The following is a 57,068-nucleotide window of genomic DNA, read 5'->3' as shown; positions in this document are numbered from 1 at the left end:
GTCGTAATCGGTGGGGTGTTATCTGTGTGCGTTGAGAATGTGCTCATACTTGTACCCTGAACCAGGGCTGCCACAGGACGCTAGGGGGATCACGCCACACACGGAGAATCTGTGGATAACTAGTCCGGACTGGTCTGCAATCCGAGGGAAAGAGCCAAGTTATTCACACCCACCAACTCGACATGCTGGCACAACGGATGGCCATGTGGCATGCTTGAACGATCATCACCAGTGCCCATGATCAATCCCAGCTCGGCTTGGCAAGGAACGCACAATCGCAGCTGGGAATAGGTAGTAGCCCTACAGCGTTGCAAGGCACAGAACGCTGATTAGGTCCGTACGCTTCTAAAGAAGCGCACGGATAGAAGGAGGAGTCACAATCATGCAGGAAGAACAGGGCCGCATGTATGAGCTGGAGTATCCCGCACCAGTGGTCAAGGACGATTCCGCCCCAGGCAATGGCCCTACGATGATCGTGGCCATGAATGGCTATGCCGATGCGGGCCAGGCCGTCGAAGCCAGTGCTGATCACCTCAAAGCCGCGTTGGAGAACCGCCAGCTGGCTTCGTTTAATAATGACGAGCTTATTGACTACCGCTCTCGCCGCCCCGCCGTCACCATTGACCACGACCGCACGGTAGAAATTGAGAACACCGATCTGGGCATCAAGGTGCTCCGGGATAACTCCGGCACACCTTTCCTGCTGCTTTCTGGACCGGAACCGGACTTGCGCTGGGAGGCATTTACGGACGCGGTGGTGAACTTGGTGGAAAAGTTCGATATCAAGAACACCATCATGCTGTACTCGGCCCCTATGCCGGTGCCGCACACCCGCCCCACCGTGGTCACGGCGCACGGCAATGAGCCGGAGCTCCTTAACTCCATGGTGCGCATGGAATCCACCATGATGGTCCCGGGCGCCGCCGCCCTGTATATTGAGCGAGCCTTGGATAAGAAGGGCCGCCGCGTTGCTGGATACACCGCTCATGTTCCGCACTACCTTGCGGCGTCTCCTTACCCGGCCGCCACGCTACGGCTGTTAGATTCGGTCGCCTCGGCGGTTGACCTCAACATTCCGCTGGGCAGCCTGGAAGCGGACGTTGCTCGCATCAACCAGCAGTTGGAGGAGCAGGTTACCGATTCTGAGGAGATCGCTGGCGTCGTACGTCAGCTAGAAGAGCAGTACGATGCCTACATGGAGCGCTACCGCTCCCGCCACCCGCAGGCCATCATGCCAGGTGAGGAGCACATGCCCACTGGCGAGGAGATCGGTGCGGACTTTGAGGCCTTTCTTGCTGGCCTCGATGACAGCTCGGACATCCTGTCCGAAGATATCGATGACCGCGAAGACAACTACGGCCGCGATGAAGGCCCCGGCTTAGACATGGATGACGACGTCTAAGCATATCTTGCCCAGCCGCACAATTAGAGGCAGGGCAGTGAAGTTGGGGCGCAGGGCCGACGCTCTGGTTAATAGAGCTTTTCGCCTAAGGTGGGACGGGTGAACCTTTCTCAGATGTTGCCCGATCTCGCCGAAGTCCCCGAGTCGATGGTTGATGAGGCCATCTGGGACACATTTTTGTCCTGGACTTCCGGCCGCGGTATCTCGCTCTACCCGGCGCAGGAAGAGGCCTCCCTTGGTGTTCTCGCCGGGGATAACGTCATCTTGGCCACCCCCACCGGTTCTGGTAAATCCATGGTGGCCAACGCCGCCCACTTCATTGCTTTAGCACGCGGCCAGCGCAGCTTCTACACCGCTCCCATCAAGGCCTTGGTGAGCGAAAAGTTCTTCGCTCTCTGCGAGATTTTCGGCCCCGAGAACGTCGGCATGATGACCGGCGATGCCACGGTCAATGGCTCCGCCCCGATTATCGCCGCCACCGCTGAGATCGTGGCCAATATTGCGCTACGCGATGGCGCGGAAGCCGCCATCGATCAAGTGATCATGGACGAGTTCCACTACTACTCCGAACCCGATCGCGGCTGGGCCTGGCAGGTACCGCTCCTGGAGCTACCGAAGGCCCAGTTCCTGCTCATGTCCGCCACCCTGGGCGATACCGCATGGCTGGAGAAGGATTTGACGGAGCGTACCGGCCGCACGACGACGCTGGTAGCGGGAACAACTCGCCCGGTGCCCCTCGACTTCTCTTATGTCTTTTCCGCGGTCCACGAAACAATCGAAGAATTGCTCGCCGATGGCAAGGCGCCCATCTACGTCGTCCACTTCTCCCAACGCGAAGCCTCAGAGCGTGCGCAGGCGCTCACTTCGCTGTCGAAGATCATCACCGCAGAGGAGAAGGAGGCCATTGCCGCGGAGCTCGCAGGCTTCCGCTTCACCACGACGTTTGGCAAAGACCTCTCTAAGCTTCTGCGTAAGGGAATCGGTGTCCACCACGCTGGCATGCTGCCGAAGTACCGGCGCTTGGTTGAGCGCCTGGCTCAGAAGGGCCTTCTCAAGATTATTTGCGGCACCGATACTTTGGGGGTGGGCATCAACGTCCCCATCCGCACAGTGCTGATGACGGGTTTGGCCAAGTATGACGGGACCCGCCAGCGCATTCTGAAATCCCGTGAGTTTCACCAGATTGCCGGCCGCGCTGGCCGCGCCGGTTATGACACGGAAGGCACCGTCGTAGTGCAGGCGCCGGAGTATGAGATTGAGAACGCCAAAGCGCGGCGCCGTGTGGGCGATGACCCGGCCCGCCTCAAGAAGCTGAAGAAGAAGTCTGCGCGCGACGGTGAAGTGTCGTGGTCGGAGCAGACTTACGCCCGGCTTATCGACGCCGAGCCGGAGCAATTGACGTCCCAGTTCCGAGTGTCCAACTCCATGTTGCTCAACGTGCTCGCCCGCCACGGCAACGGCTACGAGCACCTTAAGCACCTGCTCCGCACGAGCCACAACACGCGCGCCCGCCAGAACGAGGACATCCTCACAGCGTTGAGTCTGTTCCGAGGCCTCCTCAATTCGGGCGTGGTGCAAAAGTCTACGAAGGGGCTCGATATCTACGGCCGCCCCTACCACGTGGTCCGTGAGATGCCGCGCGATTTCGCCCTCAACCAGCCTTTAGGCCCCTTCGCGCTAGCGGCACTCACCTTGCTGGATCCCGAGTCCGAGACCTATGCCCTCGATGTCATCTCTGTCTTTGAATCGGTGCTGGATGATCCACGCCAGGTGCTTATTGCTCAACAGAAGCAGCGGCGCGGTGAGGAGATAGCAGCTCTCAAAGCGGAGGGCGTGGACTATACCGAGCGCATGGCCATCGTGGAAGACATCACGTGGCCAAAGCCCCTGGAAGAACTCCTCGAACAATCCTATGAGACCTTCTGCCAGACCAACCCATGGGCTAAGGAGTTCGAGCTGCGGCCTAAGTCTGTAGTGCGCGACATGCTGGAGAGCGCCATGACTTTTTCCGATCTCGTCGCCACCTACGGTCTTGCCCGCTCGGAAGGCGTCATTTTGCGCTACCTGACGGATGCCTGGCGCACGCTCAAGCAGTCGATTCCCGCGGAGTTCCTCACAGAAGAACTCGAGGACATCATCGTCTGGCTCGGGGAGCTTATCCGCCAAGTAGATTCTTCGCTTGTCGACGAGTGGGCTGAGATGGCTGGCGAGGACTCCCCCATTTCCCAGGAGGATTTGGACCGCGAGTTGGCCTTTGGAGTTGAGGCTCCCACTGCCTTGACCGCGAATCAGCGGGCTTTCAGCATCATGGTGCGCAACTACTTCTTCCGCCTTGCTCAGCTCTTTGCCTTGGAGAAGGAAGAGCGCTTGGCAAACCTATTGGATTACTTGGAGGAGATCCCCGACTTCGGCCGCGCCCTCGATGACTACTTCGATGATTACGATGACATCGACACTGGGCCAGCGGCTAGGGGGCAGGAATATTTTGTCTTGGATAAGGGTGACACGGGCTCGGGCGCTCGTGGAGTTGGCGGCTCGCGGTCGTGGACCGTGCGTCAGATCCTTAAGGACCCAGAGGGTGATAACTCCTATCAGCTCGTTGGCATCGTAGATCTCGATGCCTCCGATGAAGCCGGGGAAGTACGGCTTTCTGAGCTGCGCGTGGAGTACTAGGGCGCATAAGCAGGGACTATTAATACCCCCTTTTCTGAATTAATATTTTCCGTTCATCGCATATTATTCGTATGATTGGAGAATGAGCACGGCACAACAGATAGACGAACGCAAGCTTTCCCCAATTCCTCACGCCAGCGCAGCCCCCGCGGCCGAGCGCCTCACACCCGGTTCCTTCACCATGAAGGTCCTCAACGGCATCTCCATCGCCGTCGTGGTGTCGCTGGTTCCGCAAGCTCTACTGGGCGAACTGGCCAAGGCTCTGCTGCCCTTCTGGTCTGGCGCCGCCACCGTCATGGCCCTCACCGGTTTGGCCGCTAGCCTTTTGCCCGTCATGATCGGTGTCCTCATTGGCATCGAATTCAAGATGACACCCATCCAAACCGCCGCGGTGGGTATTGCCTCCTTCTGCGGCTCCGGCGTGGCCACAGTGAATCCCGAGGGCGGCTTCTTCCTCAAAGGTACTGGCCTTGTGATTAACTCAGGACTTACCGCAGCCATCGCGGTGGGACTGCTTCTTTTCATCGGCGATAAACTCAAGAACTACTCAATCTTGCTGCTCTCCACCATTGTGACTCTGGTCGCGGGCACGATTGGATGGGTAGTCACTTACCCCGTTGTTAAGGTCTTCACCCTGTGGTTGGGCAACTTGGTCAACGGCGCAACCACTTTGCAGCCGGTCCTTATGGGCGTGGTCCTCGCTATCCTCTTCGCCATCATGATTGTCTCCCCAGTCTCCACCGTTGGCATTGCCACTGCCATCTTCATTGACGGTGTTGCCTCCGGTACCGCCAACCTGGGTGCCGTGGCCGCCGGATTTACCCTTCTGGTTGCTGGTTGGCGCGTCAACGGCTTCGCCACCTCCATCCTGCACGTCCTCGGTTCCCCCAAGGTGCAGATGGCCAATATGCTGTCCAAGCCAGTGACCTTCCTCCCGGTACTTTGTTCCGCGGCAGTTTTGGGCGGGGTCGGCGGCGCCCTAGGGATTTCCGGTACCCCGATTTCCGCCGGTTTCGGCATCTCCGGCCTGATGGGCCCCTTGGCCGCCCTCAACTACGAAGGCTGGGGCTGGAGCGCTGGCAACGTAATGATTATCACCTTTGTCTACCTCGTCCTGCCGCTCGCCCTTGCGCTGCTCTTTTGCTGGCTCTTCGAGAAGGTCCTGCATCTCACCAAATCTGAATACTTTTCTCTCGATTTCACATAGCCACGTGGGGAGTACAGTGGGTGGCGCTATGAATACCCCAGACTCCCCAGCCACCAGTATTCGCCTCGCGGGCGTTCACTTTGAAACGCAGGATGACGCCGTCACGGTCCACTGGCTTCTCGGAGGCCTTCCTCACCACCGTGACGTCGTGTTTAAGCTGCACACCCTCGATCTTCAACTCATCATCCACTTCGAGCGAGACCAGCTCGTCTCCATGGAAATCGCGTCTTTTGGTGAGGACACCAGGGATGCCCACCGGCCCGTCGATTATCACTACACGTACACCCCCGAGGAGCTCGTTGTCACCGTGCCAACGGCTCATTTTGAACTCACCGACCAGGTTTTCACCATGGGGCTGTCCGTGGATGGCGCCGCCTGTGGCGAATGGACTGGCACTATTGTCTAAGCCTTCGCTCCCTGCATTCAGCTAAGCCTACACACGCTTTACAGGGCGTTGACCAGCAACAATACTGGAGAGTAAGAAGTTCTCTAGACAATTGCGAGAGCACTAGAGCACGACGCGGACACTCTGGACATCGAGGAGCTGGCAATGCCCCACCATGGCAACGAACCCCACGGATCTTCACACAACGCGCGCCTCAACTCTTTGCGGGCAGGCGTTCTTGGCGCCAACGACGGTATCGTCTCTGTCGCCGCGCTTCTACTCGGCGTGGTGGGTTCGGGGGCGTCGGCAAGCACCATCCTCACCGCAGGCTTGGCAGCCACCGTGTCTGGCGCCGCTTCCATGGCGCTCGGAGAATACGTCTCGGTGTCCGCTCAGCGTGACTCCGAGCGGATGATGATCGACAAGGAGACCCGCGAGCTGGCGGAAATCCCCGAACAAGAGCATGCCGAGCTCGTTTCCATGCTCGCCAGCTACGGCATGCACACCGAAACCGCGGACACTGCCGCCCGTGAGATCGCTGCCGAGGATAGACTTCTCGAAGCACACCTCCGGCTTGAAATGGGCATCGACGGCGAAGACCTGACAAATCCATGGCACGCGGCGTTCTGGTCGGCCATATCTTTCCTCGCCGGCGCCGCACTCCCCCTGTTGTCGATCTTCCTCGCCCCCATGAGCATGGCTGCAGCAACAGTCGCCATCGTTACCTTGGTCGCTCTTGCCATCACAGGCTACGTCTCCGCCCGCCTCGCCGACACGAACACTGGGCGTTCCGTGCTCCGCCTCGTCATCGGTGGTGCACTGGGCCTGGCCGTCACTTATGGCATCGGCGTCGCTTTCGGCGGGGTCGTCGGCTAAAGGCAGGAAGAGAACTGTCCCACGCGCCCTCTGCACACCGACGCCCCTCCCCGACGGGCCCCAAAACAGAAAGTCCCACCTCCCGCCAAATGCGGGCAGTGGGACTCTACGTTTAGCTAGGAAAGTGCTAGCTGGCTTTACTCAGCGGAGCGTACAGCTTCGGCCTGCAGCGCCTGGGCCACGGCCTCGATGACGCCAGCTACCTTGATGCCTTCCCAGATCTGCTCCTTGGTCACGCCTTCCTCGAGGAGAGTATTAGCGTGTGCGGACAGGCAGTGCTCGCAGCCGTTGATGGCGGAGACAACGGTGCTCCACAGCTCAAACGTGGCCTTTTCCACGCCGGGCTTAGCAATGATATTCATGCGCAGACCAAACTTGACCTGGGCAAAATCATCGCCCAACCAGCTCTTTGCACGGTAGGCCACGTTGTTCATAGCCATCACCGTGGCGGAGCCAAGAGCTGCGTCAATTGCTTCCTCACTGAGGTGCTCGCGGGCTTCCTCGAGAATCTCCGACAGCACCAGATCATTGCGGGTCGCAGCGGCAGCAGCGACCAAGCTACCCCACAGCTGCTCCTCATTCAGCTCGGTGGTGCGTGTAAGGGAACCAATGTTGAGCTTCTGATCCTTAGCATATGCCGGAAGCGCGGACTTCAGGTTTTCGATAGACACTGATGTAACTCCTTTAAGGTTGGGCGGTTGTGCTTACTGCTGGTTTACAGAGCGGACTGAACAACCTCGAGCTTGTCGATGTTCTTCGTCGGGTCGTTAGCCTCCCAGTTGCAGGCGCAGACCTCTTCGGACTGCAGCGCGTCCAGCACGCGCAGAACCTCATCAACGTTGCGGCCGACAGCATCCGGGGTCACGGACACGAACTGAATGACACCGTCCGGGTCGATGATGAAGGTTGCGCGGTCAGCAACACCGTCGGCGTTCTCCACACCAAGGGCACGGATCAGGTCGTGGCGGATGTCAGAGAACATCGGGAACGGAACTTCCTTCAGCTCCGGGTGGGTTGCACGCCAGTTGAAGTGTGCGAACTCGTTATCGGTGGAGCCGCCAAGCACCTGGGTATCGCGGTCCAAGAACTCCTCATTCAGCTTGCCGAAGGCGGCGATTTCGGTCGGGCACACGAAGGTGAAGTCCTTCGGGTAGAAGAACACGACCTTCCACATTCCCTGGTACTTGTCCAGAGATACCTGCTCGAAGTAGTCCTCCGGCTGGTTAGCGTTAACGTCGTGGAGGTCACCGCCCTTCAGTGCGGTCAACTCGAACTCTGGGAACTTCTCGCCAACGGTCAGGATAGGCATTAAAGGCTCAACTCCTTATAGTGTCACAACAATGCATAACTGTGATGCAAATCTCTACGACCACACGTCAATCTGCCTTTTAGCAGGTACGCGGTCGCTCACCTGCCAAGTATGCCACGGAAGGCTTCGCGCGTCAATAGGACCGACGAATTAGAAGTGTTACAGTTATAGGCATGAACAATAAGGAGTATCGTCCGACCCTCGCCCAGTTGCGCACCTTCGTCACGATCGCAGAGAACAAGCACTTTGGCTCCGCGGCCGCCAAGCTCGATATCTCCCAGCCTTCGCTCTCCCAAGCCCTCGTCGCGCTCGAGCAAGGACTGGGAGTGCAGCTCATTGAACGCTCCACCCGCAAGGTCATCGTGACGTCCACCGGCGAGATGCTCCTGCCCTATGCAAAGGCGGCCCTCGAAGCCTCCGATGCCTTCCTGAGCCAAGCCCGCGGCGCCAACGGCACACTCACCGGTCCCCTCACCATCGGCATCATCCCGACCATCGCGCCCTATATCTTGCCGGGTCTGTTGCGATCCATCGATGATGCTTACCCCGATTTGGAGCCCCGCTTCGTCGAGGAGCAAACCCAGCATCTTCTGAGTAAGCTGCGCGAAGGAAACCTTGACTTAGCCGTTGCTGCACTACCCACTGAGGCTCCCGACATGGTGGAGATCCCTCTCTACACCGAGGCCTTCACCGCAGTAACTCCAGCGGCGCATCCACTCGCAGGGCGCGATGACCTCACGCTGTCGGAGCTCGAGCATCTCGATTTGCTCTTGCTTGATGACGGCCACTGCCTCCGCGACCAAGTCCTCGACCTGTGCCGCCGCGCGAAAGTGAACCCCTCCGAGGCCACCAACGCCGTCACGCGCGCCTCGTCATTGACCACTATTTTGCAGCTTGTCATGGGAAACCTCGGCGCCACACTCGTACCTGAATCCGCACTCGTTACGGAATGCCAGAACCCGCAGCTTGCCGTTGCTCGCTTTGCCCCTTCGGTAACAGCAGAGCGCCAGGTGGGGCTCGTTTTTCGCTCCTCTGCCGCCCGCGCCGATGAATACCGCACTTTCGGGACACTGGTCACCAGCGCATTTGAGGACGCCGTCGAGCGCTCTCGGGACCTCTTTTCGTCTCCCTAGTCAGCTCCCTCTGATCAACACGCGTGCCCCAGCGCGACACTCAAAACGCCAAAGCCGCCACTGACCGGCCTCCTTGTCTAGGCCCTCCTCTGTGAAAGGGCTATCCGAAGAGGACAGTCAGGGCGGCGGCGCGCGTTAAATGCGCTACGTGTGGCCTTTAGTGTTTAGGCTGCGGGGGCATAACGCCCTTGACACTGGCGGCACAGGTGCGCGGTTGCCAGCTGCATAGCCGGTGCGATGACTACCAGCGCCAAGCCCAACGTGATGAAGGACGCGGCAAACATGAGAGCCGTAAGAACGATGAACAGCAGGATGTGGCTGTAATTCTGTTTGCCTAGCTTGAGCCCCTGCGAGAACGCCTCACCGATTGAGGAGGTATCCGCTGCCAACCAGGGCATGAGGGTAAAGAAGGGCTGGATGAATAGCCCGATCAGCATGAGCACGGCGAGAATACCGAAGATGGAACCGACGAGCGCGAGAATCTCCCCGTCTCCGAGGTTCTCGACGTTCTGCATATCCATTGCAGAGGCCCCGCCGAAGCCCACAGCAAACACAATGACGACAACAATCACGAGGGCTATAGCGCCAAGAATACCCAGGACCAGGTTCACCACAAGCGGCGACACCCAGCGAACACCTTGGAAAAGAGTGCCCCACGTGGGGCTTGGCTTATCGATCTCGCGATAGGCCAAGCGGTACACAATCAAAGAGATAACGATGGAGAGTATAGACACGGCAAAGGAGAAGAAGCTCACCATGACGCTCGCGCCCGTACCATCGGCGTTCTGCTCGCCAACGCTGATGCCAATTTGTGGAATAACCTGAATAAAGAACACCACGACAGCACCCAGCACCCACAGCATCGCATTACCCAGCGCAGCCTTGAAGCCCCATTTGATCGCCTCTAGGGCGCTGACTGGGCCCGTGTAGGCAGGGCCGGCGCCCGGACCAGGGCCCTCATATCCGGAATCGCCTCCGTAGCTTGCCCCGGCGTATCCCGGCTGACCGGCGTTGTAGGCGCCATAGGAATTGCCACCATAGGGCTGAGCGCCGTAGGACTCGCCACCGTAATTGCCATAACTGCCGGACTGGCCGAAGCCAGCCTGATCCTCTGGGTGCGTGGTGGGTTCATACCGCGGCAGGCCGCCATTGTTTCCCGAGGAGTTATTGGCGTTGTTTCCCGGATTGTTGCCGAACCCGCCGTGGGAGCCGTTGTCATCCGGTTTCGGATCAAAAGGATTGGTCATACACTTCTGCCCTTCTGTAATCTCTTTTCACACAGTCACCACAAGAGTACCAATTTCTCCACCTCGACCTGTGAGCGAAAAGCACTTCCGAGTAGACTTCTAGGTCGACTATGACTGCTACTCGCGAAGACCTCTACAACGCCCTCACGACAGTTTCCTTGAGTGATGAGCGTGCTTTCCGCCGCCGCCTCCGCAAGGCTCGCTCTCCCAAAGCGCTTGCAGCTATCGGGGCTGATATTGCATCTGCCCAGGAAAAAGTGAGCGCCATCGACGTAAACGTGCCGTCGATTTCCTACCCCGAGCAGCTTCCCGTTACCGGACGGCGGGACGATATCGCCGAGGCCATCGAGAATAATCAGGTGGTCATCATTGCCGGCGAGACTGGTTCGGGCAAGACCACTCAAATTCCCAAAATTTGTCTAGAGCTCGGCCGTGGACGCCGGGGTCTCATCGGCCATACCCAGCCGCGACGACTCGCAGCACGGACCGTCGCCGAGCGCATTGCGGAGGAACTCGGCCAATCAATCGGGGACTCCGTTGGCTACGCCATCAGGTTCGATGACCGTGTCTCCTCGACCACAGCCGTGAAGCTCATGACCGACGGCATCCTGCTGGCGGAAATGCAACGCGACCGCTTCCTCAACGCCTACGACACGATCATTATTGATGAGGCCCACGAGCGGTCCCTCAATATCGATTTTCTCCTCGGCTATCTCAAGAGGCTGCTTCCCAAGCGTCCGGATCTCAAGGTCATTATCACCTCCGCGACGATCGATCCGGAGCGTTTCGCCGAACACTTCGCTGACGCTGAAGGGAAGCCCGCGCCGATCATCGAAGTGTCCGGGCGCACCTACCCGGTAGAAATCCGCTACCGTCCCCTCGAAGTCGAGTCAGGGGGAAAGACCATTGACCTCGATCCACTGGACGCCCTGTGTGAAGCCATCGAGGAGCTCATGGCGGAAGGCGAAGGAGATATCCTGTGCTTCTTCCCAGGCGAGCGCGATATCCGCGATGCAATGGAAGCGATTGAGGGGCGTCATTGGCGCAACGTGGAAGTCACTCCGCTCTTTGGGCGCCTGTCCAACCAGGAGCAGCATCGCGTTTTCCGCTCACACAAGGGGCGCCGCATCGTGCTCTCCACCAACATCGCCGAAACCTCCCTGACGGTGCCGGGCATTCGCTATGTCGTGGATACCGGAACCGCACGTATCTCGCGCTACTCCACCCGCACTAAGGTGCAGCGATTGCCCATCGAGCCGATTTCCCAAGCCAGCGCTAACCAGCGTTCAGGGCGGTGTGGTCGCGTGGCCGATGGCATTGCTATCCGTCTGTATAGCGAGCAGGATTTCCTCTCCCGGCCGGAGTTTACCGACCCTGAGATTCTGCGCACTAACCTAGCCAGCGTTATTCTCCAAATGATTTCGCTGCGCCTCGGCGACATCGCTGATTTCCCCTTCGTCCAGGCCCCAGAGCCCAAAGCCGTGCGTGACGGCCTGCTCCTCCTCCACGAGCTGGGCGCACTCGAGGGCAAGGAGAAAGACGGGCTACCGGTGCTGACACGCATTGGGCGGGATCTTGCCCGCATCCCGGTAGATCCGCGCATGGCTCGCATGCTCGTTGAAGCCAACACCTCCGGATGCCTGCACGACGTCATGGTCATCGTTGCCGCGATGACAATCCAGGATGTGCGCGAGCGCCCCATCGACAAACAGGCCCAAGCCGACCAGGCCCATGCTCGCTTTAAGGACAAGTCCTCAGACTTTATGGCGATGCTCAACCTGTGGGACTTTGTCCAAGAAGCTCGCGATGAGATGAGCGGCAATGCTTTCCGCAAGCGGATGAAGGCAGACTTCTTGCATTACATGCGCATCCGCGAGTGGTTTGATCTGGTTCGACAACTCAGGGATGTCGCTAAGCAGCTCGGTTGGACGGCCCAGGAGAGCACCGAGCGCCGAGCGGATGACATCCAAATGTCCCTGCTGTCTGGCTTGCTGTCCAATATCGGCGCACGCGATGGAAACTCTAAGGAGTTCATTGGCGCACGAAATACCCGCTTCCTCATCTTCCCCGGTTCAGCACTAGCAAAGAAACCGCCAGAATTTCTCATGGCGGCTGAGCTGGTGGAGACCTCACGTTTGTGGGCCCGCGACGTAGCGGCCATCGACCCCGCTTGGGTAGAAAAGCTGGCCAAGAACCTGCTCAAGCACAACTATTCGGACCCGACGTGGTCGCGCAAGCGGGGCTCCGCGGTAGTCACCCAGCGCTCGACCCTCTACGGAGTCACCGTGGTGGCCGATCGAACCGTTCCCTACCATCGCGTCGATCCCGTTGCGGCACGTGACATGTTCATCCGCAATGCGCTTGTCGACGGCGACTGGACCACCCACCATAACTTCTTCCACGACAACAAGCGCAAGCTTGCCGAGGCTTCCGAATACGAAGAAAAAGCACGGCGCCGCGGTCTCGTTGTAGACGAGGACACGCTTTTCGACTTCTACGATCAGCGCATCCCGGAATCTGTGACCACTGCCCGACACTTCGACTCGTGGTGGAAGAAACAGAAAAACAAGCATTCTCTGGACTTCGACCCAGAAGCACTCCTCGAGGATGACCACGATGTCACTGAGGACGCCTTCCCGGATCGGTGGTTGAAGGGAAGCATCGATTACGACCTGTCCTATAAGTTCGAGCCAGGTGACCCGCTTGACGGCGTCACGCTCAGGGTTCCCGTTCCACTGCTGGCCGGATTGGATACTGAGGGATTCGACTGGCTCGTGCCGGGCCTGCGTCTAGAGCTTGTCACTGAGCTGATCCGCTCGCTACCGAAAGCGCTGCGCCGTACTGTGGTTCCGGCCCCCGAGTTCGCTGAGCGGGCCTTGCCCAAGCTCCTTCCCTATGAAGGAGCGCTCATCGACCAGCTCGCAGCTGTGTTACGGGACATGGGCGGCCAGGGCATCAACGCGGCTGACTTCCGCCCTGATCAGCTCCCGCCCCATTTGCGCATGAACTATGCCGCAGTGGACAAGCGGGGCAAGATCATCGATTCCGATCGCGATTTGAAGGCGCTCGTGCAACGCCAAGCCGGGCATATCTCGTCCTCCGTGTCGCGCGTCGGCCGCGCCGCCGAATCCGCTTCCGTCAAGGAATGGTCGGAAGACACGCTGGGCGCTATCGATGAGGAAGTGACCACGGTGGTTGATGGGCATGAGGTCACCGCTTATCCTGCACTTGTCGCTACGAAGGAGGGCGTGGCGCTGAAGGTGCATCCAACCAAGGCGGCTGCCGACGCCTCCATGATCACCACCACCCTGACGCTGCTACTCCGAGAGATTTCCGTAAACACGCAGCATATGGTCAAGGGCCTGCCCCTGCAGCAGCGGGTTGCTGTCGACGCCTACCCGCACGGCGGGGCCGAAGGTCTCGTCAACGATGCTCGGGTCGCCGCAGTACGCGACATCATGATGGAGAAGGGCGGGCCGGTACGAAGTCCTGGTGAATTCACCACTCTTCTCAACGCGGTTAAACCGGAGGTGCCAGGCCGCGTCCGCCAGGCGGTGGTCGCGATCGCCCCAGGCTTGGCAGAGTATTCGAACCTCAACGCTGAGCTCAATCAGTGGGAGGGGCCGGCAATCGATGATATTCGCGGTCAGCTGAAGTTCTTGTTGCCCCCGAATGCGATCACTATGCACGGCATGCAGCACCTTCGCCACCTGCCGCGTTATATCCAAGCCGCGCGCATCAGGCTCGAGGACATGAATCTAGACCCGGATCGGGATGCCGACCGCCAAGCCGATGTCGACGAAGCGAAGGCATATCTGAACAATCGTTTGCGCACGCTGCCCGCCGGCCGCGAGAAGACCCGTGAGGTCAAGGACATCTACTGGATGATCGAGGAGTTGCGCGTATCGCTCTTCGCACAACGCCTGGGTACCGCGCATGCGGTGTCCGTGCGGAGAATCCAAAAAGCCGCGGACAAGCTGCGCTAAAACGTTAGAAGCTGTCGCGGTCGCGCCGGCGCATGAGGCGAATTTCGGATTCAAAGTCGTCGGCGCTCTCAAAAGACTTGTATACCGAGGCGAAGCGAAGATAGGCCACCTCATCGAGGTCACGCAGGGGTTCCAAGATAGCAAGGCCGATATCGTTGGCGTTGACTTGTGACGATCCGTGACTGCGCACGGTTTCCTCGACCTCTTGCGCAAGCTTTTTCAAGGCATCATCGCTAACATCCCGCCCCTGGCACGCGCGCTTCACGCCGCGGATTAGCTTGTCCCGGCTGAAAGGCTCGGCCAAGCCATTACGTTTGACCACCGACAAGACAGCCTTCTCGATGGTGGTAAACCGGCCTCGGCATGCAGCACACTCGCGACGTCGGCGAATTGACGTTCCACTGTCGATCACTCGGGAGTCAATCACTCGTGACTGTTCGTTGTGACAGAACGGGCAATACACTGTGCCGTATCCTTCCTCTCGACCGCTGCGCAGACGCCTTCCGGCCCCTCGGGAAGTCTAGCGCGAAGAAACAACCGCTGTGGCTGATGCACCGCTAGCGCTAGGGGCCTCACCATCAATACTAAGACCACCCCACACGGTGCCGATAAATACCGCTGCACCGAAAACTGCTCCAAGAACATAGTTACCTACGTTCGAGCCGCTACGGCGAGGTAGGGACGCAGCACGCTGGTATGAAACTGAGGAATCCCCTATTCGATCTGTGCGCCCCTGTGTTCTATCTCTCGGCTCGAGCGTTCGAACACGCGACAAACCACTTTCACGCGTTAACGCGAACGAGTGACACCGCTCAGGTTCCCACACGGCCGCGGGCGGGACGAGCACAGGACCCTTTCCGGACTTCTCGGGAGTTACTCCATGCAGAGCAGAGCTGGTATTAAGTGCAATGGCCATGACAGTTCCTTTCCAGGACTTCTTCTTCATTGTGGTGATGCCTGAAGTGTAAGAGCGAGGTTCGACATCGTCGAACACTTCCATCGACCAACCGTTCGATTTGGTCTGTATGTTCGATTTATAGCAGGCGCTCGAAAGTTTGTCCACATCCAAGCGGCGTTAGTCGAACATTTTTTCTTTACGTGCTAAAAAGGAAACGGAAACACCAATACGGCGCACGCCACGATGAGCAACCAACGAGACGTCACCGCGATGCCCACCAGCGTCCTGCACGCCTCAACCCGACGCGCTGTTTTGCGCACACCGATAGCCCTAGGAGTAAGAATGCCCCGCAAGCCGAAGCGAAGCGACCAACCTACCCTCGACTCACTTTCCGCCCGTCAGCGCCGCATCTTGGAAGTCATCCATGACGCTGTCATGCTGCGCGGGTACCCGCCAAGCATTCGAGAAATCGGCGATGCAACAGGCCTACAGTCCACGTCTTCCGTGGCCTATCAGTTGAAGCAACTAGAGGAGAAGGGCTTTCTTCGCCGCGATCCAAACAAGCCGCGCGCCGTTGATGTGCGCCACTTCCCCGGCGCCGACGATCCAAAGAAGCCGGGCCGCAAAGCCGGGCAGGCCAACACCACAGCAGGGCAGTCCACTCCCGACGTCCCCGAGGATGCAGCAACGCCGAACTACATCCCAGTAGTCGGCCGCATCGCCGCGGGCTCTCCTATCACCGCCGAAGAAAACATCGACGGCTACTTCCCCATGCCAGGTGAGATCCTGGGAAGCGGCGAGCTTTACATGCTGCAGGTCGTCGGCGACTCTATGCAGGACGCCGGAATCCTCAATGGCGATTGGGTTATTATCCGCTCCCAGTCCGTCGCCGAAGAAGGCGAATTCGTCGCTGCACTCCTCGAAGGCGAAGAAGCAACTGTAAAGGAGTTCCACCGCGATTCTTCTGGAGTGTGGCTCCTCCCCCACAACGACGCCTACGCTCCCATCAAGGGCGATGAGGCCGAAATCATGGGCAAGGTTGTATCGGTGTTCCGCAAGCTTTAGGCACCCCTAAGCCACAACTATCCCTCCCCCAACCGGTTGCCCACGCCACCGCTTATTTCCACTCGGTGCGGGCGAACTGGAGGGAGGGATTTTTTCTTTTTACCCCCTTGTGTGTGTACATGTCCGAATCGCGCCGTTTAAGCGTCCGACATCACACATTTGCAAACATGCAGTATAAACATTGTTTTTCTCGCACGTTTGCCGCCAGCAATGTGAGCTTTTATTTGTTTGGTTCCGTTTTGTTCGCATTCAGTGGGACAATAGAAGCATCGCCGCAACATTCGTTGCTCTCTTCGCTCACATGCCCCGGCCCCACTTATTATCACCGCCGGGCGCAGCGACTACCACAGGCAAACTTCACTGGGAGGAACTATGTACGCAGAAGAGCGTCGCCGACAAATTGCGTCATTGACCGCCGTCGAAGGCCGAGTCAATGTCACTGAGCTTTCCGAACGCTTCGATGTTACCGCTGAGACGATTCGCCGCGACCTCGCGGTCTTAGACCGGGAAGGAGTTGTCCACCGCGTTCATGGCGGTGCGGTTGCTTCCCAATCGTTCCAGACTGCAGAATTTACACTCGATACTCGTCAGCGTTCCGCCACGGGCGCGAAAATGGCTATCGCCCGCGCCGCACTAGAGCAGCTTCCCGACGGGGGCAGTATCTTCATCGACGCTGGAACTACCACCAACGCCCTCGCTGACCTCATCGGACAGCGCTATTCTGCTGGCCAGTTCAGCATTGTGTCGAATAGCCTACCGATCGCCCTCTCGTTGGCCAGCAATGGTGTTTCCGAGGTGCAGCTCCTAGGCGGCACGGTGCGCGCGATCACCCAAGCCGTCGTCGGCGATACCGCCCTTCGCACCATGGCGCTGATGCGCGCAGATGTTGCTTTCATCGGCACCAACGCCCTGACCATCGACCATGGGCTATCCACGGCGGACTCACAGGAAGCAGCTATCAAGTCGGCCTTTGTTACCAACGCGCATCGCGTCGTCGTCTTGTGTGACTCGTCGAAGCTCGGCAATGACTATCTGGTCAGCTTTGCCTCGCTCGATGAGATTGATGTCGTCATTACGGACGCCGCTGCTCCAGCCGCCTACGTCGAAGCCCTGCGCGAGCACGGCATCGACGTGATTATCGCTTCGGAGAAATAGGCGGTTTCATCCCACGACCGCGTAAGGGCGGTGTGGTTCCCCGAGGGGCCTCTCGGGGAACCACACCTCCCTGTTTCAGCAGCGGCCTAAACCAAGCTAGAGCTACTAGGCAGTCTGGTATTCCTCCAGCAGCGCAATCACTGCGGATCGCGCATCTGCTGGGCTTTCGGCGTTGATAGCCGCCTCCGCCATCTTCTGGCACTGCTCGAGTGTGAGCTCAGCCAGCTGTGCACCAACGCCCGCAACTGCGGTCGACGCTGCGGACAGTGAGGTGACTCCAAGGCCAGTCAGCACGCAAGCGAGCATGGGATCGGCGGCGGCCTCACCACAGACACCAACCGGCACATTGTTATCGCGACCCACCACGCACGTGTGCTGGATCAAACGCAGCACGGCCGGCTGCCACGGATCGGTCAGGTAGGCCAGCTGCGGCGACAGGCGGTCCGCGGCCATCGTGTACTGAGTCAAGTCATTGGTACCGATGGACACGAAGTCGAGGTGCGGCATGATGGTATCGGCCATCAGGGCCGCTGCAGGCACCTCAATCATCGCGCCGGCGATGAGCCCGCGCTCACGACACAGTTCAGCAAACCACTTCGCCTCTACTGCCGTGGCCACCATGGGCGCCATGACCCAAGTGGTAGCGCCATCAGCACGCTTTTCCGCGGCCTGTGCGATGGCGTCGAGCTGACGGGTGAGAAGCGCCTCGTTGTTTCGGGCGATGCGCAGGCCGCGCACACCCAAGGCCGGGTTCTCCTCAGAGTCCAACGTGGCGTAGGAAATCGGCTTATCCGATCCGGCGTCGAGCGTTCGAACGACGACCTTGGATTCGGGGAAAGCGTTGAAAACCTTGCCGTAGATGCGTGCCTGCTCCTCCACGGTCGGTTCTTCGCTGGCAGAGAGGAAGGAAAGCTCCGTGCGGTACAGGCCGATCCCCTCTGCCTGCGAATCCGAGGCGATGCGAGCTGCGTTCCCGTCGGCCACGTTGGCCAACAGCTGCACGCGGTGACCGTCCTTGGTCTGGGCAGGGCCACGCCACTCGGCCACTCGCGCTGCCTTCTCGCGGTATTCCTCAACTGCCTTAAGTGAGGTGTCACGATCCGCGCCAAGGGACACCGTTCCCACGGAACCATCGACGAAGATCTGGGTTCCCGCTTCAATCGAGCGGAGATCAGCGCCAACTGCGACGATGCACGGAAGGTCCAGCTGGCGGGCGATGATTGCAGTATGGCTCGTCGGCCCGCCGAGCTCGGTGACCAGTGCCTTGATATGCGCAATGTCCAAGGTAGCGGTATCCGCTGGAGCGAGGTCATCCGCCAGCAGTACCGCCTCGCCTTCGACCATGGGCAGGCCCGGTTCCTGTTCACCGCGTAGCTGTGCAATCACGCGATCGCGCACATCCTTAAGGTCGGTTGTGCGCTCTGCCATCACGCCGCCGGCGGCCTCAAACATGGTGACGAACCTGTCCGTTGCGCCGACGACCGCATACTCGGCGTTCTTGCCGCTACGAATACCCTTGCGCACTGCCTTGTGCCAACCTCGGTCCTTCACCATTCCGGCGGTAGCACCGAGAACCTCAGCAGCCTGGCCTTCAGCCCCAGCTGCACGCTGCTCAAGGCGGCTGGCAACAATGTCCGCCGCTTCGAGGAAGCGATCGTACTCAGCATCGCGCTGCTCCTCCGGCACGGTTTCTCCCGCCGTGGGCAGTTCTGGGCGTGGGCGGACCCACACCGCCTCAGCGTATGCAACGCCGGCGACGACGCCGGTGCCTTTAATGGTGGATGGGGATGCGTTTTCCATGACACATATCCTTACGGAGACGATGTTTTCTCTATCCAGATCATCACAAGTCGGTCAAAAATGCAACGAAAACCACAGTGATTCCGTTGACATTCGGACACATACGGGCAATAATCAACATTAAGCAACATTAGTTTCACGCTGACCACGGGCAATCTGCACCGAAGTTCTTGTTCGAGCCGCCGCGGCGCTTTTGCCCCAATATACGCACTCCGCGAAAGGGGACATTGTCCACGATGATCCTTACTTTGACCCCCAACCCGAGCATCGACGCCACAGTGCGCCTGAACGAGGCGCTCGACCCCGGTGCTGTCCACCGCGCCGAGTCTGTCTCCAGCGTTGCTGGCGGTAAAGGCGTCAACGTTACGCATGCCGTAACGCTCGCCAACGTCGACAGCTTGGCGCTGCTCCCCGCCGCCCCCGCTGATCCTTTCTTGGCCCTTGCTGATGACGCGTCCATCCCCGTACATGCAGTACACACGGCCGGCGCGGTGCGCACCAATACCACTCTGACCGAGCCAGACGGCCGGACGACCAAACTCAACGGTCCCGGCCCCACGCTCGATGAGTCAGTTCAGCAAGACGTGGCACAGGCCGTTGCTGAACACTGCGCCAACGCCGAGTGGATCGTCATGGCAGGCTCCCTGCCCAAGGGGGTTCCCACCGACTGGTACACGCAGCTCATCACTGTCGCTCGCGAGGCGAACCCCAACATCCGTGTAGCCGTCGACACCTCCGATGCCCCTATGGTGGCTCTCGGAGAGAACCTCGAGGTAGCCAGCCCCGATCTCATCAAGCCCAATGGCCTTGAGCTTGGACAGCTAGCCAACGTTGATGGCCAGGCCCTCGAAGCTGCCGCCGAGAACGGTGATTTTAGCGGTGTGGTCGAGGCCGCGAGGGTCGTCGTCAAGCGCGGCATTCCTGAGGTTCTCGTCACCCTAGGTGGCGCTGGCGCAGTGCTGGTCACCACCGATGAAGCGTGGGCCGCTACTCCCCCGCCCATTACCCTCCGTTCCACCGTGGGTGCCGGCGATTCTTCGCTCTCCGGCTATATCCTCGCCCGCCGCAGCGGTGCCTCCTACCCCGAAGCGTTGCGTCAGGCCGTGGCCTACGGATCGGCTGCCGCAGCGCTCCCAGGAACCCAGATACCAACCCCTGAAGAACTCGATATTAAACACACGACGGTTCAGGCCGTCACCGACCTTTAGCAGTACTGAGGAGTACTTACCCGATGTCATCAGAACTCATCACCACCGACCTTGTGGCGCTCGACGCCGACTTCGGTGGCAGCATCGAATCAGTCATTACCAACCTGGCCACGCTTGTCCATGACACCGGCCGCGCCACCTCCATCGAAGAGCTGGCCGGCCCCGCCATCGAGCGTGAAGCCAAGGCCGGCACCGGTGTTCCCGGCGGGGTTGCCATCCCGCACTGCCGCTCCGCCGCAGTGTCTGAACCCACCTTGGCCTTCGCCCGCCTCTCGCGCGGCGTGGACTTTTCCGGCCCCGATGGTGACGCCCACCTGGTATTCCTCATTGCTGCCCCGGAAGGTGGCGGTAAAGCACACCTGAAGATCCTCTCCAAGCTTGCCCGCGCGCTGGTGAAGAAGGACTTCCTGGAGGCTCTGCGCACCGCGCAGACCAAGGAGGAAATCGTCTCCCTGGTACTCGACGTGGTTAACGCCGAAAAGCCGAAGAAGGCTGCGGCTAACGAATCAGCATCCCCTGCAGGTGCGAGTGCAGCGGCTACGGCTCCTGCTTCGAGCAAGGCTGCAGATTCAAAGAAGACCCGCATCGTCGCCGTCACCGCGTGCCCGACCGGCATTGCCCACACATACATGGCGGCCGACGCCCTCACCCAGACCGCCGAGGAGCGCGACGATGTCGAGCTCACCGTAGAGACCCAGGGTTCCTCCAACAACACCGCTGTTTCGGCAGACACCATCGCGGCTGCCGACGCCGTCATTTTCGCCACCGACGTCGGCGTTCGCGACCGGGAGCGCTTCGCCGGCAAGCCCGTCATTGAGTCGGGCGTTAAGCGCGCCATCAACGAACCGGGCGTGATGCTCGATGAGGCCATCGCCGCGTCGAAGAATCCCAATGCGCACAAGGTGGCAGGCACGGCAGGCGCAGCCTCCTCTAGTTCCGCGGAAGAAGGCGAAGGACTGGGCTGGGGCAAGCGCATTCAGCAGGCCATCATGACCGGCGTGTCCTACATGGTGCCCTTCGTCGCCGCCGGCGGCCTCCTCTTGGCCTTGGGCTTCCTCTTCGGCGGTTACGACATGGCCAACGGATGGCAGGCCATCACTACTGATTACTCCCTGACCAACCTGCCGGGCCATGACGTCATGGTTGATGGCGAAATGATGACCTTCCAGAAGGCAGGATTCGCCCTATACATCGGCGCCGTGCTCTTCGCGATTGGTCAAGCATCGATGGGATTCATCGTCGCAGCGCTCTCCGGCTACATCGCCTTCGCACTGGCAGGCCGCCCGGGCATCGCGCCGGGCTTCGCCGGCGGTGCTATTGCTGTTACCTTGGGCGCCGGCTTCATCGGTGGTCTGGTCACCGGTCTCATCGCTGGCTTCGTTGCGATGTGGATTGGCAAGTGGAAGGTCCCGCGCTGGATCGGCTCCCTCATGCCTGTGGTCATCATCCCGCTGCTCGCCACGATGATTACTGGCCTGCTCATGTATCTGCTTCTCGGTGCCCCGCTGGCCGCCATCATGAACGGTCTGCAGAACTGGCTGGCCTCCATGTCTGGCTCCTCAGCAGTGCTTCTGGGCATCATCCTCGGTCTCATGATGTGCTCCGACCTGGGTGGCCCAGTCAACAAGGCTGCTTACCTCTTCGCTACTGCTGGCCTGTCCACGGGTGATGAGGCTTCCATGAAAATCATGGCCGCCGTTATGGCCTCCGGCATGGTTCCGCCGATTGCGCTGTCCATCGCTACCTTCGTACGCAAGAACCTGTTCACGCCCGCGGAGCAGGAGAACGGCAAGTCGGCCTGGCTGCTGGGTCTGTCCTTCGTTTCCGAGGGCGCTATCCCGTTCGCTGCTGCCGACCCGCTGCGCGTCATCCCTTCGATGATGCTCGGTGGCGCAGTAACTGGTGCGCTGTCGATGTCCCTGGACGTCATGTCTCGCGCCCCGCACGGCGGAATCTTCGTTATCTTCGCTATCGAACCTGCGTGGGCCTACTTTGTGGCTATCCTTGCCGGCGTCATCGTCTCCGCCATTGCAGTCATCGCGATGAAGCAATTCTGGCCGAACAAGGCTGCTGAAGAAGCTGCTGCGAAGGCAGACAAAGCCAAGGCTGCCGCCTAGCGCTTAAGCCGCGTACACTTGTAAGCACGAAATACCGTAATTCGAAAGGATTATCATCATGGCTTCTAAGACCGTCAAGGTTGGCTCCTCCGTCGGACTGCACGCACGTCCGGCCTCCATCATCGCTGACGCCGCCGCTGAGTTCGATGAGGACATCTTCCTCACCCTCGTTGGCGATGAGGACGAGGATGAGACCGATGCCGCTTCTTCCCTCATGATCATGGCTCTCGGCGCCGAGCAGGGCGACGAAGTCACCGTGACCTCCGAGAACGAGGCCGCTGTGGAGAAGATCGCCGGTCTCATCGAGCAGGACCTCGACGCTTCCTAAACGGCATCCTGCCGCTTAAGGCCCACGCTCCCGCTTCCCTCTTTGCTGAGGGTAGCGGGAGCTTTCTGTTGCTTGGTTGTCTAGCACAAGGTTCCAGTCATCAGGCTCTACTCAAACGGTTCTGTTGGGGGCAAGGAAACCAAATAGAGGTGCCTAGAAGGTTCATTTGACCTCAGAAGAACCTTCTGACCCAAACCGTTTGAATGGAACCATGTGTATGCGCGTCTTCATACCGCAGAGGGACCGAAGTAAAAGCACCTTATGCAGATTCCTGCACGAATTCACCTGGGGCTTTCTAAATCAAAGCCCCCAGATGGTGCCTTTACTCCGGTCCCTTATCCTCGCTAGTCGGCGGAAGCGCCTCTAGTACTTCGCGCCGCGGCCCTCACCGATGGTGCTATAGAGCTTCTTCATCACCGGGTAGAGCACGATTATGCCGACAGAGCCCCAGGCAATACCTTCCAGCGTCACGCCGAAGACGTCGAGGGTGAGGTTGCCAATGCCCGCGATGAGCGCCACCGCCGCCGCAGTGAGGTTGACCGGGTTGTTGAAGTTGACCTTGTTGTCCATCCAGATGCGCACGCCGAGCATGCCGATGAGGCCGTAGAGGACGATGCAAGCGCCGCCCAGCACGCCGGTGGGAATGGTGAAGATGAGCGCGCCGAACTTCGGGATGAAGGCCAGAGCTATGGCGGTGATAGCAGCGACCCAGTAGGCGGCCGTGGAGTAGACGCGGGTCGCGGCCATAACGCCGATATTCTCCGCGTAGGTTGTGGTGCCGGAGCCGCCGAAACCACCAGCCAAGGAGGTAGCCAGGCCATCGGCAATGAGAGCGTCGCCGGCTAAATCATCGAGATCGCGCTTAGTCATCTCCGAGACCGCCTTGACGTGGCCGACGTTTTCCGCAATCAGCACCACCAGCACTGGAAGTGCTGCCGCGATGGCGGAGACGTGAAACTCCGGCGCATGGAACTGCGGGAAGCCAATCCAGGCTGCTTCGCGGATGGACTCCACGGCCCCCTCGCCCAGGTTGCCCGTGGCCGCCGCGAAAGCCCAGCCGACGACGACACCGATAAGAATCGACAGACGCGAAACCATGCCGCGACCGGCCACGGTGGCCAGGATGATGACCGCCAGCGTCACCGTGGCAACCAGAGGCTGGCTCGAATAATTGGTGGCAGCATTGGGCGCCAAGTTGAGGCCAATCAGTGCCACGATGGCGCCGGTCACAGCCGGCGGCATGACGGCGTCAAGGACCTTGCGGCCTGCTGCCTTCACCGCGAAACCAATCGCCACCAAGACCAGGCCAGTCACTAAGACGGAACCTGCCTGCGCGCCAATGCCGTACTGCTGGGAGGCGCTCAGCGGTGCAATGAACGCGAAAGAGGAGCCCAGGTAGGAAGGCAGGCGGTTGCGGGTAATCAGGAGGAATAGGATTGTTCCCAGGCCTGAAAACAGCAGCGTCGTATTGACCGGGAATCCGGTCAGGGTGGGCACCAGCAGTGTCGCGCCGAACATGGCCACTACGTGCTGCATGCCGATGCCGATAGTGCGGCCCCAGCTCAATCGTTCTTCGGGTGCGACGACCGCGCCCGGCTTAATCGTTTTTCCGTCCCCGTGGACGGCCCAGCCAAAATTACTCACGAGCCATAATTATGGCTCACGGGAGCACCGAAACCTAAGCGTCCTCACCGGCCACGCGAAATTCCCTGAGTTCGGCGGCAATGGAGGCGGGCAGGCGAACGTCGACAAGCGTGCCCTCCCCCGTGTACTCCTCGCTACGCACGGTGCCCTGGGTATGGATGCGATCGACCACGTCCCCGCGGGTAAACGGAATGAGCAACTGCACATGCTCGTCCTGAGAATTGAGGAAGAGCTCCACGCGCGTGGTGAGCTCATCGATGCCCTCCCCCGTCTTGGCGGAGACATACACCACGTTGTCACGGTCAAGGGCGTGGCGAAGCTCCGCCAGCACCAGCGGATCGGCCTGGTCTATCTTGTTGATGACGATGATCTCCGGCGGGGCCTCCTCGCCGGTTTCCTTCACGATGTCATAGATGACCGCATTAACCGCCTCAATTTGCTTCAGCGGGAAGGGATCTGAGCCGTCCACGACGTGCAGCATCAAGTCTGCTGCGAGGACCTCCTCCAAGGTGGACTTGAAGGCCTCCACCAACTGTGTGGGAAGGTGGCGGACGAAACCAACGGTATCGGTGAAGACGACCTGGCGGCCATCAGCAAGCTCGGCGCGGCGGGTGGTGGGGTCCAAGGTAGCGAACAGTGCATCCTCCACCAGCACGCCAGCGCCCGTCATCGCGTTGATGAGCGAAGACTTACCAGCGTTGGTGTAGCCGGCGATCGCAATCTGCGGGATCGTCGATGACGCACGGCGCGAGCGCTTAATCTCACGCGCCGTCTTCATCGCCTTAAGCTCCTTACGCAGCAGCGCCATCTGCGTGCGGATACGCCGACGGTCCGTCTCAATCTTGGTTTCACCGGGGCCGCGCAGACCGACGCCGCCGTTGGAACCAGCACGGCCGCCCGCCTGGCGCGAGAGGTTGCCGCCCCAACCACGGGTATGCGTATAAAGATATTCCAACTGCGCGAGCGAAACTTGGGCTTTGCCTTCCTTGGACTTGGCGTGCTGCGCAAAAATATCCAAGATGAGCATGGTGCGGTCGATAACTTTGGTGTTGAGAGCGCGTTCCAAGGCAGAGAGCTGGCCGGGGGTTAGCTCGCCGTCGCACACCACGGTATCCGCGCCAGTGGCAGCCACGATATCCTTGAGCTCGTTCACTTTGCCGGAGCCGATATAGGTACCCGGGTCCGGCTTATCTCGCTTCTGATACAGGGCTTCTACTACTTCGGCTCCCGCGGTTTCCGTGAGCGCCGCGAGCTCCGACATCGTGGCCTCAACCTCGGCCACGGTGCCTTCAGTCCACACTCCTACGAGGACTACTTGTTCAAGGCGCAGCTTGCGGTACTCCACTTCGTAGCCGTCGGTGGTGTCTTCTGCGCGAATGGTGGTCTCGCGGGTTACTCGGCGGAAGGCGTTGCGCTCAGCTAGGTCGAGATCACCGGTAGTCGGCTCCGGTGAGGTGGGCGCGGGCTCACCAAAAGCCTGCGCGAGGAGATCATCATGGGTTTCTTTTGTCATATGCTTTCTATTCTTGCACGTCACGCCTCTTAACAGGGAATCTCCGTTGCACACGACCTTGTGCCGATCCCGGCGGCAAGGCTCACCGACAACATTTTTGAGTCATCGCGGCGCCAGATACAATGGGCCGCATGACCGTCAAAGAGACCACTCACCCAGAGATGCAGGCCATTGGCCTCAACTACGAGCGCTGGCAGGACGCCGTCGAAGCAGCCATTTCGACCAACCAGCTGGCAGTCACGGGGGAGGTTCGCGGAGGACAACTCATTCAGTTCTCGGATCCTTCCGGGGCGCAACTCAATATCCTTGCCGTCGAACCTTTCGCCACCTTCATTGGGTTTGAGGGCGTCACCCAAGGCTTCGCCCACGTCTCTATGATCAACGATGTCTTGGCTTACCTGGACATCATCGATCCTTTCGGAAACGTTCTCGCGCAAGCGACGGCGAACTTGGCGCAGGGCCCGCTCTTGGCTGATGAGGACACCCAGCAGTGGCAGCAGGTAGAGCTTACTGCGATGGGTCTCGATGTCACCGCGTTCGACAACGCAGATGCCTACGAAGCCGAGAAGGGCACCTACCCAGCCACGTTTGAATCCACCGGTGCGGCAGTTGTTGCGGCCGGTTCCGGCGCCGAATCCCCTACCCCGGGCTGCACTTTTTCCGCTCGGGTTATGGAGTCCGAGTGGCGCCACAACCAGCTCACCGGTGAGCGCTTCATGCACCTCGTCATGGATGGCACCTTCCCCTTCGATCTGTGTCTGCCGGAGAGCTTTGGCGAGCTGCCGCCGAAGGATTCCGTGCTTGCGGGTTCGGCGATGCTGACCGCCTCTATCGCGCTACCCACCGGCGGCTGTGGCAGCGACGGCGGCTGCGCCTGCGGCTCTGGAGGCTGCGGCGGCCACTAGGCATACCGTAGAGTCGTAAGCATGAGTTTTTCCGCATCTCAGCGTCAGGGTTTTGCCCTGCTCCTTGCCGGGGTTACCGCTACGGTACTGGTTCTGACGCTGAAGCTGCCGGGAGTTATTCTCGCTATCTTTATCTGCGGGGCGCTATGGCTGTTTGTCGGCGCCCGCCCCGATGCCTCGGAACATGCGGCGCTGCGGGCTTCCATTGCGCTCACGGTGGAAGACATCACGGGCGTCCTCGAGGACTACGCCACATTTGCTACGAGCGACGACGCTGAAGCATTGGCGGACCGCACGCTCCACCGCCCAGCGCTTGCCGACGTCGACTGCACGAACCCCACTATCGAAGCGTTCCACTATAAAATGCATGGCGCGCAGCGTTTCTTGCGCCGCCTCGATGCGCGGGTTAACTCGCCAGATACTGGCACCAGCGAACTCGAATCCTTGCTCAAGGTGGCCGATGATCGGGCCGCCGAGCTCAAGGAGTCGTGGCTCGCTGCCCGCCGCGCCGCCTTGGCGCTAGGGACCAACTACAAAAAGGGGGACGGACGCTAAACGCCGTCCCGAAAACCCTATAGTGAGGTTTCGCCTGTGGCTACGATGCGCGAAGGCCCCGTCAGCGTAGATCCGTCCTCAGTGATTTCTACCTGGACCTCGCCGCCGGGGACGACGACGCGGACGCGGCCGGTGGTGTGGGAGGCGTCGGCAAGCGCGGCGCACGCTGCGGCCACCGTTCCGGTACCGCACGAACGTGTCTCCCCTGAGCCGCGCTCGAAGACGCGCATGTGAATCACGCCATCGTGCAGCGGAGTAACCAGCTCCACGTTGACGCCTGCCGGGAAGAAGTCAGTATCGAAGACGGGCTGCTCAAGGCGCTTCGCCGCCAAATCCTCCGCGGTCAGTCCCGGGATAACGGCCGCTAGGTGAGGGTTTCCCATATCTACCCCGAGCCCGGCGAAGCTCTCCCCCGCCATCGAAGCGGTGGAGACACCGAGCACCTGTGCAGGTCCCATCTCCACGCTGACTTCGGCTTCAGTCTCGTTGAAGGAGTGGACGGTGACCTGCTTGGCCCCAGCGCGCGTGCCGACGGTGAAAGTATCGGTGTTCACCAGCCCACGGGAGCGCACCCAATGCGCGAAAACGCGGGTACCATTGCCGCACATTTCCGCCACCGAACCGTCCGCGTTGCGGTAGTCCATGAACCAGTCGCCAGCATCGATGCCCGGTGCGAGCTCATCGATTTCTCCAGAGGCGAGCAAGTCACCTGCACGTATGACGCGCAAGACGCCGTCGGCGCCGATCCCGGCGCGGCGATCACACAGTGCCACTACCTTTTCCGGCGGTAGCGGCTCGGTTCCTTCCACAATGACGAAGTCGTTTTCAGTTCCGTGGCCTTTAGCAAACTTCATAGGTGTAGAGTCTAACTCTCTTCGAGGACACGCAAAGCCTGCGTTGTCGTATCAGCCGCGGCATCCAGCCAGTGGATACGCTTATCACGGTTAAACCAGGCACGCTGGCGACGCACATAACGACGGGTTCCAGTGATGGTACGCTCCACCGCTTCTTCCCAGGTGAGCTCTCCACGCTGGGCTTGGAGGACTTGGGCATAACCGATGGCCCGCCCCGCCGTCGAGTCAGCCTTCAGGCCGTGCGCCTGAAGGTTCTCGACCTCTTCGACCAACCCCTTGTCGAACATGAGGCGACTGCGCAGCTCGATGCGCGGGTTCAACCAGCTGGCTTCCGTGCGCAACCCGAGGATTCTCGTGCCCCACCGGGGCGGGGCGTTCTTCGGTGGCTGGCTGGCTTTGAAAGGCTTGCCTGTAAGCTCGATGACTTCCAGTGCGCGCACGGTACGGCGCGGGTCCTTATCTTCGATGATGGCCGCGGCTGCCGGGTCCACGCTGGCAAGCTCTGCGTGCAAGGCATCGGTACCAATCTCTTGGCGCCGGGCCTCCCAGCGAGCGCGCACCTGCGGATCAGTGGGCGGGAATTGCCAATCATCCACGAGTGATTGGACATAGAGCATGGAGCCGCCCACCAAGATCGGGGTGTTGCCACGCGCTCGAATACTCTCGATATCCGCGATGGCAGCGGACTGATAGCGCGCTACCGACGCCGTTTCCGTCACGTCCCACACATCGAGCTGATGGTGTGGGATACCTTCGCGCTCCTCCAGCGTCAGCTTGGCCGTGCCGATGTCCATGCCCCGGTAAAGCTGCATCGAATCGACGTTGACTACTTCCCCGTCGAGCTCGTGCGCCAAGGCGACTCCGAGTGCTGATTTTCCGGAGGCCGTCGGGCCCACGACGGCAATCGGGGTTGGGCCGCTGCTGAGAGTCTTAGGCATTAGCACTGCCACCCCGCCACATAGCGCCCTACCCCGAGGGTTGAATCCGCTGCCCGAAGCTCCGCATGCCGTGGATGCACGCCTGCCAGCTGTGCCCACAGTGCCGTTTCGAGCACTCCCGTCGAATGGAGCAGCTCTTCGTTACAGTCTTCCTCCGCGCCGGCCAGCACGCTTTCGCACCACAGGTGAGTGTCCCGTGCACCCTCGACGAGGGCGAGCGGCGCGCGCTCTGTCAAGCCTGCAGAGCCATCAACGCACACTATTGTGAACCGTCCGGAACGCACTTCCCCTAGGGAGGCGCGGGAGTCTTCCACCGTGAAGGCGTGGTGACTGCTTTCTGCCCCGAGCGCGCTAGTGAGTACGTAGCGGGCCATGATTTCGGGGAGGTAGTTTCCGCCGCCGACGTCGACCTGGGGGGCGCCCCACGCTCTCAAGCTTCCCGTGTGATCGGTACGCCAGCGCGCATCGCGCGATCCCACGATGTCGACCTTAAGCGGTGCCCTACCGTTGACGCGTGCGGCATCACGTGTGAGCTCGCAGGCGGCGCTAAGGAGCGCGTGCGAAGCGTCATCGCTGGGTGACAATTCTTCCGCCAAGGCCGGTGAGGCTGGCATAACCATGAGATTTTGCATCAACTCCCATCCTATAAGGTTAGTTTTTCGGGGTTAACACGCGGCTGCGCGGCGGAAACGGTAGTGTTGTGTCACATAAGTTCTGGCAGCCGTGTCGCGCGGCGCGATAATACCGAAGGTGGTTTCTTAGCATGTCCGCTATTCCTTCCCCTGGAGCCATGCCTCGCAAGGGCGCTCGTCCCGGCCCGTCTTCCTCTGCTCCGGCAGCACGTCCCGTGCAGCCCGCAAAAAACGATCCGGCCCAGTGGGGCCGCGTTGATGCTGATGGATCGGTATTCGTCAAGGCCCCCGAAGGCGAACGCAAAATCGGCGAGTGGCAGGCCGGCACCCCGGAAGAGGGCTTGGCACACTTTGGTGCACGCTATGACGATCTGTCCACCGAGATCGAACTGCTAGAATCCCGCCTCACAGCCCATCCGGGCGATGCCGCGTCGATCAAGGCGACTGCTGCGGAACTGCGAGAGTCCCTACCTACACAGGCAGTAATCGGTGATATCGCGGCACTGGACAAGCGCCTAGCCACTATCATCGAACACTCCGTGGAAGCCGGTGAGCAAGCACAGGCTGACAAGGCTCGTCGCCGCGAAGAAGCCATTGCCAAAAAGGAAAAGCTCGCTGCCGAGGCCGAGGACATCGCCGCCAACTCGACGGAGTGGAAGGCCGCCGGCGACCGTATCCGCGCCATCTTGGAGGAATGGAAGCAGATCCGTGGCATCGACCGCCAGACGGATGATGCCCTGTGGAAGCGCTACTCCCGCGCCCGTGACTCCTTCAACCGCCGCCGCGGCTCCCACTTCGCCGAACTGGATCGCAACCGCGCGGCCGCCCGCGCCAAGAAGGAAGAGCTGGTAGAGCGCGCAGAAGCTATTCAGGACTCCACCAACTGGGGCGAAACGGCGCGCGCGTACCGTGATCTCATGACGGAGTGGAAGGCTGCGGGCCGTGCCCCTCGTGAGATCGACGACAAGCTCTGGGCCCGTTTCCGCGCCGCCCAGGATCACTTCTTCAACGCCCGCAACGCCGTCAATGACGAGCGGGACAAGCAGTTCGCAGAGAACGCCGCCGCCAAGGATGCGCTCATTGCGGAATATGACTCCCTGATTGATCCCACCAAGTCGATCGACTCGGCGAAAGCCAAGCTGCGGGAGCTGCAGGAAAAGTGGGAGGAGATCGGTTTCGTTCCGCGCAACCAGGTGCGCGAGTACGAGGCCAAGATCTCGGCGCTGGAAAAGCGCGTGAGTGACGCCGAGGATTCACAATGGCGCCGGACGGACCCAGAGGCCCAGGCCCGCGTGGCCCAGTTCCAGTCCAAGGTCGATGATTTCACCGCGCAGGCAGAAGCTGCCGAGGCCAAGGGCAACACCAAGAAGGCGGAAGAACTGCGTGCCCAGGCCAAACAGTGGCAGGAATTCGCCGATGCCGCAGCGGCTGCTGTCAACGACAAGTAGCACCCTAGTCTGAGTGTTCGTTCAGATTGTCGCGCCGCCGGGTTCGGCCTCAGCTGAGCCGGCGGATTGCCTGCGTAGCTTCGTTTTCGACGCCAACCTAGCCGCCCAAGAGGCCAGCGGCGATCCCGCTGCCAGCGGTTCCCCACGCCGTGTGCTTCAGCGACTGCAAGGCTCCACAGAGTCTCGCACCTATCTCTTCGGGTTGACTGGCTCCGCCTTGGGGCCGGCTGGAGAGCTGGGTCTACCCGTTATCTCAGCGGCAGAGCCCAGCCCCGAAATCGATTTCGATGGCTTCATCCACATCTCTCTTCCACTCTTGGAGGAAACAGAGAACGCCGATATCGAATGCGTCCTCGCCGCGGATCTCCTGCCCTTGCCTGGGGAGGAACTAGAGCCAGAGGCTCTCGACGTGACGCGAGCCCTCGCCCGAGAGGCACTCCGGCTTACCCGCCAGCTGGGCCGCACGACTGCCCAGGTTGGCATGCTGTACCCGCCAGACGCGGACCATACCTATGACCCAATGTCGCAGGCCTACCTTGAGCTCGGGTTTCGTCGCAAGCATGCCGAGCGCCAAATGTTCGTCGAAATAGCCCCCACTCCTCCAGTGATTGGTGCGCAGGTGTGGCCCGACTACGACATCCCGGAGGAGCTGCTTGATGATGTCCTGCGCCTGCTCACCCTAGCCTCCACCGACGCGGTCTACGGTGACTTAAGCGTCGAGCCTATCGTGTGGACACGACAGCGCCTGAATGAAGCGCACGCACGGCTACGCTCCCGCAAAGCGCAAACGCTCCTCGTCGGCATTGTCGAACAGGGACGCGTCGTCGCACTCACCGAGCTCTCCCGCCACGGCGATGCGGACCCTGAGGTATGCGAGTGGACTCTTACCGTGACAGACCGCGAACAGCGCCGCCGTGGCCTGGCTACACGTGCTAAGCAGCATGCCCAGTATGCGGTGGCGCACCACTGGCCCGACGTCCGCCGGGCTTACTGCTCAGTCGCCCAGGCGGATCCGGCGATGAATGCGCTCTACAAGCGCCTCGGCGCGCACATCATCTCGGCGAGCAGCGCCTACGAGTTGACCGTGGAGAACGGATAGTCGGTGTAGCCGTGCGCTCCACCCGTATAGAACGTGGTCTCATCCGGCGCAGTGACAGGAAGCTCCTCCTGCCAGCGGCGAACGAGATCCGGGTTGGAGATGGCCAACCGGCCCACGGCCACGGCATCACCGTGGTGTACTAGATCCTCGGCGTCCGCGCGCTGGGTCACCTGTCCAAACCCCGAGTTCAGGATGACACGGGTACGCCCGTTAGCACGCGCTTCGGCGCTCAGCTCAGTAATGAGCTCACCCGTAGGCGCTGCATGCAGGAAGGAGACGTAGGCCAAACCAAGGTCTGCGACAGCGCGCAGCAACCCACCATAGGTGGCACGCACATCCGCAGCGTCGGTTTCCTCAATGCCCTGAATATTGTGCTGCGGGGACAGGCGCAGCGCTACGCGGTCGGCTCCGATCTCCTTGGCCACGGCACGCAGGATCTCCACTACCAGGCGGTAGCGCTTCTCCGGGGTTCCGCCGTAGGCATCCTCTCGGTGATTCGAGCTCGGAGAAAGGAACTGGTGCAGCAGATAACCGTTCGCACCATGAAGCTCCACGCCATCCATCCCAGCATCGATGGCATTGCGGGCAGCTTGGCGGAACTCATCGACAATGCGCGGTAGCTCCTCGATCTCGAGGGCGCGGGGCACCGGGCACTCCTTGCGGGATTCGAAATCTCGGACCGCAGTGCCCGATGCCAGCGCAGAGGGTGCCACCGGTTCTGCACCCTCGAGGAGGCTGGCATGAGAAAGGCGCCCGCCGTTCATCACCTGCATGAAAATGCGTCCGCCAGCTTCGTGGACGGAATCGGCCACTCGCCGCCAGCCGGAAATCTGTTCCGGAGTTTCGATACCGGGCTGGCCAGGGAAAGCGCGGCTGGTCACTGCGGGGAATACGCCCTCCGTCACGATAAGACCCATGGAAGCGCGCTGTGTGTAGTAGGTCTCGTGCAGGGGCGTGGGGACGCCATCGCGACCTGCCCGTGAGCGGGTCAACGCTGCCATGGTCACGCGGTTTGGCAGGGTCAGTCGTCCCAATTCAAGTGAGTCGAAGAGTGTAGTCATGCACTCCACAACACGAATCTCGTAGCGCTTATTCCTCGTCCTGCTGGCGCCGGTGGCGGGAGGCCGCACGGGAGCGGCGGTCGTCGATAAGCAGCGGATTCTGTTCTGCCGGCAGCTCGGTAGCGGCTTCGGTCTGCAGGACTCCCACGTGATCGAGCTGGCCGGCGACTTCCCGCACGCGTTCTGCGGCGGCCAACTGCTCGGGACTGCGGCGCAGTGCTACCTGGCAGTACACAAGAAAGGCGACCAACGTTGAGAAGACGCCCACGTACATACCTATGGCAGCGCCATCCGAGGCGCTGTCCCTGTACCAAAATCCCCACAGGTTAGCGAAGAAAGAGATCGTCGTCATCATCCACGCTACGAGAGCCAGCTTGGTCCGGCGAGTGGTAATCGTGGCCGTGGTCAGAATACCCACGCCTCCCAGCGCTAACCATGCGCTGACGGTTTCCATGAGGGAGATCCGCACGCCCTCGGCCGTTCCACCGACGAAGAGAGCTTCCCAGCCGCGGGCATCACCGGCATAGGGCAAAACCAAGTAAGCAACCCACGCCACGACGGACACGATGAGCGCATATTTGTGCTTTCCCAACTCGAGAGTCTGCGCTGCGCGCTTCTCAGCAGCTACGGCATCGTGAACGGACTTCAAGTCATCACTCATAAAACGGAGCCTACCCCCTTTTAGCAGCCGCAGGAATCGGCAGGAGCACTGGGCTTGCCGACGCCCGGCAGACCCAGACCCACCCCAATTGGTGCCGTCGTGGGCGTCTGCCCCGCCGCCGACATATCGCCGGCCTTCGTGCGACGGTGCTCGCTCACGCCGGAATCAGCCACCAGGAAGAAGGAGCCTGCATCCGTCACGGTAGCGTGCACAACATCACCGGGGCGAATCTCCGCAGAGATGTCCTTGCCCGCGGCATCGACTGGTGCAAAGTGAACAAGGCGACCATCACGCGCGCGTCCGGTGAGACGGTGGGTCTCGGCGGCCTTGCGGCCGCCTTCCGCCTGCACCAACAGCTCTACATCAGTGCCGACAAGCTTGGCGTTTTCCTCTGCCTGAATGGAATCCTGCAAGGCGACGAGGCGCTCGAAGCGCTCCTGCACAACTTCCTTGGGGATTTGGTTATCCATTTCTGCGGCCGGGGTGCCGGGGCGCGGCGAGTACTGGAAAGTGAAAGCGGAGGCGAAACGGGCGCGGCGAACCACGTCCATCGTGGCTTCGAAATCCTCCTCGGTCTCGCCTGGGAAGCCCACGATGATGTCGGTGGTAATTGCCGCGTGTGGCATCTTCTCACGGACCTCGTCGAGAATCCCCAAGAACTTTTTCGTGCGATAGGAACGGCGCATGTCCTTGAGGACCTTGTCAGACCCAGACTGCAGCGGCATATGCAGCTGCGGGCACACAGCCGATGTCTCCGCCATGGCATCAATAACGTCGGAGGTGAACTCGGCCGGGTGCGGCGAGGTAAAACGCAAGCGCTCGAGACCCTCAATCTTGCCTACCTCGCGCAGCAACTTGGAAAAGGCGAAGCGATCACGCGGCAGGTCTGGGTCCGCGAAGTTGACGCCATAGGCGTTGACGTTTTGCCCCAATAGGGTCACTTCGGACACGCCTTGATCTACCAGGGCCTGAACTTCTGCGAGGATATCGCCGGGGCGGCGGTCTTCCTCTTTTCCACGCAGCGAAGGGACGATGCAGAAAGTACAGGTGTTATTACAACCCACGGAGACCGAGACCCACCCGGCATAGGCGGATTCGCGCTTTGCCGGCAGTACGGAGGGGAAAGCCTCGAGGGCATCGACGATTTCCACCTGCGCTTCATTGTTGTGACGTGCACGCTCAAGCAGTGCCGGCAGCGCCGCCATGTTATGGGTGCCGAAAACCGCATCCACCCACGGCGCGTGGTCCAAGACGGTGTCCTTATCCTTCTGCGCCAAGCAGCCGCCAACCGCGATCTGCATGCCGGGATGGTTTTCTTTCGTCTTCTTCAGCGCACCCAGGGTGCCGTACAGGCGCTTGTCGGCGTTCTCGCGCACGGCGCAGGTGTTAAATACGATGAGGTCAGGCTCGGCGCCATCCGGCGCCGCCGAGTAGCCGGCCTCCTCGAGCAGGCCGGAAATGCGCTCGGAATCATGAACGTTCATCTGGCAGCCAAAGGTCCGCACCTCATAGGTGCGGGGCTGGTTATTAGTTACGGGGGAGCTCACGTGGGGACATTCTAACTGGGCGGCCGCACTACTCATAATGCCGCGACCGCATTTAAGAGTTATGGATTTGTTACACAAACCTCCCCGCCTCCACTATCCACACGCCTATTGTTCTACATATGATTCAGCTCACTCTATCTAAGGAGGTGTGATGTGACCGAACATTCCGGTCCGATGATCAAGATGGACGGAGTCAATAAGTACTTCGGTGACTATCACGCTCTCCGCGATATCAACTTGGAGATTGGCCGCGGCGATGTCGTCGTTGTTCTCGGTCCGTCCGGCTCCGGCAAGTCCACCCTGTGCCGCACCATCAACCGGCTTGAAACCATCGACGAGGGTTCCATCGCGATCGACGGCACTCCCCTTCCTGAAGAGGGACGCGAGCTAGCCAAGCTGCGTGCGGACGTGGGCATGGTGTTCCAGCAATTCAATCTCTTTCCACACAAGACCATCAAGGACAACGTCACTCTGGGGCCTATCAAAGTCCGCAGGATGAAGAAGTCCGAGGCCGAAGAGCGTGCGATGCAACTGCTTGACCGCGTTGGAATTGCTAATCAATCAGAAAAATACCCTGCACAGCTCTCCGGCGGCCAGCAACAACGTGTCGCCATTGCCCGTGCCTTGGCTATGCGCCCGAAAGTCATGCTCTTCGATGAACCTACCTCAGCTCTCGACCCTGAGATGGTCAACGAGGTGCTTGACGTCATGACGGATTTGGCCAAAGAAGGCATGACCATGGTCGTGGTGACCCACGAGATGGGCTTCGCCAGGCGCGCGGCCGACCGCATCCTGTTCATGGCCGACGGGGCCATCGTCGAGGACACCGACCCGGAATCCTTCTTCACCAACCCACAATCAGAACGAGCAAAGGACTTCTTGGGCAAGATCCTGCAGCACTAAACGGTTACCAGTTCACCTCTTTTCTCTACCTTCATTCATTTTCCACTCACCTCATCAAGGAGAATCTCATGTCCCGCACTTTCAACCGCATTACTGCCACCGCCGCCGCCATCGCCGCATCCAGCGCTCTGCTCGTTGCGTGTGGTGATTCCTCTGACTCCGCCAGCGGAGGCGAGGGCCTTCTCGGCGCTATCGAGTCTGGCTCTGTCACCCTAGGCACCAAGTTCGACCAACCGGGTCTGGGCCTGCGCGAGGGCGATGGTTCTATGACCGGCCTCGACGTTGACATTGCCACCTACGTGGTCAACCACATTGCCAAGGATAAGGGGTGGGAGGAGCCGGAGATCGAGTGGCGCGAGACTCCGTCCGCGCAGCGCGAAACTCTGATCGAAAACGGCGAGGTTGACCTCATCACCGCAACGTACTCCATCAACGCTTCCCGCGCGGAAAAGGTCAATTTCGCTGGTCCGTACCTCATCACCCACCAAGCGCTTCTTACCCAGGCTGATAACAAGGAGATCAGCGGGCTCGAGGGCCTCGACGGCAAGATCCTGTGCTCTGTCACCGGCTCCACCCCGGCACAGAAGGTGAAGGAAGCTCTGCCCAGCGTGCAGCTGCAGGAGTACGACACCTACTCCTCCTGTGTGGAGGCACTGAGCCAGGGCAACGTCGACGCCATGACTACCGACGCGACGATTCTTAACGGCTACGCCGCCCAGAATCCTGGCAAGTTCCAAGTCGTCGAGTTGGAGAAGGACGGCAAGCCCTTCACCGATGAGTACTACGGCGCGGGTCTGAAGAAGGATGATCAAGAGGCGACAGACGCTGTCAACAAGGCCCTGGAAGAGCTTCATTCCTCCGGCGAGTTCGACAACCTCGTAGCCAAGAACTTGGACAAGGGCGAGGGCATCGACGAGGCCACCGTCGGTGACCTCTCCTTCCTCAACTCCTAAACGCTCGATTAGCCCCCACCTAGCCTGCGCCGAGGACATACCGCCTCGGCGCAGGCCCGTTAGTAGGAGATTTCTATGGAATCCATGTGGGCCGCACTAGGCCCCGAACTATGGCCAGCCTTTTGGCTTACCATCCAGCTGACGTTCTGGTCTGCCATCGGCGCAATGCTCCTCGGCACCATCCTCACTGCCATGCGTGTCTCCCCCGTGAGAATCCTGCGGTGGATTGCCACGACGTACATCACGACGGTGCGCAATACCCCCTTGACTCTCATTATCCTTTTCTGTTCCTTTGGCCTGTACCAGAACCTAGGGCTCACGCTTGCTAGCCGGGACTCTTCGACCTTCCTAGTGGATAACAACTTCCGCCTCGCCATCGTCGGGTTCATCTTGTACACCTCGGCATTTGTTGCGGAATCCTTGCGCTCGGGAATCAACACAGTGGACTTCGGCCAAGCCGAGGCAGCCCGCTCGCTGGGCTTGAGCTTCTCACAGACCTTTAGCACGATCGTCTTCCCTCAGGCAGTACGTGCGGCAATCGTCCCCCTGGGAAACACGCTCATCGCGTTGACGAAGAACACCACGATCGCCTCCGCAATCGGAGTGGCAGAAGCTTCCCTACTGATGAAATCCACCATTGAGATGCATGCGAGCCAGCTCTTTGTCATCTTCTTTATCTTCGCGCTGGGCTTCATCATCCTGACCTTGCCCATGGGCTTAGGCCTAGGCAAACTCTCCGAAACTGTGGCGGTGAAGAAATAATGGCTGTACGCGCAACCGTGCTTTACGACGCCCCCGGCCCCAAGGGCAAGCGGCGCAATCTCATCTATACCGTCATCACCGTCGTTCTCTCGCTAGCTGCACTGTATTGGGTGCTGTCTACATTGGGTGAGCGCGGGCAACTCGACTCCGCGTTATGGACCCCTTTTCTTAACAGCCAAACGTGGACCACGTACCTGCTCCCTGGCCTGCGCGGAACGATCCTTTCCGCTGTAGCATCCATCATCTTGGCCATCGTGTTCGGCGTCATCTTCGGCCTAGGCCGATTGAGCGAGAACGTCATCGTACGCGGCGTATGTGGTGTGGTCGTGGAATTCTTCCGCGCCATCCCCGTCCTGCTGCTCATGATTTTTGCCTACCAGCTTTTCGCCATCTATAACGTAGTTCCGTCGAAGCAGCTGGCGTTTAGCGCCGTGGTCTTCGCGTTGACCCTCTACAACGGCTCTGTCGTCGCAGAGATTCTGCGCTCCGGAATCAAGTCGCTGCCCAAGGGGCAAACTGAAGCCGCTCGAGCGCTGGGTCTTTCGCATGGGCAAACGATGCGTACCATTCTGCTCCCGCAGGCCGTAGCCGCAATGCTTCCGGCCCTCATCGCCCAGATGGTTATTGCGCTCAAGGACTCTGCCTTGGGCTACCAGATTGGCTATGTCGAGGTGGTGCGCTCCGGTATCCAATCGGCGTCCTACAACAAGAATTACCTGGCCTCGCTCATCGTCGTTGCGATCATCATGATCCTCATCAACTGGGGGCTGGGCCTCCTGGCCGAACGCATCGAACGTCAGCTTCGAGCGGGCCGTGCGCGCCGGAACATCATCGCTAAAGTTCCGGAGCAACCAGACCAAGGCTTGGACACCAAAGACCAGGTCAACGTTGATTGGCACTCAGAAAGCTATACAGAAATCCGCAACCCGGACGAATAGAAACAGCTAGGAGAGCTCGGCGATGCGCGCATCCAGCACTTCGATGGAAATACGCATCACCAGCTCCTGGCGATAGCCGCGCCGCGCGAGTGTTCCTACAATGCGACGCAGGAACTTGTCCCTCTCATGGCGGTCGGCGGGAACACTCTTCAAGGTTCGCGCCTTTTTCTCCGCTACGCGGCGCGCTACGGCCTCCTCAGATTCCTCGGTAATCTGCTCTAGGGCCGCTGCGCGATCGGCGGCCTCAACACCCTTCTCCTTGAGTTCCACATTGAGGGCACGGGCCGACTTACCGCGCCGCGCGTGGCGCTGCCGCACCCACTCCTTGGCGAAGGTTTCATCATCAACGAGCCCCACCCCTGCAAGGTCATCGACCACGTCCTCGACCACATCGGGCTCAAAGTCCGCCGCGACAAGCCGGTCACGCAGTTCCTTGCGGGAACGTGCACGTTGATCTAGCAAGCCTAATGCTCGGGAGCGCACGGGCGCCTTCGCTGCTTCAGCATTCGCATCAACAAGCTGGCCACCCGCGTCCCCCGATTCATAGGACTCGAGAGCTTGACGTAGCTTCTCTAGCTTCTCTGGTGAAGGTTGTGCCATTGCGCCTGTTTAGTCGTCGTCGAAATCAACGTTCGGTACCAGATCCACAGCCTCATCCGTCAGCGGATCGTCTGCACCCGGCACATCCATGGCGACGTCCTCACCAGCTTCGGCTGCGGCAGCACCCACGCCGAGCTTGACGAAGATCTTCTTCTCAATCTCATCCGCTAGATCGGGGTTGTCCTTGAGGAAGTTGCGGGCCTTTTCCTTGCCCTGCCCCAGCTGATCGCCTTCGTAGGTAAACCACGAGCCAGACTTCTTAATGAACCCGTGTTCGACACCCAAGTCAATGATGGAAGACTCGCGCGAAATGCCTTCGCCGTACATGATGTCGAACTCAGCGATCTTGAACGGCGGGGACACCTTGTTCTTCACCACCTTGAGCTTGGTGCGGTTACCAATGGCATCCTGGCCGTCCTTCAAGGTTTGGATTCGGCGGATATCGCAGCGCACAGAGGCATAGAACTTCAGCGCCTTACCACCCGTGGTCGTTTCCGGTGAGCCAAACATCACGCCGATCTTTTCACGCAGCTGGTTGATGAAGATGGCGGTAGTCCCGGAGTTGTACAGAGCACCCGTCATCTTGCGCAGCGCTTGGGACATGAGACGGGCTTGGAGGCCAACGTGGCTATCTCCCATCTCACCCTCAATTTCCGCCTTGGGCGTCAAGGCGGCTACGGAGTCAATCACGATGATGTCGATGGCGCCAGAGCGCACGAGCATATCTGCGATTTCCAGAGCCTGCTCACCGGTATCCGGCTGGGAAACCAAGAGGTTATCCGTGTCCACGCCAAGCAGACGCGCGTACTCAGGATCGAGCGCGTGCTCCGCATCGATAAACGCCGCGATGCCGCCGTTCTTCTGCGCCGATGCGATGGCGTGCAGAGCAACGGTGGTTTTACCCGAGGATTCAGGTCCATAAATCTCTACGATGCGACCGCGCGGGAAGCCACCGACGCCCAGCGCAATGTCGATGGCCGTATTCCCGGAGGAAATGGCCTGGATTGGCGGGCGGTCATCGTCACCAAGACGCATGACGGCTCCTTTGCCAAAATCCTTCTCAATCATCGCCATTGCGGCATCGAGGGCTTTTTGACGATCATCGCCCTTGCTAGCCGCCGAGGACTTCTTTTTCGTAGCCATTTATTTCCTCACTATCGTGCGTCAGTTAGTGTGCAGTGCTGTATGTCATTAAATGGGGGCACCTAGTTAGACTGCCATGAAGCAACTTCGGTTCCCAGGCCCGTCGCATTGTGTTTTCCGGCATCGCTCCGGTTCCATCACATGCCACGAAAGTACCCTAACGTTTCCACCAGACCACAACCCACAATACACACACAAGTGTTCGATTGCCCATTCGAGCAGCGCGCGTGCCTGAGACCTAATCCAACGCCTCGCCGCCTAGCGAAGTTTCCAGGGGCCACCCTGCTCGGTACGGACGAAAGACACCTGCTCATCAGCCGGCAGTACGGCAACTACCCCGCCCAGCGCGCTACAGAGATCCAGCTCATCAAGAGAGGCCCTGCTGCTCATATACTTCGACGCTCCACGCCCCTGCGCATCCCGATAAATCTCAACACTCCCCGAGCTTGGCGGCACCCATTCATCATCCTCGTCGGTACCGCCCTGCCAGGTTCCTCCACTAGCGTTTATGACATCCTCCTCGACAGCCCCAGGGCAGATGAAGATTACGCGGTGATATTCGGAATCGAAGATGTCGCCGACGCGCATGTCGACGCTGCCAGGCTCCCCTTCCTCCACCCCGGCCGCTTCTTCGATATTTTCGATGACATTCGCGGAACCTATCAACGAACATCCAGCCACGCTCCCCAGCGCGATACCGGAAAGAAGCGCTACCACACTGACACGAGCAAGCCCTAAGACATGCTCCATCTTCTTTCTATTTGCCATGCCTCGAGATTACCCCGTTCGGGGTAGTTTCAAGCCCTAAAAGCCATGCTTGAACACTGTTCAAAAGTGCCTATTTGCTGCATTATTAAGCTACTAGATAAACTTTGGCCCATGAAAAAGAATTCCGTCGCGACTGATATCGCGTACGTCGCGGTCTTCACCGCGCTCATCATAGTCTTTGCGTTCGTCTCTATCCCTACGCCTACCGTGGGCGTGCCCATCGTTCTTCAAAACGCCGTCATCATCCTGGCTGGCCTCGTCCTTGGTGGCCGCCGTGGCTTTTTCGTCGGTCTACTCTTCATAGCTCTCGGCCTCGTCGGCCTTCCCATCCTTGCCGGCGGCCGCAGTGCCCTGAGCGCCATTGCCGGCCCCACCGTGGGCTACCTTGTCGGCTACGTCGTCTCACCCGCCATCGCCGGCTTCATCGCCTACCGCGCGCCGAGAAGCAAAGGAGGCATGACGGTAGTCCTCGCCATCGCCGGCGTCGTCGGCCTGGCCGTGCAGTACTTGTGCGGCATTGTTGGCCTGATGGTCCGCTCTGACATGTCCTTCGGGGCGGCCGCCGTGGCTCAGGGCCCGTTCGTCATCCCCGATCTCATTAAGGTCGCCGTGATGGTTGTCATCGCCGTCGGTGTCCACGCAGCATTCCCCGACCTGATGGGTCGCCGCGCCAAGGCAAAGTAGCACCAGTGCCGCAGATTGACTTCCGCAACGTTTCCGTCACCTTCGACGAAACAACGGTGCTCAAGGATATTTCTCTCTCATTAAGCGAACAGCGCATCGGCATCATCGGTGCCAATGGTGGCGGGAAATCCACTCTTGTCCGGCTCATCAACGGTCTTGGTGAACCTTCACGTGGTGAAGTCTTGGTGGACAACGTGGACGTCGCCAAGCGCGGCAAGGAGATTCGCCGCCAAGTGGGCTTCGTGTTTTCTGATGCGGAGAACCAGATCGTCATGCCGCACGTGCGCGATGACGTAGAATTCTCCCTTCGCCGGCTCAAGCTGTCTCGTAAGGAGCGCACCGCGCGCGTCGACGCCGTCCTCGAGCGCTTCGGCCTGACGCCGCTAGCTGAGCAGTCCCCGCACACTCTCTCCGGCGGGCAGAAGCAGCTCCTCGCGTTGGCGGCAGTGCTTGTCATGGAACCCACCGTCATCATCGCTGACGAACCCACGACCTTGCTAGATCTGCGCAACCGCGATCGCATTCGCCGCGAATTTGCGCAGCTCGAACAGCAACTCATCGTGGTTACCCATGACCTTGACTTTGTCTCTGATTTCGATCGCGTTCTGTGCATCGATAACCACCACGTCGTAGCCGACGGACCTCCCGCCAAGGTCATTTCCTTCTACACCGAACTCATGAAATCCCGCCCGCTCTAGAGTCATGCCTAAAAACATCCCCCTCGGCTACTACGTCGACGCCGATACCATCATTCATCGCATACCGGCCGCGGTGAAATTCCTCGTGCTCATCGGCTTCATCCTCGTGACCTCGCTCGCCGTGCACACGCTTCCTTGGGCGGCGGCCAGCCTCTTCCTCCCACTCGTGCTCTTTCCCGTCGCCCGCATCCCGTTTCGCGTCGCACTCGGACAGCTTGTTCCTCCGCTCTACCTCCTCGTTGCGCTCGCAGCTTTTCAGTGGTGGCAGAAGGATTTGCTGTCGGCCGCGATCATGTTTCTCACCATCTACGCAGCGATCAGCGCGGCGGTGCTGCTGACGCTGACAACGAAGGTGTCGGAGATGATGGACTCCCTCGACCGCGCCCTCGCGCCCCTAGGGCGGCTGGGCATCCCTGTTGAGAACATCACGCTGGCCATGTCTCTCACCATTCGTCTGCTCCCGCTCATGCTGGGAACAGTCGTCGAGGTACTGGACGCACGAAAAGCCCGGGGTGCCACGGCATCTCTAACTGCCTTTGGCACCCCGGTTATCATTCGCTCAATCCGCCGAGCACGCGCGATGGGTGAGGCGCTTCAAGCCCGCGGCGTCGGCGACTAAGCCTTATTCTCCGCGCAACTCGCGTAGGCGAGCCTGGACGGCATCGTCCTGCACGTTCGGCTGAGCCTTAGCCTCTGCCGAACCGATTGCCTGCTGGGAGTTTCCCTCCACTGCCTTCGGGTTATTCATTTCCGCACGGATCTGCTCGAGACGGGAGTGGCCAGCCAGTTGCACGCCAGCCTGCTCGATCTCCTGCATGCGGTTAGACACTGAGTTCTCGGCGAGCTCTGCCTGGCCCAGGGCCTTGGAGTAGCGACGCTCAATCTTGTCACGCACAGCATCCAGGGAAGGCGAGTTACCGTTTGCGGAGAGCTCGTTCATCGAGTTGAGGGACTCGGAGACCTTCTCCTGCATCTTGGCCTGCTCGAGCTGCGACAGCAGCTTGGAGCGCTCGTTGACCTTCTCACGAAGCGCCATGCCGTTGCGTTCAACGGCCTTCTTGGCCTGCTCCGCCTGCTGTAGAGCCTGATCATGGAGCTTCTTAGTGTCCTCAACAGACTGCTCAGCGGTAACCAACTGGGCGGCGAAGGCTTCAGCCGCATTCTCGTACTCGGTCGCCTTCTGTGCATCGCCTTCGGCACGGGCCTTGTCCGCAAGGCTTAGGGCGTTACGGGTATTCTGCTGCAGCTTTTCAATCTCGCTCAAACGACGGTTCAGCTGCATCTCCAGCTGGCGCTGATTACCAATAACCGCAGCGGCCTGCTGTGACAGCTCCTGGTGTTGGCGCTGCGCCTCCTCGATAGCCTGCTCAATCTGAACCTTTGGGTCGGCGTTCTCCTCGATCTTGGAATCGAAGAGAGCCATCAAGTACTTCCAGGCTTTTACGAATGGGTTCGCCATAACAGGAGGTGCCTTTCTCAGCAGTTTGTTGTGTCAATAAGGTGTGTAACAAGAATATTTCCTGCCTGCCTAATAGTAGCGAAGCAGACAGTATTCCGTTGCGGTTCTATAGTTCCGATGCAGCGGGTGCGGTGGATGCGAGCTCCTCATCCATCGACGGCAACGCCATGTAGCCGGCCGCCTCAATGAGGACATCGGAGACGCTGACATCGAGTGCATGGCAGACAGAGGCCAGCAGCTCGGAGGAAACCTCCTTGCGGCCACGCTCCAGCTCCGAAAGATATCCCGGGGAAACACGCGCCACACCGGCGAGTTCGCGGAGGGTCACGCCTTTATCCGCGCGGAAGGCGCGAAGCGTTAATCCGAGGGCCTCACGCAGCAGCGGTTCAGGAGTCCGCGTCGACCGCGCCGGGGACTGGGTGGGTTTATCGAGTAGTGCAACTGAAGTGTTCATCACCCCGTACAACGGCTCAGCAGTCGTACTTGTTCCCACAATCAACTAATTTTCTTCAAGAGTTGATAGGAGAAGACTCAATGCCGCCTCAATGGCAGCGAAACGAATCGCGTTGCGCCCCTCAGCAGGAAGCTCATAAAGGACGCCGCGCTTGGCGACGCCCCCGCCACCCCTCCCGCATAACCCCACGTACACCGTGCCCGCGGGTTTGCCTTCCTGGAGGTCCGGCCCGGCTACACCAGTCAGCCCTACCCCCCAATCTGCACGCGTTTCAACGACCGCCGCCTCAGCCATCTGCGCAGCAGTCGCAGCAGACACCACGCCTTGCTCCTCAAGTTCTTCCACGGTGGTGTTGAGAAAATGAGCCTTGACCTCTGTCGCATACGTCACCAGCCCACCCCGCAGCACCGCCGAGGCTCCCGGGATGCACGCCACAGTCGCAGCGGCTAGACCAGCAGTAAGGGACTCACAGAACGCCACAGTTTCACCGCGTTCGCTGAGCGTGGATACTAGTTGCGCCTCGATGCTCATTGGTTCTCCCTATGGCCATCAATGAGGTACTGGATGCCGGTCAGGACGGTAACGAAGGCGGCGGCCAACATAACGAGGAGGCTCGGAAGGTCCATCCACCCTGGCAGCGGACAAAGATACAACGCCACCGCCACAGTCTGCAACGCTGTCTTGAGCTTTCCGCCTTGGGAAGCCGGCACCACCTTCCCTTGACGCAGCAAGAAGAAGCGCCAAATCGTAATGCCGAATTCGCGAAACAGAATCAGCACGGTGATCCACACCGGCAAAGCCCCGGTGATATTGAGGCACACGAGGGCCGCGGTCATCAGGGCTTTATCCGCGATCGGGTCCGCAATCTTGCCAAAGTTAGTGATGAGTCCCCGCGCGCGTGCAATATCGCCATCCAACTTATCCGTGAGCATCAAGAGCGCGAAGCAGAGGAAAGCCCACCATTCATGGCCGGCGAGCACCAGCCAGGCAAACAGGGGGATAAAGAGGATGCGCAAACTAGTCAGGATGTTGGGCAGGTTCCAATTGGAGACCTCGGGGTTTACATCCGTGGTTCGAGATTGGTTGCGCGCAGCCTGAGAATCATTCACGCTCTTCATCCTACCGTGGCCTCCCTGCCACTCGAGCGAGCACTACCATGGTCGGTATGAAGTATTTCGCAGTTTCCTATGAATACAATCCATCTAACCCGGTTATTGCTGAGGTTCGCCCGAAGCACCGCGAATTCATCGGCGCACTCCACGACAAGGGCCAGATCTGTGGCTCTGGCCCCTACACCGATTCCAAGGGCGGGGCGCTCATCGTCCTGCAATTTGAGGATGAGTCCGTAAAGGTGGCCGATGTCATCGCCCTCATGGACCAGGATCCCTTCTACACCGAAGGCGCTGTTACTGGGCGCGCTTTCCGCGAGTGGAATCCCGTTATTAATTCCTTCTAAATCCCCGCGGCCCGAGTTTAAGGCAGCTCGGACTTGGGAAGTTCGTCCGCCTTGCCGACGAGCTCGCCCTCCTTGTTGCGAACGATCTTGTTGCCATAATCGTCCCAGTCGTAGTGGTTGTGGGAAATCACCACACCACCCTGGGCTTGGTCGCGTTTGTCCTTCCACACCGACAACAACACCGTCACGAAGAGGACGCCAACGATGACCAGCAGCGACACCATGGTCGTAATTTCCGGTACCGCACTGACATTCTCGCCGCCGTTGATGAAGGGCACGTTGTTCTCATGCAAAGCGTGGAAGAGCAACTTGACACCGATGAACAGCAAGATGATACCCAGGCCATAAGGCAGGTAGACCAGGCGGTCCAACAGGCCATCAATGAGGAAGAACATTTGGCGCAGCCCCATGAGAGCGAAGGCATTGGTGGTGAAGACGAGGAAAGGCTCCGAGGTAATGCCGTAGATAGCTGGGATGGAGTCGAAGGCAAACATGACGTCGATCAGCCCGATAGCCGCCAAAGCAACGAAAAGCGGCGTCAGGGCGAATTTGCCCTTCTTCTCACCGGATTCCTCACGGTGGGTGAGCTTGTCACCGTGGTAGCGCGGGGTCACATGGATCACTTTGCGCAGCCACTTGACTACCAGCATGTCGTTGGGGTCGGTCTCGGGCGTCCCGTTGATCTCATCGATGAGCAGCTTGACTGCGGTGTAAATAAGGAAGATGGCAAACAGGTAGAAGACATCCGACCATGCCGCAATAATGGCCGCGCCCATCAAGATGAAGACAAGGCGGAAAACCAGCGCTAGGACGATACCGATGAGCAATACCTTCTGCTGATACCTGCGGGGAATCTTGAAGGAGCCCATGATGAGCGAGAACACGAATAGGTTATCCACGCTCAAAGCCTGTTCCGTCACCCAACCGGTGTAGAACTGTGCCGCGTGTTCGCTGTCCCACAGCACCCACACAACTCCGCCAAAGACAACGGCCATCGCCATGTAAAACAGGGTCCAGCCGCCGGATTCCTTAATGGTCGGCTCATGTGGTGAACGAACATGACTGTAGAAGTCGAAGATGAAGAAGCCTAGGATCACCGCGATGGTGATGGCCCAGACCCATAGTGGCACATGCATAATGAGTTATCCCTCCGGTCGACACGACAATAAAGACCGGAGGTCTCCCCCGCTAGCAAGCCGATGTCACAGCCTCGCTAGCCGACGCGACCGGGAACTGTACCGCAGTTGCCGTGTTGACGATCGACGCCGTGGATTGGGGTACTCCCCTCCAAGACTCGTCCTATCCTACACGGAACTTAGAACGCACCTGTGGAGGGGTTAGCGGAGATTTCAACGGTGCGGGTATCGGCTTCAGCGTCGTCTACCCCGCCGGCACCTTCGGCGTCTTGGACCTCCTTCGGGGCCTCTGCTGGGTCAGCGCCCTTGATCATCCAGATGATAGTGTCGAGCTCCTCCGGCTTGACCAGAACCTCACGTGCCTTGGAGCCTTCGGAAGGCCCGACAACACCGCGCGACTCCATGAGGTCCATGAGTCGACCGGCCTTGGCAAAGCCGATGCGCAGCTTGCGCTGGAGCATCGACGTCGAGCCCAACTGGGAGGTGACCACAAGGTCGACGGCCTCCAAGAGATCGTCCATATCCTTGCCGATCTCCTCGTCGATCTCCTTCTTCGCCTCCGAGGCCTTATCGTCCGTCACGCCTTCCGTGTAGTTCGGCGAGCCCTGTGCCTTCGCGGCGTCGACAACCGCCTGCACCTCCTCGTCGGAGACGAACGCACCCTGCATACGCACCGGGCGGCCGCCCTGCGGGATGAAGAGGCCATCGCCCATACCGATGAGCTTCTCGGCTCCACCCTGATCCAGGATGACTCGAGAGTCCGTAAGCGAGGACGTCGCAAAAGCCAGACGAGAAGGAACGTTGGTCTTAATAAGACCGGTCACAACGTCCACGGACGGGCGCTGCGTTGCCAGCACCAAGTGGATACCGGCCGCACGTGCCTTTTGAGTAATGCGAACGATGGAATCCTCAATTTCCTTCGGCGCCGTCATCATGAGGTCCGCGAGCTCATCCACGACGCACACGATGTACGGGTACGGGCGCATCTCTCGTTGGGAGCCGGCAGGAGCCTGGTATTCGCCACTGCGGACCTTCCGGTTGAAGTCCTCGATCTTGCGCACGCGGGCAGCCTGCATGTCCATGTAGCGCTGCTCCATCTCCTCCACCAGCCACTGCAGGGCCGCCGCAGCCTTCTTCGGCTGCGTGATGATGGGGGTGATGAGGTGCGGGATACCTTCGTACGGGGTGAGCTCCACCATCTTCGGGTCGACGAGGATGAGGCGGACGTCTTCCGGAGTCGCGCGGGTCAACAGCGAGACCAGCATGGAGTTCACGAACGCCGATTTACCCGAACCGGTTGCGCCGGCCACGAGCAGGTGCGGCATCTTCTTCACGGAGAAGGAGGTGTACTCGCCTTCGATATCCTTGCCCAAGCCAATCAGCATGGGGTCATGGTCGGCACGCAGTGCCGGGGAATCCAGGACGTCGCGCAGACGCACCATCTCTCGGTCCGCATTGGGCACCTCAATGCCGACTGCGGACTTGCCTGGAATCGGGGTGAGCAGGCGCAAGTTATCCGTCGCGACGGCGTAGGCCAGGTTGGACTGCAGGTTCGTAATCTTCGAGACCTTGACGCCAGGGCCCAGCTCGATCTCATAGCGCGTGACTGTCGGACCACGGCTAAAACCGGTGACCTGGGCATCGACTTTGAACTCCTCGAAGACCTCGGTGATGGCCTCGATGATGCGATCGTTAGCCTCCGTGCGTGCCTTCGCAGGTTTGCCGGCGGTGAGCAGGTCCGTCGTCGGCACATCGTAGCCGCCGCCCAGGGCAGTGTCTTCCGCACCACTCGGGGCTGCGGGTGCTTCTTCGGCTACGCTCTGGGCTTCATCCTCAATCTTGGCACCCGTTCGCGCATCACGTCCGGATCGTTCCTGGAACATGCGCACTGCCTCGGAATGAGCGGCGGAGACCACGTCCTCTCCCGCTGAGCCAGCCGACGCTGCGCTTGCCGACGCCTCGGCAGCCGCCGCTCCCAGTGCTGCACCGGCGGCACCGCCGACGTCCACGCGGGGACGCTTCATCGGTGTTGGCTTGGGCTCTGGCTTTGGTTCGACTTTCTGCTCCGGTTGCGGAGTTGGCTGCGGGGCTGGCTCAGGATCCGGTACGACGGGGAACTCGTCGGTATCATCCGCGCGGCTATCAAAGCTCGGGCGGCCGTGCTGTACGGGCTCCTGGCTTACTGGCTGAGCTGCCGAGTCGAAAGAGACGGTGGCATTGTCATCCAGAATCTGCTTTGGCATCGGCTTCGGTGTCTGCTTCGGGCGCGGTCGCGAAGTGTATGCCGGGCGCACAGGACGCTCACGCCCCTCGGCAATGGCATCGATGTCATCGCTGACGTAGTCGTAGTCGTCAGCAGGGGCGTCGTCAAGCAGCTCATCTTGGGACGAACGGTTCTTGCGATCACGCAGGCCGCCGACGAGCGCGGAGAATTGGGCGGCCACGAAGTCATAAGCTTCGCGCAAGGTAATGCCCGTGATGTTGAGCGCCCCGTACACAATGAGCAGGAAGAGCAGCGGCACCGCCACATAGCTGGAAAAAGCCGCCACGAGCAGCTCGCCGATTCCAAAGCCGATGGCACCGCCTGCCTCCCCGGCAGCATTGTTATTCCAGGTCAGCTTCGGGAGCCCAGCAAAAATGTGGATGAGACTGAGCATGCACACCACGATGAGGGCCGTGCCGCCCACCACTCGCGGCTTGAAATGGCCCGCCGGACCGGACAAGTCCATCATGAGCGCAATGGCGACGGCGATCAGCGCGACGGGAAGAACATAGGCGCCCGCGCCAACCACATAGCGCACAGCATTGGTGAGGTACTCACCGATGATGCCGGCCACCTGGAACCACGTGGCGCAAGCAAGGATGATGGCCACGCCGATAAGCACAAGAGCGACCGCGTCTGGATTGGAGACGCGGATACTCTTCTCAGTGTGAGCTGGGCGCTCCATGACCGTCGTCGGCATCTCGCTTTCGACGTCACGCGCCCGCGTTACCTTGCTCTTTGCCGGAGCAGCGCTATCGGCCTTGTTGCTCTTTTTCTTGTTCTTCGCGCGTCCAGAAATTTCCCCTGGCTCCCTCAACTCGTCGTAATCATCGTAGGCACCCTCGTCATGAGCAGCATCGTAGGCGGAGTCATAGAGGTCGTCATCTCGACTCCCCGCATCTACCGGCTTGAGACCGGCAAGGCCGTGCCCGACCCCCCGCGCCATGCTTCCCACGCCTCGGGCGGTAGCGCCAAAAACGGTTCCCAGTCCGCGTCCAACGGCGCGAAAGGCGCTGCCGGTCCTCTCTTCGGAGGTCTCGGCAGCGCGGGTTGCGGAGGTCAGCGAATAGCTTGTGCGGCCGGACGGCCGCGACCGATTGGCGGTGCGACCTCGGCCGGAGGCGCGAGACGGAGCGTTCTTGACAGACATGCCTGCCACTTTAGTAGCAAACACACCATTAACAACATGCGCCACACGCGTACGCTGAAGAATTTGGACAGTTCAGCCTACAAGCTTGACCAGGCGACGGCGGATGAATCCCCGTCAATCTCGACGTGAGCCGCCTCGCGGCCGAACGCCCATAGGAGCAACTCGGAAACTGCCCCACGGACCCGCACCACATTGTCCCCCTTCGCTGCCACACGATGTTTATCCGCCACGACGAGTGGCGCAAATCCAGCCGGCTCCAGAACGATTGGAAGGCGAGAGTTCGCCAACAGCCTAAGCCCCAGCACCTTCAGCGGCGTGAGCAACTCCTTCTGCACCGCTTCCGAGAAATCACGCGGTTCAGTATGACCATTGGCGCGGCGCAGATCTTCATGATGCACAAAGTGTTCTGCAGTGTTAAGTATTGAATCGATATAGCATGCCGGGTTTAGCCTGCCTGCTCCCCTACCCCAGGCGTCCACCAGTTCCTCAAATTCTCGCGCACGAACTTCCGTCATGACGCTATCCGCATGGGACGACAGCGCTGGGACGAAGAAGCCAATGGCGGCATCTGGGCGATTCTCGCGGATCCAGAGATGCGCCACGAGGTCGCGGGCCGTCCACCCTTCGCACAACGTTGGGGCATCAGGGCCTAGTTCATGGAATAACGCCACCATCTTGGTGCGCTCTGCGGAAGAAAACGACATGCGCCCCAGCATACCTACGGTCGGTAGGAACGCTGGGGCGCTGAAAACCCGTGACGCTATAGCGATTCGCGGGAAGCGTGAACTTCGTCGTCGTCAGGCATAAGGACATCCGAGTTCGTCGGCACGATGGTCGGCAGAATGACCGGCTCGCGCTTGTACTTGGAATCCATGAGCTTCGAGACCTTACGGCGCAGCTTCTGCACCATGCGGTAGGTATCGTTCTCGCCCTCAGCGGCGAGATCGTTCATCGTGGACTCAACCAACTTGGCAACCTCCGGCACGATGCCGCGGTCATCGTCAGAGAAACCAGTGGTGGATACAGCCGGATGCTCAAGCAGCCGGGACGTGCGGTTATCAATCACACAGGTGATGGAAACGACGCCGCCAGAGCCGAGGTTGGTGCGGTCTACCAGGGTATCTGCGTCGACGTCACCCATGGAGACGCCATCGACGTAGAGGTTACCCACGGTAATCTGGCCAACAACCTCTGCACGGCCGTTGCGCAGATCAACGACAACGCCGTTCTGTGCCAGAACCACGCGGTCGCGGTCAACGCCAGTGGAGACTGCCAGTTCCTTGTTTGCACGCAGGTGACGCCACTCGCCGTGGACCGGCATAACGTTCTTCGGACGCGCAGCGTTGTACAGGAAGAGCAGCTCGCCGCCGTAGCCGTGGCCGGAGGCGTGAACCTTGGCTTCCTTGTTGGTGATAACTTCAGCACCAATCTGGGAGAGCATGTTCATGACACCGTAAACGGCCTCTTCGTTGCCCGGAATCAGGGACGAGGAGAAGATGATGAGGTCGCCGTCGCGGACGGTGATCTGACGGTGCTCACGGCGTGCCATGCGTGACAACGCAGCCATTGGCTCGCCCTGGGTACCGGTGGTGATGAGCAAGACCTTGTGCGGTGCCATCTTGGCAGCCTCGTCGATCGAGATGATGGTTCCGCGCGGAACCTTCAGGAAGCCCATCTTCTCGGCGATTTCCATGTTGCGCATCATCGAGCGGCCGTTGAAGGCAACCTTGCGGCCAGCATAAACGGCGGCGTCGATAGCTGCCTGTACACGGTACACGTTGGACGCGAAGGTTGCGATGATGACGCGCTGCTTAGCATTGGACACCAGGCGGCGGAAGGTAGCCGGGATATCTCCCTCGGATGCGGAAACGCCCGGGATGTTCGCGTTGGTGGATTCGCAGAGCATCAGGTCGACGCCCTCATCACCGTAGCGAGATAGCGCCGGAAGGTCGGTCGGACGGTTATCCAGCGGGGTCTGGTCCAGCTTGATGTCACCGGTGTGGATGATATTGCCAGCCGGGGTGCCCAGCATGATGCCCAGTGCATCCGGAACGGAGTGGTTAACTGCCCAAAAACGGCAGCGGAACAAACCGTAGTTCACATCCGACTTCTCGTTGACCTCAACGAACTTCGGCTTCTGGCGGTGCTCCTTACACTTCGCCGCAATCAGCGCGATGGTAAAGCGCGATGCCACGATTGGAATATCCGGGCGCAGCTTCAGCAGCCACGGGATAGCACCAATGTGGTCCTCGTGAGCGTGGGTTACAACGAGAGCCTTGACCTTGTGAATCTTCTTCTCGATCGGGCCAAAGTCCGGCAGGATCAGGTCAACGCCAGGCTCACCGGAGGACGGGAAGAGCACGCCACAGTCGATGATGAGCATCTCGTCCTGGTACTCGAAGACGGTCATGTTACGACCGATCTCAGAAATACCGCCCAGGGCATAAATACGCAGCGAATCCTTCTGCTGCTTCGGCGGCTCCGGCAGACGCTTCGTCAGATCCGCGCCCTGCATGGACTTGGGAACGTTGCGGCGGCCACGGTTGTTATTACGGTTGCGATTGTTGTTGCGGCCACCGTTGTTGTGGTTGTTGTTGCCGCCGCGACCGCGACCACGGCCGCCACGGGAACCACGGGAGCGAGAACGGCGGTTGCCGTCCTCAGAATTCGAGTTATTAGACTCGTTCGAATTATTGCCGGATGCAGCCGATTCGTTCGGCGCTTGAAAAACCGGCGAAGCCGCCTCATTCGAGGCGGTCTCAGTCTCCGAAGGCGGACCCGCCTTACGGGTTACCTTGCGGGAGCGATTACGGGATTCAGTCATTCTTAAAGGACTCCAGCCTTTTCCAAATCGTGGCGGAGAGCCTCGATCTCCTCCGCGTCAGCCGCGGTAACTGGGAGACGAGGTTCTCCAACTTCAATACCCTGCAGACGCAGGGCAGCCTTAACAAGAGTTGCTCCTCCGAGGCGGCCTTGCGCCTCGACGAGCGGGGACAAAGTTTTCGCGTTAATCTCTCGTGCACGTGCAATATCGCCTTCATCGAAGGCCACGTAGAGATCAGCCAGGGCGCGCGGAGCGAGGTGACCAATCACGGAAATAACGCCCGAAGCACCGAGGGCCAGCCACGGCAAGTTCAGTCCGTCATCTCCGGAGTACCATGCCAAACCGGTTTCCTGGATAAGCGGTGCGGCTGCTACAAGGTCGCCCTTGGCGTCCTTAACAGCCTTGATGTTCGGCACCTCCGCGAGGCGAAGAAGGGTCTCCGTCTCAATCGGAATGCCCGAGCGGCCAGGGATGTCGTACAGACAAATGGGGAGGTCCACGGCGTCAGCCACAGCAGTAAAGTGCGCGTACACACCAGCCTGGGAAGGCTTGGAGTAATACGGGGTCACGACCAGAAGGCTGTCTGCTCCCGCATCAGCGAAAGCGCGCGCGGCCTCAATACTGGTGGCGGTGTTATTAGTTCCCGCACCAGCGCACAACTTAGCGCGGCCGCCTACCTCTTCCTTTACAGCTGCGAACAGCTCCAGTTTCTCATCCAACGACGTCGTCGGTGATTCGCCCGTGGTCCCAGACAAAATGAGCGAATCAACGCCGTTATCAACCAAATGAGCTGCTAGGCGACGACCAGCGGACACGTCCAAGGCGCCGTCCTGGTCAAATGGAGTGACCATAGCTACGCCTACGCGTCCGAAGGTGTCGACGCCTGCCTGTGCTGTCATACCTGTGCTCATAGGCGTCAAGATTACCTGCTTTCGCCCCTATTGGCCGCATCGGGGTCGTGCGCGAGTCTCCTGCAAAGCCTTTAAGCGTACGGGCTCGAAGCCATTTCGGTGCCGTCAGCCAGGGTGGTGATATGGAAGTCGTCGAAAAGCACCGGCGATTGCTCCCGCAACAGCTTCAAGCACGTGACGGCGAGCTGGCGCATCTCTGTATCGGCTTGTTCAGTCGCCCGCGCGCCAATAAAGTGACGCCACGCGCGATAGTTTCCCGTCACGACGATGCGGGATTCCGTGAGATTAGGTAATACCGCACGCGCTGCTTGTCGAGCCTGTTTCTTGCGCAGCAATGCATTTGGCTCCTCTTCCAACTTGGACTCGAGAGCGTCGAGGAGCTCCTCGTAGACAAACCTCGCTTCGTCGGCCGCCTGGAGGGTCAACCGCGTTAGCTGTTCATCTTCCGCAATGAATTTGGGCAGGACTACCTCCGCCTCCTCGGAATGCACGAAACGTTGCGAGAGCTGCGAGAAGGAGAAATGACGGTGGCGAACCAGCTCATGCGACGCCGACCGCGATAGTCCCCGTATATAGAGCGTCGCCGTAGCATGCTCCAGCAATGCATCGTGGCCTACCTCCAGAATGTGGTGCAGATAGGCCTGATTTGAGGCGGTACGGGGATTCGGCTTGTCGAAGGACTCATAACAGGCGCGTCCGGCAAATTCGACTAGAGCCTCGCTTTCCGACGCCCCCTCATCAACCTCCCAGTCCACTCCTCGCGGCGCATGGAATGCGGTTGCCGCAATGAGCTGGACATCAAGCTCAGAGACCTTTGCCATTACAGCCCCAAGTACTTCTCAAGTCCCACGGTCAAGCCTGGGTGGGATGCGATTTCTCGTACACCCAGCAGAACACCGGGGGTAAAGGAAGAGCGGTCATAGGAATCCTGACGGATGGTCAAGGACTGGCCTTGAGTGCCGAAGATAACTTCTTCATGAGCCACCATTCCCTGCATACGGACTGCGTGGACGTGAACACCATCGACGTCTGCGCCGCGCGCTCCATCGAGAGACTGCTCGGTCTTGTCCGGCATAGCGTCCAAGCCTGCCTCCTGGCGAGCCTTCGCAATACCCTGCGCAGTGTGAACCGCGGTACCGGACGGCGCATCGAGCTTGTTCGGGTGATGGTATTCAACTACCTCGGCACTGTCGAAGAACTTCGCCGCCTGCGCGGCAAACACCATGGTCAGTACAGCTGAAATAGCGAAGTTCGGGGCAATGAGAACGTTGCCGGCGCCCTCTTTCTTAGTCCACTCCTCCACCTTGGCTAGGCGTCCTGCATCGAACCCCGTGGTACCCACAACAGCGTGGATGCCATGTGCGATGCAAAACTCTAGATTGTCCATGACCGATGCCGGCTGGGTGAAGTCGACGGCGACCTCGGCACCCGATTCAACCAGCTTCTCCAACGGGGTCTCGCGGTCGATGGAAGCAACTAGCTCCAAATCCTCTGCCGCATTAACGCCTTCCACGATTGCTTGGCCCACGCGCCCTTTAGCCCCCAAGACGCCTACCTTGATAGTCATTGACAATCCCTTCATACGTGTTCGTGCGGTTAACTGTGCCCAGTCTATCCCTGACACCGGCGAGGTTTCAGACAGGGCTCAAAAGGCTGCCTTTAATACGCATTTTCTTCCTTTCGTTGCGGACACAGGCGACACCACTCAAATCATTCGGTATCGAATGTCCTGGCTAACCCATGGTGACTACCCCCGTTTATAGTGACAACTTGACATGAATTTAGTGCTGGCTATGGCTATGTGGGGTGTGTGGTACTAGAATCATGGTTAGAACACTTCTTCTAACTTATGTTGATCTCGGGGGAGACCATGACCACCACCGCTACACGCCCGCCTACCTTTTTCTTTTCCACCACCAACCCTAATAATCCACACGCGATGGTGAGGTTACCCTCGTTTAGTGGACACCCTATTTGTACGGATCCTGTGTCCGTAGGAGAGGATGTTCATTGTGAGTCAACAGCGCAAGAAGTACACGCCGGAGTACCGGCGTGAAGCCGCGAACCTGGTAATCGAGTCAGATCGGCCGATTGCTCATGTGGCTAAGGAAATCGGTGTTTCCGCCGGGCTTTTGGGCCGGTGGGTCAAACTCGAGCGTGAGCGCCGAGGATCCTCCGATGGGATGAGTGAAGCTGATCTTCGTGCTGAGAATGCTCGTCTGCGCCGGGAGCTGGCTGAAGCGAAGATGGATAATGAGTTTTTGTCAAAAGCGACGGCCTTCTTCGCTGCGAAGCAACGCGAGCAGAAAAGTTCGAATTG

53 protein-coding genes (1 of these 53 running past the window's edge) are annotated in these 57,068 nt (G+C 59.9%); 25 read left to right on the top strand and 28 right to left on the bottom strand.

The features are described from left to right. Positions 1–47, bottom strand: partial view of a DUF4192 domain-containing protein gene (locus HMPREF2807_RS11695; RefSeq protein WP_046648207.1) — the beginning only. The gene continues 1,102 nt to the left of window position 1, outside the view; the window shows 47 of its 1,149 coding nt (coding positions 1–47); its start codon is at positions 45–47; its stop codon lies off the left edge, out of view. A 335-nt stretch (positions 48–382) separates the two neighbouring features. Between HMPREF2807_RS11695 and HMPREF2807_RS11690 the strand changes: the two genes are divergently transcribed. The 5 genes from HMPREF2807_RS11690 to HMPREF2807_RS11670 all read left to right on the top strand — a co-directional run bounded on the left by HMPREF2807_RS11690 (position 383) and on the right by HMPREF2807_RS11670 (position 6,543). After that, on the top strand, positions 383–1,402 hold the full coding sequence (locus tag HMPREF2807_RS11690) for a PAC2 family protein (RefSeq protein WP_070513116.1): 1,020 nt from the start codon (positions 383–385) through the stop codon (positions 1,400–1,402). A gap of 99 nt (positions 1,403–1,501) precedes the next feature. Then, the gene (locus HMPREF2807_RS11685; RefSeq protein ID WP_070513113.1) at positions 1,502–4,075 is read left to right on the top strand and encodes a DEAD/DEAH box helicase; all 2,574 of its coding nucleotides are present in this window, start codon (positions 1,502–1,504) and stop codon (positions 4,073–4,075) included. Positions 4,076–4,256: 181 nt separating this feature from the next. Continuing rightward, complete coding sequence (locus HMPREF2807_RS11680; protein ID WP_369816161.1) at positions 4,257–5,282, top strand: PTS sugar transporter subunit IIC; 1,026 nt, start codon at positions 4,257–4,259, stop codon at positions 5,280–5,282. A 28-nt stretch (positions 5,283–5,310) separates the two neighbouring features. Further along, entirely contained in the window at positions 5,311–5,688 is a 378-nt protein-coding gene (locus HMPREF2807_RS11675) for a hypothetical protein (RefSeq protein WP_046648216.1), read from the top strand. Between the two features lie 144 nt (positions 5,689–5,832). Further along, positions 5,833–6,543 carry a VIT1/CCC1 transporter family protein gene (locus tag HMPREF2807_RS11670; RefSeq protein ID WP_046648218.1) on the top strand — a complete coding sequence of 237 codons (711 nt, stop codon included), beginning with the start codon at positions 5,833–5,835 and terminating at the stop codon, positions 6,541–6,543. Positions 6,544–6,680: 137 nt separating this feature from the next. Here HMPREF2807_RS11670 and HMPREF2807_RS11665 read toward each other — a convergent pair whose 3' ends face one another. After that, complete coding sequence (locus HMPREF2807_RS11665) at positions 6,681–7,214, bottom strand: alkylhydroperoxidase, AhpD family (protein WP_046648220.1); 534 nt, start codon at positions 7,212–7,214, stop codon at positions 6,681–6,683. 44 nt (positions 7,215–7,258) lie between these two features. Then, the gene (locus HMPREF2807_RS11660) at positions 7,259–7,852 is read right to left on the bottom strand and encodes a peroxiredoxin (RefSeq protein ID WP_046648222.1); all 594 of its coding nucleotides are present in this window, start codon (positions 7,850–7,852) and stop codon (positions 7,259–7,261) included. 173 nt (positions 7,853–8,025) lie between these two features. On the opposite strand from HMPREF2807_RS11660, the gene HMPREF2807_RS11655 reads away from it, so the two are divergent. After that, positions 8,026–8,985, top strand: coding sequence for a hydrogen peroxide-inducible genes activator (locus tag HMPREF2807_RS11655; protein ID WP_070513110.1), 960 nt, complete (start codon positions 8,026–8,028; stop codon positions 8,983–8,985). Between the two features lie 164 nt (positions 8,986–9,149). Here the strand turns inward: HMPREF2807_RS11655 and HMPREF2807_RS11650 are convergent, their stop codons facing one another. Continuing rightward, a complete protein-coding gene (locus HMPREF2807_RS11650) occupies positions 9,150–10,232 on the bottom strand; it encodes a hypothetical protein (RefSeq protein WP_049157529.1) in 1,083 nt (360 codons plus the stop codon). 110 nt (positions 10,233–10,342) lie between these two features. Here HMPREF2807_RS11650 and hrpA point away from each other — a divergent pair, with 110 nt between their 5' ends. Continuing rightward, positions 10,343–14,218: an ATP-dependent RNA helicase HrpA gene (hrpA, locus tag HMPREF2807_RS11645; protein WP_070513107.1), complete on the top strand. Its 3,876-nt coding sequence runs from the start codon at positions 10,343–10,345 to the stop codon at positions 14,216–14,218. A gap of 4 nt (positions 14,219–14,222) precedes the next feature. On the opposite strand, the gene nrdR is transcribed toward hrpA, so the two are convergent. Further along, on the bottom strand, positions 14,223–14,681 hold the full coding sequence (nrdR, locus tag HMPREF2807_RS11640; RefSeq protein ID WP_046648225.1) for a transcriptional regulator NrdR: 459 nt from the start codon (positions 14,679–14,681) through the stop codon (positions 14,223–14,225). 777 nt (positions 14,682–15,458) lie between these two features. Here nrdR and lexA point away from each other — a divergent pair. Both lexA and HMPREF2807_RS11630 read left to right on the top strand, forming a co-directional pair. Continuing rightward, entirely contained in the window at positions 15,459–16,181 is a 723-nt protein-coding gene (gene lexA / locus HMPREF2807_RS11635; protein WP_046648227.1) for a transcriptional repressor LexA, read from the top strand. 372 nt (positions 16,182–16,553) lie between these two features. Next, positions 16,554–17,336 carry a DeoR/GlpR family DNA-binding transcription regulator gene (locus tag HMPREF2807_RS11630; RefSeq protein WP_046648229.1) on the top strand — a complete coding sequence of 261 codons (783 nt, stop codon included), beginning with the start codon at positions 16,554–16,556 and terminating at the stop codon, positions 17,334–17,336. A 105-nt stretch (positions 17,337–17,441) separates the two neighbouring features. On the opposite strand, the gene ptsP is transcribed toward HMPREF2807_RS11630, so the two are convergent. Then, positions 17,442–19,136, bottom strand: a complete 1,695-nt coding sequence (gene ptsP, locus HMPREF2807_RS11625; protein WP_070513104.1) for a phosphoenolpyruvate--protein phosphotransferase — start codon at positions 19,134–19,136, stop codon at positions 17,442–17,444. A gap of 236 nt (positions 19,137–19,372) precedes the next feature. On the opposite strand from ptsP, the gene pfkB reads away from it, so the two are divergent. Genes pfkB through HMPREF2807_RS11610 form a run of 3 tightly spaced genes read left to right on the top strand, consistent with a single transcriptional unit; the run spans position 19,373 to position 22,789 of the window. Further along, entirely contained in the window at positions 19,373–20,344 is a 972-nt protein-coding gene (gene pfkB, locus HMPREF2807_RS11620) for a 1-phosphofructokinase (RefSeq protein ID WP_070513101.1), read from the top strand. 23 nt (positions 20,345–20,367) lie between these two features. Then, on the top strand, positions 20,368–22,461 hold the full coding sequence (locus tag HMPREF2807_RS11615) for a PTS fructose transporter subunit IIABC (protein WP_070513098.1): 2,094 nt from the start codon (positions 20,368–20,370) through the stop codon (positions 22,459–22,461). 58 nt (positions 22,462–22,519) lie between these two features. Next, positions 22,520–22,789 (top strand): HPr family phosphocarrier protein, encoded by a 270-nt coding sequence (locus HMPREF2807_RS11610; protein WP_010190265.1) that lies wholly within the window; start codon positions 22,520–22,522, stop codon positions 22,787–22,789. A gap of 363 nt (positions 22,790–23,152) precedes the next feature. Here the strand turns inward: HMPREF2807_RS11610 and HMPREF2807_RS11605 are convergent, their stop codons facing one another. Further along, positions 23,153–24,433: a uracil-xanthine permease family protein gene (locus HMPREF2807_RS11605; RefSeq protein ID WP_046648237.1), complete on the bottom strand. Its 1,281-nt coding sequence runs from the start codon at positions 24,431–24,433 to the stop codon at positions 23,153–23,155. Positions 24,434–24,467: 34 nt separating this feature from the next. Beyond that, complete coding sequence (hflX, locus tag HMPREF2807_RS11600) at positions 24,468–25,946, bottom strand: GTPase HflX (protein ID WP_070513095.1); 1,479 nt, start codon at positions 25,944–25,946, stop codon at positions 24,468–24,470. A 122-nt stretch (positions 25,947–26,068) separates the two neighbouring features. Here hflX and HMPREF2807_RS11595 point away from each other — a divergent pair, with 122 nt between their 5' ends. Beyond that, entirely contained in the window at positions 26,069–26,851 is a 783-nt protein-coding gene (locus HMPREF2807_RS11595; protein WP_046648241.1) for a hypothetical protein, read from the top strand. A 21-nt stretch (positions 26,852–26,872) separates the two neighbouring features. Continuing rightward, positions 26,873–27,406 (top strand): hypothetical protein, encoded by a 534-nt coding sequence (locus HMPREF2807_RS11590; RefSeq protein ID WP_046648243.1) that lies wholly within the window; start codon positions 26,873–26,875, stop codon positions 27,404–27,406. 17 nt (positions 27,407–27,423) lie between these two features. Here HMPREF2807_RS11590 and dapF read toward each other — a convergent pair whose 3' ends face one another. From dapF to HMPREF2807_RS11575, 3 genes are read right to left on the bottom strand one after another with little or no spacing between them, the layout of a single operon-like run. Then, positions 27,424–28,260, bottom strand: a complete 837-nt coding sequence (gene dapF, locus HMPREF2807_RS11585; protein ID WP_070513092.1) for a diaminopimelate epimerase — start codon at positions 28,258–28,260, stop codon at positions 27,424–27,426. 11 nt (positions 28,261–28,271) lie between these two features. Continuing rightward, positions 28,272–29,198 carry a tRNA (adenosine(37)-N6)-dimethylallyltransferase MiaA gene (miaA, locus tag HMPREF2807_RS11580; RefSeq protein WP_070513089.1) on the bottom strand — a complete coding sequence of 309 codons (927 nt, stop codon included), beginning with the start codon at positions 29,196–29,198 and terminating at the stop codon, positions 28,272–28,274. Then, the gene (locus tag HMPREF2807_RS11575; RefSeq protein WP_070513086.1) at positions 29,198–29,830 is read right to left on the bottom strand and encodes a hypothetical protein; all 633 of its coding nucleotides are present in this window, start codon (positions 29,828–29,830) and stop codon (positions 29,198–29,200) included. The genes miaA and HMPREF2807_RS11575 overlap by 1 nt, the downstream gene beginning before the upstream one ends. A 131-nt stretch (positions 29,831–29,961) precedes the next feature. On the opposite strand from HMPREF2807_RS11575, the gene HMPREF2807_RS11570 reads away from it, so the two are divergent. Together HMPREF2807_RS11570 and HMPREF2807_RS11565 are read left to right on the top strand one after the other, a co-directional pair. Continuing rightward, positions 29,962–31,278, top strand: a complete 1,317-nt coding sequence (locus tag HMPREF2807_RS11570; protein ID WP_070513083.1) for a DUF349 domain-containing protein — start codon at positions 29,962–29,964, stop codon at positions 31,276–31,278. A gap of 13 nt (positions 31,279–31,291) precedes the next feature. After that, complete coding sequence (locus tag HMPREF2807_RS11565) at positions 31,292–32,377, top strand: GNAT family N-acetyltransferase (protein ID WP_070513080.1); 1,086 nt, start codon at positions 31,292–31,294, stop codon at positions 32,375–32,377. On the opposite strand, the gene HMPREF2807_RS11560 is transcribed toward HMPREF2807_RS11565, so the two are convergent. Genes HMPREF2807_RS11560 through miaB form a run of 3 tightly spaced genes read right to left on the bottom strand, consistent with a single transcriptional unit; the run spans position 32,350 to position 35,682 of the window. Then, the gene (locus HMPREF2807_RS11560) at positions 32,350–33,438 is read right to left on the bottom strand and encodes an alkene reductase (protein WP_070513077.1); all 1,089 of its coding nucleotides are present in this window, start codon (positions 33,436–33,438) and stop codon (positions 32,350–32,352) included. The genes HMPREF2807_RS11565 and HMPREF2807_RS11560 overlap by 28 nt on opposite strands. Before the next feature lie 28 nt (positions 33,439–33,466). Further along, entirely contained in the window at positions 33,467–34,099 is a 633-nt protein-coding gene (locus HMPREF2807_RS11555) for an Rv2732c family membrane protein (protein ID WP_070513075.1), read from the bottom strand. Between the two features lie 20 nt (positions 34,100–34,119). After that, positions 34,120–35,682, bottom strand: coding sequence for a tRNA (N6-isopentenyl adenosine(37)-C2)-methylthiotransferase MiaB (miaB, locus tag HMPREF2807_RS11550; RefSeq protein WP_070513072.1), 1,563 nt, complete (start codon positions 35,680–35,682; stop codon positions 34,120–34,122). Between the two features lie 138 nt (positions 35,683–35,820). On the opposite strand from miaB, the gene gluA reads away from it, so the two are divergent. The 4 genes from gluA (at position 35,821) to HMPREF2807_RS11530 (ending at position 39,202) form a co-directional block, all read left to right on the top strand. After that, positions 35,821–36,549: a glutamate ABC transporter ATP-binding protein GluA gene (gluA, locus tag HMPREF2807_RS11545; protein WP_046649369.1), complete on the top strand. Its 729-nt coding sequence runs from the start codon at positions 35,821–35,823 to the stop codon at positions 36,547–36,549. 68 nt (positions 36,550–36,617) lie between these two features. Continuing rightward, positions 36,618–37,502, top strand: a complete 885-nt coding sequence (locus HMPREF2807_RS11540) for a glutamate ABC transporter substrate-binding protein (RefSeq protein WP_070513069.1) — start codon at positions 36,618–36,620, stop codon at positions 37,500–37,502. A 75-nt stretch (positions 37,503–37,577) separates the two neighbouring features. Continuing rightward, a complete protein-coding gene (gene gluC, locus HMPREF2807_RS11535) occupies positions 37,578–38,264 on the top strand; it encodes a glutamate ABC transporter permease GluC (protein ID WP_070513066.1) in 687 nt (228 codons plus the stop codon). Continuing rightward, the gene (locus HMPREF2807_RS11530; protein ID WP_046649359.1) at positions 38,264–39,202 is read left to right on the top strand and encodes an amino acid ABC transporter permease; all 939 of its coding nucleotides are present in this window, start codon (positions 38,264–38,266) and stop codon (positions 39,200–39,202) included. The genes gluC and HMPREF2807_RS11530 overlap by 1 nt, the downstream gene beginning before the upstream one ends. Positions 39,203–39,208: 6 nt before the next feature. On the opposite strand, the gene recX is transcribed toward HMPREF2807_RS11530, so the two are convergent. The 3 genes from recX to HMPREF2807_RS11515 all read right to left on the bottom strand — a co-directional run bounded on the left by recX (position 39,209) and on the right by HMPREF2807_RS11515 (position 41,713). Then, a complete protein-coding gene (gene recX / locus HMPREF2807_RS11525) occupies positions 39,209–39,802 on the bottom strand; it encodes a recombination regulator RecX (RefSeq protein ID WP_046649358.1) in 594 nt (197 codons plus the stop codon). Between the two features lie 9 nt (positions 39,803–39,811). Next, positions 39,812–40,945: a recombinase RecA gene (gene recA / locus HMPREF2807_RS11520; protein WP_046649357.1), complete on the bottom strand. Its 1,134-nt coding sequence runs from the start codon at positions 40,943–40,945 to the stop codon at positions 39,812–39,814. Positions 40,946–41,203: 258 nt separating this feature from the next. Further along, on the bottom strand, positions 41,204–41,713 hold the full coding sequence (locus HMPREF2807_RS11515) for a hypothetical protein (protein WP_158010540.1): 510 nt from the start codon (positions 41,711–41,713) through the stop codon (positions 41,204–41,206). 111 nt (positions 41,714–41,824) lie between these two features. On the opposite strand from HMPREF2807_RS11515, the gene HMPREF2807_RS11510 reads away from it, so the two are divergent. Genes HMPREF2807_RS11510 through HMPREF2807_RS11500 form a run of 3 tightly spaced genes read left to right on the top strand, consistent with a single transcriptional unit; the run spans position 41,825 to position 43,714 of the window. Beyond that, positions 41,825–42,397 (top strand): biotin transporter BioY, encoded by a 573-nt coding sequence (locus HMPREF2807_RS11510; RefSeq protein WP_070513060.1) that lies wholly within the window; start codon positions 41,825–41,827, stop codon positions 42,395–42,397. Positions 42,398–42,402: 5 nt separating this feature from the next. After that, positions 42,403–43,095, top strand: a complete 693-nt coding sequence (locus HMPREF2807_RS11505) for an energy-coupling factor ABC transporter ATP-binding protein (RefSeq protein WP_070513057.1) — start codon at positions 42,403–42,405, stop codon at positions 43,093–43,095. Positions 43,096–43,099: 4 nt separating this feature from the next. Continuing rightward, positions 43,100–43,714: an energy-coupling factor transporter transmembrane component T family protein gene (locus tag HMPREF2807_RS11500; RefSeq protein ID WP_046649353.1), complete on the top strand. Its 615-nt coding sequence runs from the start codon at positions 43,100–43,102 to the stop codon at positions 43,712–43,714. Between the two features lie 3 nt (positions 43,715–43,717). Here HMPREF2807_RS11500 and HMPREF2807_RS11495 read toward each other — a convergent pair whose 3' ends face one another. The 4 genes from HMPREF2807_RS11495 to pgsA all read right to left on the bottom strand — a co-directional run bounded on the left by HMPREF2807_RS11495 (position 43,718) and on the right by pgsA (position 46,126). Next, positions 43,718–44,554, bottom strand: coding sequence for a PspA/IM30 family protein (locus HMPREF2807_RS11495; protein ID WP_046649352.1), 837 nt, complete (start codon positions 44,552–44,554; stop codon positions 43,718–43,720). Positions 44,555–44,660: 106 nt separating this feature from the next. Further along, complete coding sequence (locus tag HMPREF2807_RS11490) at positions 44,661–45,008, bottom strand: helix-turn-helix domain-containing protein (protein WP_049157573.1); 348 nt, start codon at positions 45,006–45,008, stop codon at positions 44,661–44,663. Positions 45,009–45,053: 45 nt separating this feature from the next. Then, a complete protein-coding gene (locus HMPREF2807_RS11485; RefSeq protein WP_049157575.1) occupies positions 45,054–45,539 on the bottom strand; it encodes a nicotinamide-nucleotide amidohydrolase family protein in 486 nt (161 codons plus the stop codon). Then, entirely contained in the window at positions 45,536–46,126 is a 591-nt protein-coding gene (gene pgsA, locus HMPREF2807_RS11480) for a CDP-diacylglycerol--glycerol-3-phosphate 3-phosphatidyltransferase (RefSeq protein WP_198531099.1), read from the bottom strand. The genes HMPREF2807_RS11485 and pgsA overlap by 4 nt, the downstream gene beginning before the upstream one ends. A 47-nt stretch (positions 46,127–46,173) precedes the next feature. On the opposite strand from pgsA, the gene HMPREF2807_RS11475 reads away from it, so the two are divergent. Then, on the top strand, positions 46,174–46,464 hold the full coding sequence (locus HMPREF2807_RS11475; RefSeq protein WP_010190299.1) for a YciI family protein: 291 nt from the start codon (positions 46,174–46,176) through the stop codon (positions 46,462–46,464). Positions 46,465–46,481: 17 nt separating this feature from the next. Here the strand turns inward: HMPREF2807_RS11475 and HMPREF2807_RS11470 are convergent, their stop codons facing one another. The 7 genes from HMPREF2807_RS11470 to dapB all read right to left on the bottom strand — a co-directional run bounded on the left by HMPREF2807_RS11470 (position 46,482) and on the right by dapB (position 56,315). Next, positions 46,482–47,600, bottom strand: a complete 1,119-nt coding sequence (locus tag HMPREF2807_RS11470) for a TerC family protein (protein ID WP_070513055.1) — start codon at positions 47,598–47,600, stop codon at positions 46,482–46,484. A gap of 179 nt (positions 47,601–47,779) precedes the next feature. Continuing rightward, entirely contained in the window at positions 47,780–51,013 is a 3,234-nt protein-coding gene (locus HMPREF2807_RS11465) for a DNA translocase FtsK 4TM domain-containing protein (protein WP_070513052.1), read from the bottom strand. Between the two features lie 77 nt (positions 51,014–51,090). Next, positions 51,091–51,729, bottom strand: a complete 639-nt coding sequence (locus HMPREF2807_RS11460; protein WP_070513049.1) for a TIGR03085 family metal-binding protein — start codon at positions 51,727–51,729, stop codon at positions 51,091–51,093. A 44-nt stretch (positions 51,730–51,773) separates the two neighbouring features. Further along, on the bottom strand, positions 51,774–53,837 hold the full coding sequence (locus HMPREF2807_RS11455) for a ribonuclease J (RefSeq protein WP_083306723.1): 2,064 nt from the start codon (positions 53,835–53,837) through the stop codon (positions 51,774–51,776). A gap of 2 nt (positions 53,838–53,839) precedes the next feature. Then, positions 53,840–54,748: a 4-hydroxy-tetrahydrodipicolinate synthase gene (gene dapA, locus HMPREF2807_RS11450; RefSeq protein ID WP_049157584.1), complete on the bottom strand. Its 909-nt coding sequence runs from the start codon at positions 54,746–54,748 to the stop codon at positions 53,840–53,842. Between the two features lie 71 nt (positions 54,749–54,819). Further along, positions 54,820–55,569 carry an FAD-dependent thymidylate synthase gene (gene thyX / locus HMPREF2807_RS11445; protein ID WP_070513046.1) on the bottom strand — a complete coding sequence of 250 codons (750 nt, stop codon included), beginning with the start codon at positions 55,567–55,569 and terminating at the stop codon, positions 54,820–54,822. After that, entirely contained in the window at positions 55,569–56,315 is a 747-nt protein-coding gene (gene dapB, locus HMPREF2807_RS11440; RefSeq protein WP_070513043.1) for a 4-hydroxy-tetrahydrodipicolinate reductase, read from the bottom strand. The genes thyX and dapB overlap by 1 nt, the downstream gene beginning before the upstream one ends. 445 nt (positions 56,316–56,760) lie before the next feature. On the opposite strand from dapB, the gene HMPREF2807_RS11435 reads away from it, so the two are divergent. Then, positions 56,761–57,068: transposase (locus tag HMPREF2807_RS11435; protein WP_232751677.1), on the top strand; the 308-nt coding region annotated here is incomplete at its 3' end.

This window comes from Corynebacterium sp. HMSC074A09 (genome assembly GCF_001811545.1).
Taxonomy (GTDB): Bacteria; Actinomycetota; Actinomycetes; order Mycobacteriales; family Mycobacteriaceae; genus Corynebacterium; species Corynebacterium hiratae.
The sequence above is the reverse complement of the archived record's forward strand: the minus strand, read 5'-3'. Positions and strand labels throughout refer to the sequence as shown.

Bases quoted from the DNA above. Each gene is read 5' to 3' on its own strand.
- HMPREF2807_RS11690 (WP_070513116.1), top strand. From the start codon at position 383: ATGCAGGAAGAACAGGGCCGCATGTATGAGCTGGAGTATCCCGCACCA.
- HMPREF2807_RS11680 (WP_369816161.1), top strand. From the start codon at position 4,257: ATGAAGGTCCTCAACGGCATCTCCATCGCCGTCGTGGTGTCGCTGGTT.
- HMPREF2807_RS11675 (WP_046648216.1), top strand. From the start codon at position 5,311: ATGAATACCCCAGACTCCCCAGCCACCAGTATTCGCCTCGCGGGCGTT.
- HMPREF2807_RS11670 (WP_046648218.1), top strand. From the start codon at position 5,833: ATGCCCCACCATGGCAACGAACCCCACGGATCTTCACACAACGCGCGC.
- HMPREF2807_RS11660 (WP_046648222.1), bottom strand. From the start codon at position 7,852: ATGCCTATCCTGACCGTTGGCGAGAAGTTCCCAGAGTTCGAGTTGACC.
- HMPREF2807_RS11655 (WP_070513110.1), top strand. From the start codon at position 8,026: ATGAACAATAAGGAGTATCGTCCGACCCTCGCCCAGTTGCGCACCTTC.
- HMPREF2807_RS11650 (WP_049157529.1), bottom strand. From the start codon at position 10,232: ATGACCAATCCTTTTGATCCGAAACCGGATGACAACGGCTCCCACGGC.
- hrpA (WP_070513107.1), top strand. From the start codon at position 10,343: ATGACTGCTACTCGCGAAGACCTCTACAACGCCCTCACGACAGTTTCC.
- lexA (WP_046648227.1), top strand. From the start codon at position 15,459: ATGCCCCGCAAGCCGAAGCGAAGCGACCAACCTACCCTCGACTCACTT.
- HMPREF2807_RS11630 (WP_046648229.1), top strand. From the start codon at position 16,554: ATGTACGCAGAAGAGCGTCGCCGACAAATTGCGTCATTGACCGCCGTC.
- ptsP (WP_070513104.1), bottom strand. From the start codon at position 19,136: ATGGAAAACGCATCCCCATCCACCATTAAAGGCACCGGCGTCGTCGCC.
- pfkB (WP_070513101.1), top strand. From the start codon at position 19,373: ATGATCCTTACTTTGACCCCCAACCCGAGCATCGACGCCACAGTGCGC.
- HMPREF2807_RS11615 (WP_070513098.1), top strand. From the start codon at position 20,368: ATGTCATCAGAACTCATCACCACCGACCTTGTGGCGCTCGACGCCGAC.
- HMPREF2807_RS11610 (WP_010190265.1), top strand. From the start codon at position 22,520: ATGGCTTCTAAGACCGTCAAGGTTGGCTCCTCCGTCGGACTGCACGCA.
- hflX (WP_070513095.1), bottom strand. From the start codon at position 25,946: ATGACAAAAGAAACCCATGATGATCTCCTCGCGCAGGCTTTTGGTGAG.
- HMPREF2807_RS11595 (WP_046648241.1), top strand. From the start codon at position 26,069: ATGGGCCGCATGACCGTCAAAGAGACCACTCACCCAGAGATGCAGGCC.
- HMPREF2807_RS11590 (WP_046648243.1), top strand. From the start codon at position 26,873: ATGAGTTTTTCCGCATCTCAGCGTCAGGGTTTTGCCCTGCTCCTTGCC.
- dapF (WP_070513092.1), bottom strand. From the start codon at position 28,260: ATGAAGTTTGCTAAAGGCCACGGAACTGAAAACGACTTCGTCATTGTG.
- miaA (WP_070513089.1), bottom strand. From the start codon at position 29,198: ATGCCTAAGACTCTCAGCAGCGGCCCAACCCCGATTGCCGTCGTGGGC.
- HMPREF2807_RS11575 (WP_070513086.1), bottom strand. From the start codon at position 29,830: ATGCAAAATCTCATGGTTATGCCAGCCTCACCGGCCTTGGCGGAAGAA.
- HMPREF2807_RS11570 (WP_070513083.1), top strand. From the start codon at position 29,962: ATGTCCGCTATTCCTTCCCCTGGAGCCATGCCTCGCAAGGGCGCTCGT.
- HMPREF2807_RS11560 (WP_070513077.1), bottom strand. From the start codon at position 33,438: ATGACTACACTCTTCGACTCACTTGAATTGGGACGACTGACCCTGCCA.
- HMPREF2807_RS11555 (WP_070513075.1), bottom strand. From the start codon at position 34,099: ATGAGTGATGACTTGAAGTCCGTTCACGATGCCGTAGCTGCTGAGAAG.
- miaB (WP_070513072.1), bottom strand. From the start codon at position 35,682: ATGAGTAGTGCGGCCGCCCAGTTAGAATGTCCCCACGTGAGCTCCCCC.
- gluA (WP_046649369.1), top strand. From the start codon at position 35,821: ATGATCAAGATGGACGGAGTCAATAAGTACTTCGGTGACTATCACGCT.
- HMPREF2807_RS11540 (WP_070513069.1), top strand. From the start codon at position 36,618: ATGTCCCGCACTTTCAACCGCATTACTGCCACCGCCGCCGCCATCGCC.
- gluC (WP_070513066.1), top strand. From the start codon at position 37,578: ATGGAATCCATGTGGGCCGCACTAGGCCCCGAACTATGGCCAGCCTTT.
- HMPREF2807_RS11530 (WP_046649359.1), top strand. From the start codon at position 38,264: ATGGCTGTACGCGCAACCGTGCTTTACGACGCCCCCGGCCCCAAGGGC.
- recX (WP_046649358.1), bottom strand. From the start codon at position 39,802: ATGGCACAACCTTCACCAGAGAAGCTAGAGAAGCTACGTCAAGCTCTC.
- recA (WP_046649357.1), bottom strand. From the start codon at position 40,945: ATGGCTACGAAAAAGAAGTCCTCGGCGGCTAGCAAGGGCGATGATCGT.
- HMPREF2807_RS11515 (WP_158010540.1), bottom strand. From the start codon at position 41,713: ATGGCAAATAGAAAGAAGATGGAGCATGTCTTAGGGCTTGCTCGTGTC.
- HMPREF2807_RS11510 (WP_070513060.1), top strand. From the start codon at position 41,825: ATGAAAAAGAATTCCGTCGCGACTGATATCGCGTACGTCGCGGTCTTC.
- HMPREF2807_RS11500 (WP_046649353.1), top strand. From the start codon at position 43,100: ATGCCTAAAAACATCCCCCTCGGCTACTACGTCGACGCCGATACCATC.
- HMPREF2807_RS11495 (WP_046649352.1), bottom strand. From the start codon at position 44,554: ATGGCGAACCCATTCGTAAAAGCCTGGAAGTACTTGATGGCTCTCTTC.
- HMPREF2807_RS11490 (WP_049157573.1), bottom strand. From the start codon at position 45,008: ATGAACACTTCAGTTGCACTACTCGATAAACCCACCCAGTCCCCGGCG.
- HMPREF2807_RS11485 (WP_049157575.1), bottom strand. From the start codon at position 45,539: ATGAGCATCGAGGCGCAACTAGTATCCACGCTCAGCGAACGCGGTGAA.
- pgsA (WP_198531099.1), bottom strand. From the start codon at position 46,126: ATGAAGAGCGTGAATGATTCTCAGGCTGCGCGCAACCAATCTCGAACC.
- HMPREF2807_RS11475 (WP_010190299.1), top strand. From the start codon at position 46,174: ATGAAGTATTTCGCAGTTTCCTATGAATACAATCCATCTAACCCGGTT.
- HMPREF2807_RS11470 (WP_070513055.1), bottom strand. From the start codon at position 47,600: ATGCATGTGCCACTATGGGTCTGGGCCATCACCATCGCGGTGATCCTA.
- HMPREF2807_RS11465 (WP_070513052.1), bottom strand. From the start codon at position 51,013: ATGTCTGTCAAGAACGCTCCGTCTCGCGCCTCCGGCCGAGGTCGCACC.
- HMPREF2807_RS11460 (WP_070513049.1), bottom strand. From the start codon at position 51,729: ATGCTGGGGCGCATGTCGTTTTCTTCCGCAGAGCGCACCAAGATGGTG.
- HMPREF2807_RS11455 (WP_083306723.1), bottom strand. From the start codon at position 53,837: ATGACTGAATCCCGTAATCGCTCCCGCAAGGTAACCCGTAAGGCGGGT.
- dapA (WP_049157584.1), bottom strand. From the start codon at position 54,748: ATGAGCACAGGTATGACAGCACAGGCAGGCGTCGACACCTTCGGACGC.
- thyX (WP_070513046.1), bottom strand. From the start codon at position 55,569: ATGGCAAAGGTCTCTGAGCTTGATGTCCAGCTCATTGCGGCAACCGCA.
- dapB (WP_070513043.1), bottom strand. From the start codon at position 56,315: ATGACTATCAAGGTAGGCGTCTTGGGGGCTAAAGGGCGCGTGGGCCAA.